This window comes from Streptomyces sp. NPDC051582 (assembly GCF_040681715.1).
Lineage (GTDB): Bacteria > Actinomycetota > Actinomycetes > Streptomycetales > Streptomycetaceae > Streptomyces.
Genome location: NZ_JBFAZJ010000007.1, coordinates 1 through 56,141, shown reverse-complemented (window position 1 = coordinate 56,141; position 56,141 = coordinate 1). Strand labels below are relative to the sequence as shown.

The following is a 56,141-nucleotide window of genomic DNA, read 5'->3' as shown; positions in this document are numbered from 1 at the left end:
CCGTCCTGCGTACGGCAGACGCCGGTGACTCGGGTGCGCAGTTCGGTGCGCACGCCGGCGGAGTCGAGCTGTTTGCGGGCGAGGGCGTCGTGCAGGTCGCCGAGCGGGACGGTGGCCCAGCCGATGTCGGCGGCGCCGTTCTCGGAGAGCAGGCCGGTCTTGAAGACCATGGCGGCCAGGCCCAGCGAGCAGTGGCCGGCAGTGGCGTTGAGGGTGGCGATGCCGACGAGGTCCCACAGGGCCTCGATGGTGCGCGGGCTCTGGCCCTGGCGGCCGAGCCAGGTCCCGAAGTCCACGCCGTCCAGGGCCGGGTCGGCGGGGTCGAGCCGGCGCAGCGCGAGGGCGGCGCGGCCGACGCCCGCCCGCTCGGCGAGCGAGAGGTGCGGGTAGCGGGCCAGGGAGCCCGCGAGGTGCAGGGGCACGGGCAGGGCGCTGCGGCGCAGCCGGCCCAGGCGCGGCCCGGCGGGATGCGCGACGTCGAGTACGGGGACGTCGAGCCGGTCCTGGACCGGTGCGAGGTGGGCGCCCTCGACGCGGTCGAGGAACCACCGGTAGGCGGTGCAGCAGCGCAGGTAGACGTGCTGGCCGTTGTCGACGGTGAGCTCGCCGCGCTTGAAGGAGAAGGCGAGCCCGCCGAGCCGGGGGCGGCCTTCGAGCAGGGTGACCTTCAGCCCCCCGTCCGCGAGTTCGAGCGCCGCCGTGACGCCGGCGAGCCCGCCGCCGATGACGACGGCGTGCTGTTCGGTCGCGCTCATGCGGCCTCCCCCGTCGTACGCCGACTGCTCGCCCGGGCGGCCGTCCGGGCGGAGCCCGCACGGTGAGACGCGGCGGGCCCCGCCGGGGTTGCCCGCCGGCGGTGCGGCGGTGCGGCGGGCGACGGCCCGGTGCGGTGCGCCGCCACGGTGCGCGGCGTCTGCGTCGGGCTCATCAGCTCCGCCTCCGCGTGCCCTGGCGGGAGATGGTGCGGGCGTCGAGGCCCGAGAGGCCGCGCACGGCGACGTACGCCTTCTCGTGCGGGGGCAGCGAGACGCGGCCGCGGAGCACGGCCTCGGGTTCGCGCTCGATGCGGTCGAGGAGGCGCCGGTAGATGCCCGCCATGGCGGCGACGCAGGCGCCGCTGCGCCGGTCGAGCATGGGCAGCAGCCGGTAGCCCTCGACGAACAGGGCGCGGGCGCGCCGCACTTCGTGGTGGACGAGCCCGGCGAAGTCGGCCCCGGCGGGCATCCGGTCGCTCCCGAACCCGTCCGAGCAGCCGAACTTGGCGAGGTCCTCGGCGGGCAGGTACGTACGTCCGTTGGCGGCGTCCTCGCGGACGTCGCGCAGGATGTTGGTGAGCTGGAGGGCGAGGCCGAGGGTGTCGGCGTACTCGCCGGCCCGTGCGGCTTCGGCCGCGCCGAGGCCGCCGGTGTTCACGGTGCCGAACACCCCGAGGGAGAGCCGTCCGATGGCCCCGGCCACGCAGCGGCAGTAGACCTTGAGGTCGTCCCAGGTCTCGTAGGTCTCGCCGCGGACGTCCATGAGGACGCCGTCGATGAGCTCGTCGAGGCCGCCGAGCGGGATCGGGAAGCGGCGGGCGGCGTGGGCGAGCGCGACGGCGACCGGGTCGGTGTCGTCCTCGTCGATCTCCTCGGCCCGGATCCGGCCGAGCAGGGCGCGGGTCTCCTCCAGCCGGGCGAGCTTCGCCTCGGGGGCCAGGGTGCCGTCGCCGATGTCGTCGACCCGCCGGGAGAAGGCGTACAGCGCGGACATCGCCTGCCGCTTGTCGGAGGGCAGCAGCCGGATGCCGTAAGCGAAGTTGCGCGCCTGGGAGCCGGTGACGGCCTCGCAGTAGCTGTACGCCGCCAGGACCGCCGGGGACGGTGCGAACGGTGTGGACGTGTGTGCGGAACCCTCCACGGTCGGGCTCACCCCTTTCTCGGCGCTGTGCGCAGGACGGCGGCCACCTCGCGGAGCAGTCCGCTCTTGGTGGGCTTGGGCGGGCCGGGAAGTACGTCGAATCCGGCGGCGGTGACGGCTCGCAGGGCGGCGCGCCCTCCTCCCACGAAGCCCGCGAGCAACAGCCGGAGCCTGCCGTGCACGCTACCCACGAGCGGGATGCCTTCATTGAGCAGGTCCCGGGCGCGTTCCGCCTCGAACGCGACCAGGGAGCGCACGGCCGCGCCGGCGCGGTGGGCCCCCAGGTCGGTCTCGGCCACGTGGAAGCGGCGCATGTCCTCGGCCGGGAGGTAGATCCGGTCTCGGCCCAGGTCCTCCGCGACGTCCTGTACGTGTTCGACGATCTGCAGGGCGGTGCACACGGCGTCGGAGCGGCGGATCCGCTCGGGGGTGGCGGTGCCGGTGAGGGACAGCACGAGGCGGCCCACCGGGTTCGCGGAGAGCTCGCAGTACGCGAGGAGGTCTCCGTACGTGGCGTAGCGCGTGACGCGCTGGTCCTGCCGGTTGGCCTCGATGAGTGCGAGGAAGGGCTCGGGGGTGAGGGCGTGGGCGCGGACCACGGGCCGCAGCGCCTGCACAAGGGGGTGGCGCGGGGGGCCGCCGGGGCCGCCGAAGACACGGCGCAGGTCGGCTTCGAGGGCGTCGAGCATGGCGAGCGGTTCGTCCGCCGCGGCCGGGTCGAGGCCGAGGAGCACGGCGTCGTGTCCGCCGGGGGCGAGGTCGCCGTCGCCGATGTCGTCGACCAGGCGGGCGTACCCGTACACCGCCATGAGGCCGTCGCGCCAGGCGCGGGGGAGGAAGGCCGGGGCGACGGGGAAGTTCTCCGAGCGCGCCTTGCCGAGGGTGGCGTACGCCTGCGCTCGGGCGTCGGGGGCTGTGGGGGCCGCGTCCCGCCGTGGCCGGATACCGTGCCCGGGGGTCACCGCCCGCCGCCCGCGCGGGGGACGGCCGTAATGCCTGGGGGCCGGAGAATTCCCGTAGCCATTGCCGTCACATCTCCCGTTCTACACTGCCGACCCAATACATCCTATTTCGGACACGCCGCCGGACATTCCCCGGGGTACCCCAGGCCGTTCACCTGCGGGGAATCGTCCCCTCTGGCGTGATTCAGGACGGCTCCAGCTTACGCTGTACAACGCCGCGGCAGCCTCTCGGGTATTCACACGGCTACCGAATGTCGGCGCGGGCGCCCCGGGCAAGCCGAAGCCCCCGCCGCGCGGAGCGACGGGGGCCGGCGAGGACCTCGGTCAGGCGCTGGTCGCCTTCTCGTAGGCCGAGACGACTTCCTCGGTCGGCCCGTCCATCAGCAGTTCACCCTTCTCCAGCCACAGCACGCGGCTGCAGGTGTCGCGGATGGACTTGTTGTTGTGGCTCACCAGGAAAACGGTTCCGGCGTGCTTGCGCAGTTCGCGGATGCGCTCCTCGGAACGCACCTGGAACTTGCGGTCACCGGTGGCCAGGGCCTCGTCGATCATCAGAACGTCGTGGTCCTTGGCCGCTGCAATGGAAAAGCGCAGGCGTGCCGCCATACCGGAGGAGTACGTGCGCATCGGAAGGGAGATGAAATCGCCCTTGTCGTTGATGCCCGAGAAGTCGACGATGTCGTCGTATCGCTCCCGGATCTGCTCGCGGCTCATTCCCATCGCGAGACCGCCGAGGACCACGTTGCGCTCACCGGTGAGGTCGTTCATCAGTGCGGCGTTGACACCCAGGAGCGAGGGCTGACCGTCGGTGTAGACCTTGCCGGACTCGCAGGGCAGCAGGCCCGCGATGGCGCGCAGCAGGGTGGACTTGCCGGATCCGTTGGAGCCGATGACGCCGATGGCCTCACCGCGGTACGCCGTGAAGGACACGCCGCGCACGGCGTGGACCCGGCGGACGCCCGGCGCGTCGCCCTTGCCCCGGCGCATTATCTTGCTCAGCGCGGCGGTGGCACTGCCCTTGCCGGACCTTCCGGTGTTGACGCGGTAGACGATGTGCACGTCGTCGGCGATGACGGTGGGGACGCTGCCCCGGTTGATCTCAGCCACGGCCGTAACGCTCCTCAGCCTTCCAGAAGTACACGAAACCGCCGAGGCCGATCACGACGGCCCAGCCGACGGCGAAGGCCCAGACGTGCGGCGGCAGGTTGTCCCGGCCGTAGTCGTCGATCATCGCGAACCGGACCAGGTCCATGTAGATCGCCGCCGGGTTCCACTGGAGCACGTCCGAGACCCACGCGGGCACGTGCCGGTCCGCGAGCGCCCCGCTGATCGAGAACATGACGCCCGAGGCGTACATCCACGTGCGCGTGATGAAGGGCATCAGCTGCGCCAGGTCCGGGGTCTTGGCACCCATCCGTCCGAAGACCAGCGCGAGGCCGGTGTTGAAGACGAACTGGAGCGCCAGCGTCGGGATCACCAGCAGCCAGGACAGCCTCGGGTAGTTGCCGAAGCCGACCGCGACGATCACCACGACGATCATCGAGTACAGCAGCTGCTGGAGCTGCTGCATCGAGAAGGAGATCGGCAGCGAGGCGCGCGGGAAGTGCAGGGCCCGGACGAGGCCGAGGTTGCCGGGGATGGCCCGGACTCCCGCCATCAGCGAGCTCTGGGTGAAGGTGAAGACGAAGATGCCCGTCACCAGGAAGGGGATGTAGACCCCCTTCTCCATGCCCCGGCCCGCGTTCAGGATCAGACCGAAGATCAGGTAGTACACCAGCGCGTTGAGCAGTGGGGTCGCCACCTGCCAGATCTGGCCGAGCTTCGCGTCGCTGTACTGCGCCATCAGCTTGGCCCGGGAGAACGCCATGATGAAGTGGCGCCGGTCCCAGAGCTGCCGCACGTATTCGGCCAGGGTCGGCCGGGCACCGCTGACGGACAGGCCGTACTTCCTGGCGAGCTCCGCGGGGCTCAGCCCGGCGTCATCGGACGGCGGCTTGCTCGTGGCGAGGGCGCCATCCTGCTGGGTTGTGTCACTCACAAGTTGAAACTTTCCGTCTTCAAGATGCGGCAGAAGGTGGCATCGGGCCTGGGGCGCTCGGCCCGTGATCATGCATGTCCGGGCACGCGTGTTCCGTGACCACGTATGTTCTCAGACGCGAGCGTGTCAGATCACAGGCGGTCGGCCCAGCCGGGTCAGCCGCCAGACCGTACGCCACTTCATGGGGCGCCGGGGACCGCAGGGGGTGGTCCATCCCTCCTTGAACCCACCGAACCAGGCCTTGAGCGCCGGTGCCGAGGGCTTGCGCAGGAGCGTCAGCAGGAGCCAGACGCCCAGGTAGACCGGGACCAGCGGGGCGGGCAGGTTACGGCGGGCGAGCCACACCCGGTTACGAGCCACCATACGGTGGTAGACCGCGTGCCGGGAGGGGGCGGTCGTCGGATGCAGGAGCACCATGTCCGCCCGGTAGTCGATCAGCCACCCTGCGTCGAGTGCCCGCCAGGCGAGGTCGGTTTCCTCGTGCGCGTAGAAGAACTCCCCCGGCAACGCTCCGACCTGCTTGAACACCGAGGTGCGGACGGCGTTGGCGCCGCCCAGGAAGGTGGTCACGCGGGAGGAGCGCATCGGGTCCGAGGCGCGCAGCCGGGGCACGTGCCGGCGCTGGGTCTCGCCGGACTCCGGATCGGCGATCCGGAAGCTGACGATCCCGAGCCGGGGGTCCTCCGCGAACGCCTGGCGGCACAGCTCGGCGGTGTCGGTGCGCTCCAGCAGCCCGTCGTCGTCGAGGAAGAGCAGGGCGTCGACCTCGCCGCCGCCGGGGCCGAAGGCCTCGATGCCGACGTTGCGGCCGCCGGGGATGCCCAGGTTCTCGGGCAGCTCGACGCAGCGGACACCCTCGGGGAGCCCGGTGAGCTTGACCCCCTGGCCCACGACGACGACCTCGACCGGGTCGCCCTCCTGGCGGGCCACCGAGTCCAGGAGCGCCTTGAGCTCGTCGGGGCGGTTGCCCATGGTGATGATCACGGCGCCCAGCCGCATCGGCGTCGTCACTTGAGCCTGCTGGAGGCCAGGATCGACACGAGGTGCAGCACCGTCTGGAGCATCGCGATGCCGGCCAGCACGGCCACCCCGAGCCGGGTGAAGAACAGGTCGCCGCGCACCTGGTCCACGATCGCCAGCAGCAGGATGAGGAGCGAGGCCTCGATGCCGAGGACGAGCCGGTGGAACTTGAGCGCGGACGCGGCGCGGCGGGCGAGCGCCATGCCGGAGGAGCGCGGTTCGGCGGCGGACTCGGCGACGGGCTCCTTGCCGGTCTGGTGCCGGGCGACGCCGACCAGGTCGGTCTCGGCCTTGATCAGGATGGCGCCGAGGGCCGCGAGGGTGCCGAGGAACGCCCACAGCCAGTCGATCCGGCCCGTGCCCCACAGGTCGGACGCGCGCAGGCCGAAGCCGACGAGGACCGCCGCGTCGCACAGGTAGGCGCCGACCCGGTCCAGGTACACGCCGGCCAGGGAGTACTGCTTCTTCCAGCGGGCGACCTCGCCGTCGACGCAGTCGAGCAGCAGGTACATCTGGACCGCCACCACACCGAGGACGGCGCCCCAGATGCCCGGGATGAGCAGCGCCGGGCAGGCCAGGACACCCGCGAGGGTCATCACGTAGGTCAGCTGGTTGGGCGTGACCTTGGTGTTCACCAGGACCCGGGTGATGCGCAGGGAGATCTCGCGCATGTACAGGCGACCGCCCCAGTGCTCGCCACTGCGCCGGTCCTTGACGCCCGGCGGGTGAACGACGGGCCGGAGTTCAGCTACGGATGGTCTTGGCATAGTCGGCGTACGCGTCCCTGATCTCGGCTGTGGACAGATTGAGGTGCTCCAGGATCGTGAAGCGTCCCGGGCGGGTCTGGGGGGCGTACTCGACGGCCGCGACGAACTCGTCCACGCTGAAGCCGATCTCGGCGGGCAGCACGGGCAGCCCGTGGCCGCGCAGCGACTCGGCGAAGAGACCGGCCTGCTCCTCGGCGCCGCGCAGGAACATCGCGAAGGCGGCGCCGAGGCCGACCTGCTCGCCGTGGAGCGCGGAGCGCCCGGGGTAGAGCAGGTCGAAGGCGTGGCTGATCTCGTGGCAGGCGCCGGAGGCCGGCCGGGTGTCACCGCTGATCGACATGGCGATGCCGGTGAGGACCAGCGACTCCGCGAGCACGGTGAGGAAGGTGTCGTCGCCGCAGCCGCCGGGGTGGCGCAGGACGGCCTCGCCGGCCGTACGGGCCATGGCGGCGGCCAGGCCGTCCACGGGCTCGCCGGTGATCTTGTGCGAGAGCTCCCAGTCGGCGATGGACGAGATGTTCGAGAGCGCGTCGCCGATCCCGGAGCGGACGAACCGCACCGGGGCGTCGCGGATCACGTCGAGGTCGATGACCATCGCGATCGGCGTGGGCACGCCGTAGGAGCCGCGGCCGTTGTCGTTGTCCAGCGTGGCCACGGGCGAGCAGATGCCGTCGTGCGCCAGGTTGGTGGCGACGGCCACCATGGGCAGCCCGACGCGCGCCGCGGCGTACTTCGCCACGTCGATGATCTTGCCGCCGCCCAGGCCGACGACGGCGTCGTAGCGACGGCCCTTTATGTCGTCGGCCAGCTTGACGGCGGAGTCGATCGTGCCGTCGGCGACCGGGTACCAGTCGGCGTGCGGCAGTACGGGCTCCAGCTTGGAGCGCAGCTGCCGGCCGGAGCCGCCGCTGATCGCGATCGCCAGCTTGCCGGACGCCGAGATCCGCTGGTCGGCCAGGAGGCCGGCCAGGTCGTCCATGGCACCGCGGCTGATGTCGACGACGACCGGGGAGGGGATGAGCCTCGTCAGTACTGGCATGCGATCGTCCGGCCCTTGGCGAGGTCGTCGTGGTTGTCGATCTCGACCCACTTGACGTCGCCGATGGGGGCCACGTCGATGACAAAGCCGTCGTTGACGAGCTGCTGGTAGCCGTCCTCGTAGTACAGGTCGGGGTCGCACTCGAACGTGGTCTTCAGCGCCTCGGCCAGGGCCTCGGCGGCCTCCGGCTCGATCAGGGTGACGCCGATGTACTCGCCGGTGGCGTCGGAGGGCTCCATGAGCTTCGTGATCTTCTGCACGCCCTTGGCGCCGTCGACGACGACCTTCATCTCCTCGTCGGCCAGGCTCTTGACCGTGTCGAGGGCGAGGATGATCTTCCGGCCCTCGCCGCGGGCGCCCAGCAGGGTCCGCTCGACGGAGACCGGGTGGACGGTGTCGCCGTTGGCGAGGATCACACCCTGCTTCAGGACGTCACGGGCGCACCACAGGGAGTAGGCGTTGTTCCACTCCTCGGCCTTGTCGTTGTCGATCAGCGTGATCTTGACGCCGTACTTGGCCTCCAGGGCCTCGCGGCGCTCGTACACGGCCTCCTTGCGGTAGCCGACGACGATCGCGACCTCGGTGAGGCCCACCTCGGCGAAGTTGCCGAGGGTCAGGTCCAGCACGGTCAGGCTGTCCTCGGCGCCTTCGGGGCCGACGGGCACGAGGGCCTTGGGCAGGGTGTCGGTGTAGGGACGCAGGCGGCGTCCGGCACCGGCAGCGAGTACAAGGCCGATCATGCTGGTTCTCCTTCGTCATGTACGGCGGGTGCCCCGGAGGAGACCCAGAAGCGGATGCTCTCCACGAGCACCACGAGTGCCACGAACACGGCCAGGGCCGTGAGCGCGGCGGGGAAGTCCGCGGCGCGCGTCGCCAGGACGGAGGCCAGGACCGCGGTCAGCAGGACCCGGCCGTCGTGACCGCCGATCGTCCACACCAGCTTGCGCGGGGGCGCGCCCGATCCGCCGCGGATGCGGTAGACCGTGTCGTAGTGATGGTAGGCGACCGCCGCGACCAGTCCGAATGCCGCGGGAAGGGCCCCGGGCACGTCCGCCTTGGCGGCGAGGACGAGCACGGTGGTGTACTCGGCGGCCCGGAAGACGGGCGGGACGAGCCAGTCGAGGGCGCCCTTGAGGGGGCGGGCGACGGCCGCTCCGGCGAGCACGGCGTAGAACGCGGCGGCGATGATCACCTGACGGGCGCCGAACTCGTACGCCCAGGCCGTCCACAGCAGGGCCACCGAGCCGATCACGGCGGCGGCGATGCCGGCCCCGGGGGCCATCCGGCCCACCAGCCGGCCGGCGAGCTCGGCGACCGGGCCGGAGTCGGCGAGGTCGGCCAGTGCCTGGGCGGCGCGGTCGGTCCTCTGCGCCTTGCGGGTCAGCGAGCGCAGCACGCGGCCGGCGGTGGTGTAGAGGGCGCCGAAGGCGCAGCCGACGAGCAGGGCGTAGAAGACGATCCGGGGGGTGGTGGCCGCGGTGAGCACCGCGATCATGGCCCAGCGCTCGCCGATCGGCAGGATGATCATCCGCCGGACCCAGACCGTCCAGCCGACGCTGTCGAGTTTGTCGGACAGGGCCGCCGTGGGGCTCGTATTGGCGGTGGCGTCGTGGTTGGCCTCGTTGAAGGCGAAGTCCACGACGTGGCGGCAGGTCATGAGGATCATCGCGCCGAGCGCGAGGGCCCACACGTCGTCGCCGTTCCTGGCCGCGCCGAGCGCGAGCCCCGCGTAGAAGGAGTACTCCTTCGCGCGGTCGAAGGTGGCGTCGAGCCAGGCGCCCATCGTCGAGTACTGGAGCGAGTAGCGGGCGAGCTGCCCGTCCGTGCAGTCCAGTACGAAGGAGACGAGGAGCAGCACGCCGGCGGCGACGTAGCCGCCGCGCTCGCCGGTGGCGGCGCAGCCGGCCGCGATCAGCGCGGTGATCAGCGAGGCGGTGGTGACCTGGTTCGGGGTCAGGCCGCGGCGCGCGCACCAGCGGGCGATGTAGCGCGAGTACGGGCTGATGAAGAAGGTGGTGAAGAACCCGTCGCGGGACTTCACGGCGGTGCGCAGGCGTACGGCCTCGTCGTCCACGGCTGCGACGGCGGCGTCCGCCGCGGCGCGCTCGGCCCCGCTGGCGGGGACCGCGGCGACCAGGGTGCCGAGCTCGGGGTGCTGGACGGGGGTCCCGGCGGCCTCGACGGCCGCGGCGAGGCGGTCCGCGTACGGGCCGCCGCCCTCGGCGGGGAGGGCCGCGGCCTTCTCCAGGGCCGCCCGGGCGCCCGGCTGGACGGCGAGGGCGCCGGTGACGGCGCAGGCGTCGAAGCGCGGGTCGGTCAGCGCGAGCCGCAAGGCGTGGACGTGTCCGACGAAGGCGCTGTCGACGACGGCGACCCGCTGGTCGGCGGGTACGCCGGCCAGCACCGCGGCGGCCTCTTCAGGACCGGCGGCCGGGCGGACGTCGAAGCCGAGGGAGCGCAGCTCGTCGGTGAGCGGTGATCCGGGTACCGGCAGGCCGGTGAGGATGACGGTCGGCAGACGGACTCACTCCTTGCAGCGAACACTGGACGGGCGCCCCGGCGGGGGCGGCGGCACGTCGGCAGAGGCTATCGGATGAATGGAAGCGGGGGTTCACCACCCGTTTACTCCCCGATAAGCCGAATATTGCGGGGCTTCGGGCCCCGGCGCGATCATCATTGACGATCGCGCCGAGATACCACAAACCCGGGGTGCACGGCTGCTCCGCCCCCGCCGCTTACCACGCCGCGGAGGCGGACATGCGCGGATGGCCGAAGTGGGGACAAGCCTCTTTTGTACGGCAGACTGAAGGTCGAAGTCCGAAGCGAAGGATGGGTATGCCGACCACACCAGCCACCGCCGCGAACACCGCGTCCCCCGGCACCGGCACTCAGGAACCGATCATGCTCGAACTGGTCGATGAGTCCGGCAACACCATCGGCACGGCGGAGAAGCTCTCCGCCCATCAGGCGCCCGGTCTGCTGCACCGGGCCTTCTCCGTGTTCCTCTTCGACGAGCAGGGCCGCCTGCTGCTCCAGCAGCGCGCCCTCGGGAAGTACCACTCCCCCGGCGTCTGGTCGAACACCTGCTGCGGTCACCCCTATCCCGGGGAGTCGCCGTTCGCGGCCGCGGCCCGGCGGACCCACGAGGAGCTGGGCCTGTCGCCCTCGCTGCTCGCGGAGGCGGGAACCGTGCGCTACAACCACCCGGACCCGGCGTCGGGCCTGGTGGAGCAGGAGTACAACCACCTTTTCGTGGGACTCGCGCAGTCCCGGCCGCAGCCCGATCCGGAGGAGGTCGGGGACACCGCGTTCGTGACCGCCGAGGAGCTGGCCAAGCGGCATGCCGAGGCGCCGTTCTCCGCCTGGTTCATGACCGTGCTCGACGCGGCCCGGCCCGCGATCCGCGAACTGACCGGGGACGCCGCGGGCTGGTAGTCCGTACCGGAGTGCCGGGCGTACCGGAGTGCCGGGCGTACCGGAGTGCCGGGCGTACCCGGCGCCCGTACTCCGCCTCAGACCGCGGGTGCGGCGAGCGGCAGGGCCGCCCAGATGACCTTGCCGCCCGTCGAGGTGTGCTCGACGTCGCACACCCCGCCGGACTCGCGCGTGACCTCGCGCACCAGGAGCAGGCCGCGTCCGCCGGTCTGGCCGAAATCCGCCTCCAGGGCTTTGGGGCGGTACGGGTGGTTGTCCTCGACCGCCACCCGGACCCAGTCCCGGCCGATGGCGACCTCGACCGCGACCTGGGGCGAGAGCAGGGCCGCGTGCCGGACGGAGTTCGTCACCAGCTCGGAGACGATCAGCAGCAGCGAGTACACGAGGTCCCGGTCGGCCGGGACGCCCTGGCGGCCGAGCAGGTCGCGCACGGCCCGGCGGGCCTGCGGAACGGATTCTTCTACAGCGGGCACGGTGAACCGCCACACGCCCTCGTACGCGAGGGGGTCGGCCGGGGCGGCCGCCGGCTCGCCCTCCTTGGCTGGCGGGACGCTCCCGCTGACATCCATCTTCCGGCCCCCGTCTTCACGCTCGATCGTCTCCACGCGTCAAGAGTGGGGAGCGGACCGGTCCGGACCGGACCCCTGACCAGAAGTCAGCGTCAATCGGACGCTTTCTGACCGTTGGCGTATGACAGCGTCAGTTGTGCGACCGTTCCTGATCTTCTGTGGGGCCCTTCCCGGCCGCGATGTCCGGCCCGCCGCCGCCGGCGGCGTCCACCGGGGGCCCGTCTTCCCTGACCAAGCCCAGAATGCGCCGGGCGCTCATGCCCAGGAGGATCAGGCTCAGCCCGTCGAACAGCAGGGCGAGGGAGAAGAAGGTTCCGATCACGTAGAGACTGCTGCTCGGCCAGCTGGCGAGGACGAGGAAGCCCAGCAGGATCCCGAAGGCGCCCTGGACCAGGTTGACCCACAGGTTCGTCCCGCGCACCACCAGGCCGCCCACCAGCCGGAACAGCCCGCCGACGAGGAAGAGCAGCGCGGCGAACATGGTCAGCGCCTCCGCGCTCGCCTCGGGCCTGCGCAGGATCACGAAGCCGGCCGCGATGTTGATCGCGGCGACGACGACGGCGAGCCAGAAGTGGTTGCTCCTGCGGGACTGGAACGCCTGGACCAGGCCCACCAGACCGCCGGCGAGCAGCAGCCAGCCGAAGAGGAACATCGTGGTCAGGGTGGCGAAGGCGGCATAGAACAGGCCGACCAGGCCGGCCGCCACCAAGAGCACCCCGAGCGCGGCCAGCAGCCCGAAACTGCGCCCCAGCTGCTTCTTGTCCCCGGCTCGGACCTCGACCGGGGACGCGGCCCCGGAACGGTCTGCGCCCATGGTCGTGCCACCTTTCAGCACCCCCCGGACGGACTCCCCCGATCATAGGATCGGCCGTCCGGGATAGCATCCGGCGCATGGACGCAGCCCTCCTGCACACCGTCGCCGACGGGATCGCCACGGTCGTCATCTCGCATCCCGCCAAGCGCAACGCGATGACCGCGTCGATGTGGCGCGCGCTTGCGGAGGTGCTGGACGCACTCGCGGCCGATCCGGCCGTACGGGTGCTCGTCCTGACCGGGTCCGGACCGACCTTCTGCGCGGGGGCCGACATCTCCTCGCTCACCGGGGACGAGGACCCGCAGGCCCTGGCCGTGGCGGCCGAGGAGGCCCTGGCCGCCTTCCCCAAGCCGACGCTCGCGGCGATCCGCGGGTTCTGCGTGGGCGGCGGCAGCCAGTTGGCCGCGGCCTGCGATCTGCGCTTCGCGGAGGAGGGGGCCTCCTTCGGGGTGACCCCGGCGAAGCTGGGCATCGTCTACCCCGCTTCCTCGACCCGCCGCCTGGCCGCGCTGGTCGGTCCCGCGGTGGCCAAGTACCTGCTCTTCTCGGCGGAGCTGATCGACGCGGAGCACGCGCTGCGGGCCGGATTCCTGAACGAGCTGCTGCCGGCCGGGCAGCTGGACAAGCGGGTGGCGGACTTCGCCCGCGTGCTGACCACCCGTTCGCAGCTGACCCAGGCGGCGGCCAAGGAGTTCGCGAACGGGCGGACGGACCGGGACGCGTACTGGACGGACCAGGCGGCCGCCAGCGGCGACACCGCGGAGGGTGTCGCCGCGTTCCTGGAGCGCCGTACGCCGTCGTTCGGCTGGACCACCGGGCAGGGCCCCGCGCCGGCGACCGCGCCGACGGCTACCGGCCGTCGAGCGGGTTGACCGCGCGCAGCCGCGCCACGATCTCGGCCGGTGCCTTGTCCGGCGAGCCGGCGTCGTAGGGCGGCCGGGGGTCGTACTCGGTCATCAGCTGGACGGTCTGGGCGTACTCGTCCCCCGCGATCCGGCCGAGGAGGCCGAGGCCCATGTCGATGCCGGAGGACACCCCGGCGGCGGTGACGTACTTCCCGTCGTACACGACGCGCTCGCCGGTGGGCTCGGCGCCGAAGGCGGGCAGCCGGTCCAGGTAGAGCCAGTGGCTCGTGGCCCGGCGCCCCTTGAGCAGCCCCGCGGCGGCCAGCAGGAGCGAGCCGGTGCAGACCGAGGTGGTCCAGGTGCTGGTGGCGTCGACGGCGCGCAGCCAGTCGACGACGGCCGGGTTCTCCATCTCCAGCTCGGGGTGGGGCCCGCCCGGGACGATGACGATGTCGGGCCGGGTCACCTCGTCGAGACCCTTGTCGGCGACGAGGGCGAGCGCCCCGTTGTCGGTCCGCACCGGCCCGGGCCGCTCCGAGACGAACACGACCTCGGCGCCGGACAGCCGTCCGAGGGTGTCGAAGGGCCCGATGGCGTCGAGCGCGGTGAACCGGTCGTAGAGCAGGACTGCGATCTGCATGCTTCCTCCAGGGTGGTGGTGTACCTGCCGAGCGGTGTCGTGCGGTGGTCTGGACACCCCCTAGGTGCGGTCGGAGCCGAAACGGCGCCGGTATTCGGCCGGGGGCTGGCCGAGGGTCTTCACGAAGGCCCGGCGCAGGGCCTCCGGGGTGCCGTAGCCGCAGGCGCGCGAGATCTGGGCGACCCCGTCCCCGGTGTCCTCCAGGAGGCGCCGCGCGTGTTCCACGCGGACCCGCTCCACGTAGCGGCCGGGCGTGGCCCCCGTCTCCGCCCGGAAGGCGCGCGCGAAATGCCGCGGCGAGAGCCGCGCCCGCGCCGCCAGGGCCTCCACGCTCAGGTCCGCGTCCGGATGCTCCGTGATCCACTGCTGCACCTCCCGCAACGGATCCCGTTGCGCGGTCTGCGCCGCCAGCTGCGCGCTGAACTGGGCCTGGTTGCCGGGCCTGCGCAAGAACACCACCAGGTGCCGCGCGATGCGCAGTGCCGGCTCCCGTCCGTGGTCCTCCTCCACCAGCGCCAGCGCGAGGTCGATCCCCGCCGTGACCCCCGCCGAGGTGGTCACCGGGCCGTCGCGTACGTAGATCGGATCCGGTTCGACGGTCACCTCCGGGTAGTCCCGGGCCATCTGCTCGCACGCGTACCAGTGCGTCGTCGCCCGCCGCCCGTCCAGCAGCCCGGCCTCGGCGAGCAGCAGCCCGCCCGTGCAGACGGAAACCAGCCGCTCCGCGCCACCCCCGTGCGCGCGGAGCCAGTCGGTCAGCCTGGGTTCGAAGTCCCCCCGGTACTGCCCGCCCGGCACCAGCAGGGTGGTGCCGGTCCCCGGCCGCGCGCTCTCCAGGTCCCCGTCCGGCACCAGCGTGAGCCCGCTGCTCGTCCGTACGGGCGCGCCGCCCGGGGAGACCGTACGGATCGCGTACCCGTCCCCGGCCCGGCCCGGCAGGTGGCCGACCGCGGCGAACACCTCCACGGGTCCGGTCACGTCCAGGCTCTGCACGCCGTCGTAGAGGACGACGAGCACGTTTCGGGGCGACATGACCCCATGGTGTGACGCGGCGCCGATGGCCGCAATGACGCTCGTCCCACCTTTACGGCCATGCCGCGCGGCGCGGATAGGATCGACGCACCATGACTGCAACCCTCGTCGCCAAGAACCTCACCGCCGCGCACGGTGAGCGCACGCTCTTCGCCGATCTCGACCTCGTCGTCGCCCCCGGCGACGTCATCGGCCTCGTCGGCGTCAACGGCGCCGGAAAGTCCACCCTGCTGCGCCTGCTCGCCGGCCTGGACACCCCCGAGACCGGTGAGCTGCGGCTCTCCCCGCCCACCGCCGCCGTCGGCCACCTGCCCCAGGAGCCGGAGCGGCGCCCCGAAGAGTCCGTACGGGACTTCCTGGCCCGGCGCACGGGCGTCGCCGCCGCCCAGGCGGCGCTGGACGCGGCGACCCAGGGCCTGGTCGACGGGACCCCGGGAGCGGACGACGCCTACGCGACGACCCTGGACCAGTGGCTGAACCTCGGCGGCGCCGACCTCGACGAGCGCGCCCAGGAGGTCGCCGACGAGCTGGGGCTGGCCGTCGGCCTGGACCTGCCGATGACCGCGCTGTCCGGCGGCCAGGCGGCCCGCGCGGGCCTCGCCTCGCTGCTGCTCTCGCGCTACGACGTCTTCCTGCTCGACGAGCCGACCAACGACCTGGACCTGGAGGGCCTGGAGCGTCTGGAGCGGTTCGTGAAGGGCCTGCGGGCGGGCACGGTCGTCATCAGCCACGACCGCGAGTTCCTGACCCGCACCGTCACGAAGGTCCTCGAACTCGACCTGGCGCAGCAGCAGATCAACCTCTACGGCGGCGGTTACGACGCCTATCTGGAGGAGCGCGAGCGGGCCCGTACGCACGCCCGCGAGGAGTTCGACGAGTACGCGGGCAAGAAGGCGGCCTTGGAGGGCCGCGCCCAGATGCAGCGCAACTGGATGGACAAGGGCGTGCGCAACGCCCGCCGCAAGGCGAGCGACAACGACAAGATCGGCAAGAACCTGCGCGGCGAGTCCAGCGAGAAGCAGGCCGCCAAGGCCCGCCAGACGCAGCGCGCCATCGAGCGGCTCGACGTCGTCGACGAGCCCCGCAAGGAGTGGGAGCTGCGCATGGAGATCGCGGCGGCGCCGCGCTCCGGCTCCGTCGTCGCCACCCTGAACGAGGCCGCCGTGCGGCGCGGGGACTTCGCCTTCGGCCCGGCCAGCCTGCAGATCGACTGGGCGGACCGGGTGGCGATCACCGGCGCCAACGGCGCGGGCAAGTCCACGCTGCTGGCCGTGCTCCTCGGGCGCCTGGTGCCCGACTCCGGTGCGGCCACGCTCGGTTCGGGCGTACTGGTCGGCGAGGTGGACCAGGCCCGCGGGCTCTTCCTCGGGGACGAGCCGCTGCTGGAGGCCTTCTGCGCGGCCGTCCCGGACACCGAGCCGGCCGAAGTGCGGACCCTGCTGGCCAAGTTCGGCCTGAAGGCGGCGCACGTGCTGCGCCCGGCGGCCACGCTCTCCCCCGGCGAGCGCACCCGGGCGGCGCTGGCGCTGCTCCAGGGCCGCGGGGTGAACCTGCTGGTGCTGGACGAGCCCACGAACCACCTGGACCTGCCCGCGATCGAACAGCTGGAGGCGGCGCTGGACGCGTACGAGGGCACCCTGCTGCTCGTCACCCACGACCGCCGGATGCTGGACGCGGTGCACGTGACCCGCCGCCTGGAGGTCGCGGGCGGCAAGGTCACCGAGCTCTAGCGGGCACCCCCTGGGGGGTGCCCTGCGGCTGCGGCGCGCGCCGCTTGCGTGCGAGCCGGGCGGCCACGAAGCCGCGCGGCAGGTGCCGGACGGCGAGCGCGTACGCCTGGTAGCGGCGGCCGGTGATGCTCACCGGCCGGCGCAGGGCCAGGTCCCTGAGGGCCTTGGCCACCACGGCCTCGGGGTCCAGCCACACCGCCTCGCGCAGGGAGCTGACGTCCATCCCGGCGCGCGCCTGGAACTCGGTGCGGGTGAAGCCCGGTACCACCGCCAGCACCCGGATCCCGTACGGCTCCATGTCCACCCGCAGGGATTCGCTGAACGCGGTGACCCAGCCCTTGGCGGCCCCGTACGTCCCGGTCGGCAGCAGCCCGGCCACCGAGGACACGTTGACCACCGCGCCCCGGCGGCGCTCGCGCAGCCCCGGCAGCACGGCGTGGGTGAGCCGCAGCGGAACCTTCACCAGCAGGTCGAGCAGCCGCTCCTCGTCCTCGACCGGGCTGTACGGGAACGGCGCGGACAGCCCGAAGCCCGCGTTGTTGACCAGGATGTCCACGGGCCGCCGCCGGTCGGCGAGCCGCTCGGCGACCGCCGCGCAGCCGTCCGCGTCCAGCAGGTCGGCGGTGAGCACCTCGCTGGCCGTGCCGAACTCCCGGCCGAGCTCGCCGGCCACGGCTTCGAGGCGCTCCTTGTCACGGGCGACCAGGACGAGTGCGCAGCCCTTGGCCGCGAAGCCGCGGGCGAAGGCCGCGCCCAGCCCGGCGCTGGCCCCGGTGATCAGAACGGTGGTCACGAGAGGTCACTTCCTTACGGGGTGTGCGGGCGCTGCGGGGTCGGGGGCAGCGAAGTGAAGTCCGTGGTCGACGGTGATCCGTAGGCCTGGGCCACGTCGACCAGGAACCGGGCCTCGTCGTCGAGGTCCCCGCCCTCGGCCGAGGTCTGCATCGCGGCGGGCAGCTCCCACGCCGCGTCCTCCCCCGGCTGCCCGGGCCGTCCGGCCAGCTTCGCCTGCCGGGCCTCCTTCAGTACGCAGGCCAGCGCGGCCGCGGTGCGCCGCTGCTCGGGGATCCCGTGCCCGGTGACGTGGCTGCGGGCCAGCTCCGGGACGCCCGGGGCGACGTACTCGCCGAGGATCAGGATCGCGTCGCGGGTCTCGATCACCTTGCGGTACACCAGCAGGTTGCGCGGTACGGGCGGCCACAGCAGCTCCACGACCCGCCCGGCCCGCGGCTTGGTGAGGGCGACGTGCGGGACGGCCTGGACCAGGTCGTGCCACAGCGGCCACAGCCGCCAGGCGGTGGCGATGTCCGAGCTCGTGCGGCGCAGCGTGAACAGGGTGGGCACCAGGATCGCGGCGGCCCGCAGCAGTCCGTGAAGGTTCATCATCAGCGGCAGCGCGGGCATCGCCCAGGTGCTGGCGAACAGGGCCTTGAGCAGGTACACGAACCAGAACAGGCCGGCGAGCGCGGTGCCGAGGCCGAACAGCCGCAGACCGGCGGCGAGGCCCCGGCTCTCGGTGCGGCGGCTGTAGCGCCAGCAGAGGGCGACGCAGGTGGTGTTGGCGAGCAGGTGCGCCGAGATCAGGAGCAGCCAGTACCCGAGGGAGGGCACCGGGTCGCCCTGCGCCGGGATGGTGTGCGCGGTGTGCGCGGGGGCGGCCGTGTCCAGCACGACGAGGGTGGTGAGCCAGGCCGCCGTACCGGTCCAGGAGGCGAGTTGGAGGGCCCGGCCGCCGGTGGCGGCGGCGACGAAGTAGAGCACGGTGCCGGCGGACAGCACGCCGATGAGGTTGCGGACGAGACCGACGGAGTGCGCGTAGTGCGGGTCGCGCATCGCGTACGTCACGACGTCGGGCAGGTTCAGGGTCATCGCGGCGGCGGCGGTCGCGACGGCGAGCCACAGGCCGCGCTGTTGCGGGGAGCGCAGGGCCGCCGGGGCGCGGAGCAGGACCGCTGCCCAGAGGCAGACGACGCTGGGCACGGCGAGCGAGTCGCCGAAGGCCGTGAGGTCAGCGGCGTCCATGGCTCCCCCGCCCGTAGCCCATGGCCGATTCCAGCCAGGCGAGGGTGCCGCGGGGCGCGGCGGCCGACTGCGGGCAGGGGCCCGTCGTACGGATGCGGATCATGCTGGCCAGCATTTCCGCTTCCTGCTCCTGGCTGGTGGTGTAGTTGGTGCGCCCGAGGACGACGGGGACCTGGCCGTCGTTGTCCTCGGCCTCCAGCGAGTTGTGGCCGAACAGGATGTGCCCGAGCTCGTGGAGCACGATGTGCTCGCGGTGCAGCGCGGTGGTCTGGGCCTCGTAGAACACGAAGTCGACGCTGTCGGTGCCCACCCACAGCCCGCAGACCCCGGATTCCGCGGCTTCCTTGGGGAGCGGGTGCAGATGGATGGGGCGGCCCCGCTGCTCGGCGATCCGGTTGCACAGCCCTTCGATGGAGAAGGGATGCGTCAGCTCCAGATGGCCGAGAATCTTCTCGCACCGTTTACGGAGGCTGGGTTGCGAGTGGGGCATGTGATCCCTCTTCGGACCCTTTCGCGGGCAGCGTCGGTAGGCGTGCGTGGGCGTGGGCATGGCGTCCTGTGCCTTCAAGGCGGCCTCGTGGAGTGGGGTCCTGAGGGGAGAAACGGAAGCCCGTTCGCCACTCGGCGAACGGGCGTTCCACCATGCCTACAGATCTTGTACGGGAATTCGCAAGATGCGCGCCCGGGTGGGGTGCCTATTCGGCCATCCCCGAAAAGCCCCAGCGGACACGTGTGCCTCAGCGCTTGCGGCGCTCCTCGGGGCCGCCGGTGAGACCGGCGCGGCGCAGGGCGTCCGCCATCGCGCTGTTGGCGGGGGCCGGGGATCCGCTGCCGCCCTGACCGCCCTGGCGCTGGCCGCCGCCGCCCTGGCGCTGACCGCCCTGGCGCTGACCGGCGCCGCCCTGGCCGCGGCCCTGACCGCTCTGGCCCTGGCCCTGGCCCTGGCCCTGGCCCTGGCCGCCTTGACCTCCGCCGCGCTGCTGCGGGGGACGGCCGCCGCCGCGCCGCTCCTGGCGGTCCTCGCGCTGCCGGGGAGCGGCGCCCGCCGTACGGTCGGCCTCGTCCTCCAGCCGCAGGGTCAGCGAGATCCGCTTGCGCGGGATGTCGACGTCCAGGACCTTCACGCGGACGATGTCGCCCGGCTTGACCACGTCCCGCGGGTCCTTGACGAAGTTCTTCGACAGCGCCGAGACGTGGGCCAGTCCGTCCTGGTGGACGCCGATGTCGATGAACGCCCCGAACGCGGCCACGTTCGTGACCACGCCCTCCAGGATCATCCCGGGCGCCAGGTCGCCGATCTTCTCGACGCCCTCCTTGAAGGTGGCCGTCTTGAAGGCCGGCCGCGGGTCGCGGCCCGGCTTCTCCAGCTCGCGCAGGATGTCCGTGACCGTCGGCAGGCCGAAGGCCTCGGTGACGAACTGCTCCGGCCGCAGCGAGCGCAGCACGCCCGTGTTGCCGATCAGCGCCGCCACGTCACTGCCGGCCGTCTTGGCCATGCCCCGGACCAGCGGGTACGACTCGGGGTGCACGCTGGAGAGGTCCAGCGGGTCGTCGCCGCCGCGGATCCGCAGGAAGCCCGCGCACTGCTCGTACGCCTTCGGACCGAGCCTGGCCACGTCCTTGAGCGCCTTGCGGCTGCGGAAGGGGCCGTTGTCGTCGCGGTGGGCCACGATGTTCTCGGCGAGCCCGCCGCTGATGCCCGACACCCGCGAGAGCAGCGGCGCGGAGGCGGTGTTGACGTCCACGCCGACGCCGTTCACACAGTCCTCGACCACGGCGTCGAGCGAGCGCGAGAGCTTCACCTCGGAGAGGTCGTGCTGGTACTGGCCGACGCCGATCGACTTGGGGTCGATCTTGACGAGCTCGGCGAGCGGGTCCTGCAGGCGGCGGGCGATGGACACCGCCCCGCGCAGCGACACGTCCATGTCCGGGAGTTCCTGCGAGGCGAAGGCCGAGGCCGAGTACACGGAGGCGCCCGCCTCGGACACCATCACCTTGGTGAGCGCCAGCTCGGGGTGGCGGGTGATCAGGTCCCCCGCGAGCTTGTCGGTCTCGCGCGAGGCCGTGCCGTTGCCGATGGCGATCAGCTCGACCGCGTGCTCCTTGGCGAGGCGGGCCAGCTTGACGAGGGACTCGTCCCACTTGTTGGCGGGCACGTGCGGGTAGATCACGTCGGTCGCGACGACCTTGCCGGTGGCGTCGACGACGGCGACCTTCACGCCGGTGCGGAAACCCGGGTCCAGGCCGAGGGTGGCCCGGGTGCCGGCGGGCGCCGCGAGCAGCAGGTCGCGCAGGTTGGACGCGAAGACCCGTACCGCCTCGTCCTCGGCGGCCTGGCGCAGCCGCATCCGCAGGTCGATGCCGAGGTGCACCTGGATCTTCGTGCGCCAGGCCCAGCGGACGGTGTCGGCCAGCCACTTGTCGCCGGGGCGGCCGCGGTCGTTCACCCCGAAGCGGCGGGCGACCATGCCCTCGTACGTGGACGGGCCGGGGGTCGCGGCGTCATCGCGGTCCTCGGGCTCCAGGGTGAGGTCGAGCACGTCCTCCTTCTCGCCGCGCAGCATGGCGAGCACGCGGTGGGAGGGCAGCGCGGTGAAGGGCTCGGCGAAGTCGAAGTAGTCGGCGAACTTGGCGCCCGCCTCCTCCTTGCCCTCGCGGACCTTCGCGGCGAGCCGGCCGCGGCCCCACATGCGCTCGCGCAGCTCGCCGATCAGGTCGGCGTCCTCGCCGAAGCGCTCGGTGAGGATGGCGCGGGCGCCCTCCAGGGCGGCCGCCGCATCGGCGACGCCCTTGTCGGCGTCGACGAACGCGGCCGCTGCGGCGGCCGGTTCCACCGTCGGGTCGGCCAGCAGGCCGTCGGCGAGCGGCTCCAGGCCGGCCTCGCGCGCGATCTGCGCCTTGGTGCGCCGCTTGGGCTTGAACGGGAGGTAGATGTCCTCCAGCCGGGCCTTGGTGTCGGCCGCGTTGATCCGGGCCTCCAGCTCGGCGTCGAGCTTGCCCTGCTCCCGTACGGAGTCCAGGATCGCCGCGCGCCGGTCCGCCAGCTCGCGCAGATACCGCAGCCGCTCCTCAAGGGTGCGCAACTGGGCGTCGTCGAGCATCTCGGTCGCTTCCTTGCGGTAGCGCGCGATGAACGGCACGGTGGAGCCGCCGTCGAGCAGCTCGACGGCGGCCTTGACCTGCCGCTCCCGTACGCCGAGCTCCTCGGCGATCCTGCCTTCGATGGACATCGTCACGATCGGGTCCCGCCTGCCTTCGTTTGCACTGGAAGGCTGCCAATTGTGGCAGGTGGCGGTGACGGGGGCCGGGAGCCCCGCGCCCCGGCCCGCGTCAGGCCTTGCCGAAGGCGTCCGCGGGGAAGGCGCCGGCGGTGACGGCCTTGCCGACGAATCCGCCTCCGAGCTCGGCGAGGCGGGCCAGTCCTTCGGCGCCGAGGTGCTCGTAGGGGGCGGCGTCGAGGCGGTCGGTGTCGGCTTCGAGGCGCTCGCGTACGGCCGCGCCCTCCTCGGTGAGTTCGCCTCCGGCGTCGAGGATCCCGCGCTCGCGCAGCCGGTCGGCGGCGGCGTCGAGGTCGGACTGCTCCCAGCCGCGGATCGCCTTGATCCACTTCGGGGTCATCCCCCGGCCGGTGGCGGTGTGGCTGACCAGGGCCTCCAGCGGGTCCAGTCCGGCGAGCAGCAGTGCGGCGAGGTGTCCGTCCCCGCGGTGCTCGCGCAGCAGGGTGGTGGCGTGCCAGAGGCGCAGGTGCGGCTCCTCGGGTACGGGGAGGTCGGCGTGGGCGGCGTACAGGGGCCGGGCGTGCCGGGTGCAGCCCTCGGCGGCGCGCAGGGCGAGGCCGGCGGCCTCGGCGAGCTCGGGGGATGCGATGGCTTCGTCGCCGAGGAGCCTGCGCAGGGTGCTGTCGGCCGCGCGCAGGCGGGCGTCCAGGGCCTGTTCGGGGGTGATCGTGTCCCAGACGGCGGGCAGGTGCCGGGCGACGAAGTCGTGGCGGTAGTTGTAGAAGGTGGCGGTGACCGTGCCGGGCCCGACGGCGCCCATGGCGGCGGAGCGGGAGGCGAGGTTCACGGCGGGCCGCTCGGTGACCCCGAGGGCCGCGAACTCCTTGCCCAGGTCGGGAGAGAAGTAGATGGTCGCGTGCAGCGGGTTGATCGCCGCATGCCAGCAGTTGCGGGCGGCGCGCGCAGGAATCGTCATGCCGGTCAGATTACCGACCGCTCAGTATGCCGGGTAGGCCGAGTCCCGGCCGCCGTGCACGTGATCGAGCCGACCTCCGGTTTCCGGCCTTCTTCCGGGCGCCCCGGCGGCGGAGAAGGGTCGTTCGCGCACCCGAACGCGGCTCCTCGGGACGGTGATCCCGGGGTGCGGGCCCCCGGCCTGTGACGGCCGAATGGCGATCGTGTGACACCGGGGCCATGGACATGACGTAGCGCGGCGGGCCTGAATACGGTCGGACGACAGCCGTTGATCAGAACTGCCTCCCTACCCCTTGGAGCTCTTCGTGCACCGCAAAGTCATCGCCCCGAGCGTCCTCGCCGCCTCCCTCCTGCTGGTGATCCCGGCGTCGGCGGCGAGTTCGGTCCAAGGGGCCCCGGGTATCGGCGACCCCTACTACCCGGCCAGCGGCAACAGCGGGTACGACGTGTCGCACTACGACCTGCGCCTGCAGTACCAGCCCAAGACGGACCTCCTGGAGGGCACCGCCACCCTCCTGGCCACCGCCAAGCAGGACCTCTCCCGCTTCAACCTGGACTTCGGCCTGAAGGTCAGCGAGATCCGGGTCAACGGCGCCAAGGCGAAGTTCGCCACGTCCGGGGACCACGAGCTGGAGGTGACCCCCGACCGGCCGCTGAAGAAGGACACCCCGGCTTCGGTCGTCGTCAAGTACGCCGGAAAGCCGTCGGAGTTCAAGATCGACGGCTGGTCGGCCTGGCAGCGCACCCCCGACGGCGGGGTCGCCGCGCAGGAGCCCGATTCGGCCGTCTGGTGGTTCCCGAGCAACGACCACCCGCTCGACAAGGCCACCTTCGACATCTCGGTCAACGTCCCCGACGGCACCCAGGCCATCAGCAACGGCGTGCTCCAGTCGCAGAGTTCCCGGCTGGGCTGGACCCGGTACAACTGGCGCTCGAACAAGCCGCAGGCCACGTACCTCGCCACCCTCGCCATCGGCAAGTTCGACGTCACCACCGGCCAGACGGCGAGCGGTCTGCCGATCCTCAACGCGTACAGCAAGGACCTCGGCGACAACGCGGGCGCGGCGCGCGCGAGCGTGGAGAGGACCGGCGAGGTCGCCGAATGGCTGGAGGGGGTCTTCGGGCCGTACCCCTTCAACTCCGTCGGCGGGTACGTGCCCAACGTGCCCTCCAGCTTCGCCCTGGAGACGCAGACCCGGCCGTTCTACAGTCCGAAGCAGTTCGCGAACGGTGCCAACGTCTCGGTGGTCGTGCACGAGCTGGCCCACCAGTGGTACGGCGACAGCGTCTCCGTCGACGGCTGGAAGGACATCTGGATCAACGAGGGCTTCGCCCGCTACAGCCAGTGGCTGTGGTCGGAGAAGGAGGGCGAGGGCACCGCGCAGGAGCTCGCGGACTGGACGTACGGACTGCGTGCGGCGGACGACCCGTTCTGGCAGGTCAAGCCGGGCGACCCGGGTCCGGACAACCAGTTCCACGGAGCCGTGTACGACCGCGGCGCGATCGCCTTGCAGGCGCTGCGCAACGAGCTCGGCGACGAGACGTTCTTCAAGATCCTCAAGGGCTGGCCGACCGAGCGCGCCTACGGCAACGCCAAGGTCGGGGACTTCGTCCGGTACGCGGAGAAGATCTCGAACAAGCCCCTCGCGCAGCTCTTCGAGACCTGGCTGTACACCCCGGGCAAGCCGGCCTTCGCCCCGCCGGCCGCCGCGGCCGAGACCGCCCGGTCCCTGCGGGCCCCCGCGGCGAAGCCGGTGGAGCCGAAGTCCTGGAAGAAGATCGCCGAGACGAACACGATCCACGAGCACTGAGTCGCGGGGCGCGGCGCCGCACCGCACTGCACCGCGCGTACGAGGCCCTGCGCGCCGGCGCCCCTCAGGGGGTGCCGGCGCGCCACCGGGCCCGGGCCGCCCGCGCGACGGGCAGGTACCGCAGGCGCTCCGGCAGCAGCGGTACGAGGAGCCGCACGGCCGTGCTGAACCTGCGGAGCCTGCGCTCCTGGGCCGGGCTCCACTCCAGCCCGATGGCGGCGCGGGCCTCGGGCGGCATGTAGCCGACGGTGACGAACGCCCGGAAGCGCAAGAACGCCGCACGCAGCACCGGCCAGGTGAGCCGCAGCAGCAGCCGCACCGGCAGGGAACCGCCCGCGGGCCTCGGCAGCCGCGTGTCGGTGGCGATCAGCTCGCGGGCGACCTTGGTCGGCTCGATCTCCTCGGCCAGCATCCGGCGGTAGTAGACCCAGTACTCCTCGATGGTCTGCGGCATGTCGCGGTCCTGTATGCCGAGGATCCGGCCCACCTGGAGCCATTCCCGGTACAGCCGGCGCTCCTGGGCGGGGGTGAAGCGGCGCATCAGGTACCGGCCGGCGTACACGTAGATCGGGAAGCCGGTGGCGTGCACCCAGGAGTAGCAGGCGGGGTCGAGGGAGTGGTAGCGGCGGCCACGGGTGTCGACGCCCTGGATCTCCTTGTGCAGGCGGCGCACCCGGCGGCCCTCCTCGGCGGCCTCCGCCCCGCCGTACACCCACAGCTGGACCGAGCGCAGGGAGCGCTCGCCGCGCCCCCAGGGGTCGGTGCGGAAGACGGAGTGCTCGTCGACGCCGGCGCCGATCGCGGGGTGGGCGACCTGCATGGTGAAGGCGGCGGGCAGCATCAGCAGGGCGCGCACGTCGCCGGAGATGGTCCAGAGCACCCCGCCGGGGGCCGGCGGCTCGGGATCGGGGCGGCGCGCTGCCTTCGGTCCGGGTTCGGGGAGCTCGGTCTCTCTCATGGTTCCAGTATGCGAGTGCTGAAGGTTCGGGTTGCGGGGGCCAGTCGTCCGCTGCCGGACAGAAAGTCTTGTCACGGGTGTTACCCAGAGGTAACCGCGACTGCTTGGATGACGGAGTCGATCTCCCCCTGCAGGAATGATGGAGACCTCATGCTGCACACCAAGCTCAGCCGCAACCGCGCCGCCGTCACGGCCGTTGCGGCGATCGCCGTCGGCGCACTGGCCGCCACCAGTGCGCCGGCCGCCTCCGCCGCCCCGAGCGCGGCGGCCCCGCGGCTCAGCGTCCTCACGTACAACACGTTCCTGATGAGCAAGAACCTCTACCCCAACTGGGGCCAGGACCACCGGGCTTCGGAGATCCCCAAGGCGTCCTTCTTCCAGGGTCACGACGTGGTCGTGCTCCAGGAGGCCTTCGACAACGGCGCCTCGGACGCGCTGAAGGCGAACGCCTCGGCGCAGTACCCGTACCAGACCCCGATCGTCGGCCGCAGCAAGAGCGGCTGGGACGCCACGGGCGGCGCGTACTCCTCCACCACCCCGGAGGACGGCGGCGTCACGATCCTCAGCAAGTGGCCGATCGTCCGCAAGGAGCAGGTCGTCTACAAGGACGCCTGCGGCGCCGACTGGTGGTCCAACAAGGGCTTCGCGTACGTGGTGCTGAACGTGAACGGGACCAGCGTCCACGTGGTCGGCACCCACGCCCAGTCCACCGACCCGGGCTGCGGCTCCGGCGAGGCGGCCGACATGCGCGCCCGCCAGTTCAAGGCGATCGACGCCTTCCTGGACGCCAAGAACATACCGGCGAACGAACAGGTCGTCGTCGCGGGCGACATGAACGTGGACTCGCGCTCCCCCGAGTTCGCGTCCATGCTGGCCAACGCCGACCTGGCGAACTCCGACTCGCGCACGGGCCACCCGTATTCGTTCGACACCGCGCAGAACTCCATCGCGAACTACCGCTACCCGACGGACCCGCGCGAGGACCTGGACTACGTCCTCTACCGCAAGGGCAACGCGCGCCCGGCGGGCTGGGAGAACAACGTGGTCAAGGAGCAGTCGGCGCCCTGGACGGTCTCCAGCTGGGGCACCTCGTACACGTACGCCAACCTCTCCGACCACTACCCCCTGATAGGCCGCTAGCCCACCCACCCCCGGGCCCCCGCCGCCGACGCGCTGCCGGGGGTGCGGGGGGCTACGTCGAACGGCGCCATTCCGCCGCGTACTCCTCGAAGATCTGCCTCAGGTGGTGTCCGACCTTCAGGTAGTCCAGGTCGTCGAGGTTGGCCAGGGAGACGCGGACCGACCACTGCGGGCCGTCGAAGCCGCCGCCGCCCAGGAGGACGACCGAGGTCTGTTCCGCCAGGCGCAGCAGCGGGTCGACGGGCTCGTAGTTGGCCTCCAGGAAGTCCGCGAAGGCCTTGCCGTGGACGCGTTCCGCCTCGGCCAGCAGGTCGAGTTCGACGTAGTACGCGGCCCGCCGGTCATCGTCGGCGATCTTCATCCGGGCACCTTCGAGCAGCAGGCCGAGCCGCCGCCGGACGATCGCGCGGACGCGCTCCTTGTACGCCTGGCCCTCCTCCAGCAGGTCGAACAGCGAGAAGAGCACCATCAGCGCCTGCTGCGGCGGCGAGAGTCCGGCCGTGTGGTTGAGCGCCACCGAGCGGGAGTCCGCGACCATCCGGTCGATGAAGCGGATCCGCTCCGGCTCCAGGCTGAGCGAGCCGTACCGCCGGGCGAGCCGCTCCCGCTGCTCGCGCGGCAGCTCCCCGAGCATCTCGTCGATGACGTTGTCCTCGTGCAGGCCGATGACGCCGAGCCGCCAGCCGGTCGCCCCGTAGTGCTTGGAGTACGAGTACACCAGCAGGGTGTTGCGGGGCAGTTCGGCGGCGAGCGAGCGGAAGCCGGGCACGAAGGTGCCGTACACGTCGTCGGTGACGATCAGCAGGCGCGGGTTGGCGGTGGCCACGATCTCCTTGATCTGCGCCGCCACCCGGTCGCTCAGCGCGAGCGAGGGCGGGTTGCTCGGATTGACCAGGCAGACCAGTCTGACCTCCGGGTCGGCCAGTTTGGCGACCTCCTCCGGCGGATAGCGCCACTGGCGCACACCCGTCTCGGCGAACAGGCTCGCGCTGACGCAGACCACGTCGAACTCGTAGGTTTCGAGCCCGGGGATCTCGATGTACGGGGTGAACACCGGGGTCATCAGGGCGATCTTGTCGCCCTTGCGGAGGATCCCGTTCTGGACGAGCGAGTCGAAGACGTAGCACATCGCGGCGGTGCCGCCCTCGGTGGCGAACAGCGACAGGCGGTCCACGGCCGGCCGCTCGCCGAAGATCTCGAAGTCGAGGTAGCCGCGGACGATCTGCTCGGCGTGCACCAGCATCCGGTCCGGAACCGGGTAGTTGTCGCCGATCACGGCGTCGGCCAGCTCGTGCACGAGGGCGTCCTTGTCGAACCCCCACCGCGACAGCGCGTACGCGACGCACGCGGCGAGGAGCTCGGTGCCGGGCAGCTCCGGGTGACGGCGGATCCACGAGTCGAACCGCTTCCCGATCCCGTGGCGCTCCGGCATCCCGCCGAGGTCGTCCGCCGTCCAGACGCGCCGGGACTCGTCGAGGGCGAAGTAGCCGAGGGCGTGGAAGGCCTCGCGGGGGCCGGTGGCGATCCAGTTGGGGTTGCCGCGGCCCGCGTTCAGCATGGCGCGGGCGGTGGTGTCCTTCTGGCCCGGCTCGCCGGCCTGGGCCTCCTGGGCCAGCCGGATGAACCTGTCCTTCAGCTCGAACGGGCTGAGCCGTGCGAGGGACTGGATCTCCTCGCGGCTGAAACGGGTCTCCGGCATCCTCCCAGCCTCGTCCGGCGGGCGCCGGCGCGCCCACCGGACGGGGCCATCCGGGCTACGCCTGCGCGCCCCGGTGCGGCTCCTCGTGCGACTCCTCGTGCGGCTCCTCGTACGGGTCGGCGTACGGGTCGGCGTACAGCGCCTCGATCAGGGCGCCGTACTTCTCCCGGACCACCCGGCGGCGCAGCTTCAGCGACGGGGTGAGCTCGCCGGAGGCGGGGCCCCATTCCCCGGTCAGCAGCCGGTACCGCTTGATCTGCTCGGTCCGGTTGAGCCGGGCGTTGGCCGCGTCGACGGCGGCCGCGATCTCCGCCCGGACGGCCGGGTGCTCCGCGAGCGCGGCGAGCGGGCCGGGCTCGATGCCGCGGGCCGCCGCCCAGGCCGGGGCCACCTCCCCGTCCAGCACCAGCAGGGCGACGAGGTAGGAGCGGCCGTCGCCGTGCACCAGGGCCTGGCCGATCAGCGGATGCTCCTTGACGGTGTTCTCCACCAGCGCCGGCGACACGTTCTTGCCGTTCGAGGTGATGATCAGTTCCTTCTTGCGGTCGGTCAGCCAGAGGAACCCGTCCTCGTCGAGCCGGCCGACGTCCCCGGTCGGGAACCAGCCCTCGGCGTCGTGCGCACTCTCCACCGAACCATCGGACCGCAGGTAGCCGGCGAAGACGGTCGCGCCGCGCGTGAGGATCTCCCCGTCCTCGGCGAGGCGCAGCTCCAGCCCCTCGATCGGGCGTCCCACCGAGCCCAGCCGGAAGGCGTCCGGGCTGTTGATCGTGCACACGCCCGAGGTCTCGGTGAGCCCCCAGGCGTCCATGATGGTCAGCCCCCAGCCTGCCCAGAACCGGACCACGTCGATCGGCATCGGCGCGGTGGCGCTGGCCGTCCACACCAGCCGGTCCAGCCCGGCCAGGCCCAGCAGCGGGTCGAGCACCTGCTCCTTCGCCCGGGCGTACGAGGCTTCGAGCGCTGCCGGGATCCGCTCGCCGCGCTCACGGTGGCCGGCCCGGGCGCGGGCGAGGTCGTTCGCGGCCTCGATGGACTCCCGCTGCGCGGCCGGAAGCTGTGCGAGCACGGCCCGTACGGACGCGGCGAGCTTCTCCCAGACCCGGGGCACCCCGAAGAACTGCACCGGGTGCAGTTCGCGTACGGCGGCCCCCACGGCGGCCGGGTCGGCGACGAGCCGGACGTGCGCGGCGCGCAGGAGCGGCAGGTAGATGCCGAGGATCCGCTCGGCGATGTGCGCGAACGGCAGGTAGCAGATGTGCTCGGCGTGCTCGGGCAGGTCCGTTCGCCCGTCGATGCGGACGGCCTGGAGCATGATGTTGCGGTGGGTCAGCCGTACGCCCTTGGGGTCGCCGGTGGTGCCGGAGGTGTAGACGACGGTCAGCGGGTCCTCGGGGCGGGTCTCCTGCCAGGCCTTCTCGAAGGCGTCGGGGCGGTGGCCGCGGGCGCCGCTCGCGTGCAGGGACCCGTACGTGCGGTGCTGACCCGCCTCGGCGGCCTCGGCCACGACCAGCCGCTCCAGGGGTATCCCCCGGTCCGCGAGCAGCGGTTCCCAGCGGGCCAGCTCACGGGCACCTTCGAGGACGGCGACGCGGGCCCGGCTGTGGCGGGCGATGTGGGCGATCTGCTCGGGCGCGGAGGTCCCGTACACGGTGACGGGGACGGCGCCGAGGTGGACCAGGGCGAGGTCGGTCAGCCAGTGCTCGGGGCGGTTGCCCATCATGATCAGGACGTGTTCGCCGCGCTCTATCCCGAGGGCGGCGTAGCCGGAGGCGAGGACGGCGACCTTGCGGCGGACCTCGGTCCAGTCGAGGGTCGTCCAGCCGGCGCCCTCCCGCCAGGAGAGGGCGGGGAGGTCGCCGTGTTCGGCGGCGTTGCGGGCCAGCAGGGCGGGGATCGTGAGCTCTTCGGGTCGTCCGGGCAGTCGCAGTTTCATGGTCATGGGCAGCTCCTGGCCGTTTCACATCGTTGGTGCGACAGCAATACTGTTGAACCCAAGCTGTGGAGCAGAGAGCGAGGCGCAGACGATGGCCGACCAGGCACCCGAGCCGATGCTCACCGTCGACGAGCTGGCGGCCAGGGCGGGCGTCACCGTGCGCACCGTTCGTTTCTACAGCACGCGCGGGCTTTTGCCCCCTCCCGTGATCGGCCCGCGTCGGGTGGGGCACTACGGGCCGGAGCACCTGTCCCGGCTGGCGCTGATCGAGGAACTCCAGCACCAGGGCATGACGTTGTCGGCCATCGAGCGGTATCTGGACGCGCTGCCCGGTGATCTGAGCGCGCACGACCTGGCGATCCACCGGGCGATGGTGTCCAGTTGGGCTCCGGACGCGCCCCTGGAGGTGTCGCGCGAAGAGCTGGAGAAGCGGGCGGGGCGGAGCCTGTCGGACGCCGACGTGCTGCGGCTGACGGCGATGAACGTACTGGCGCCGGCCGCCGAAGGCTTCCGGGTCGACGTGGGGCTGCTGCGGCTGGGGGTGGCACTGCTGGACGTACCGATCGCGTACGAGACGATCCTGGCGGCGCGCACGGTGCTGCTGGAACACGCGCGGACCGCGGCGCACGAGCTGACGGCGCTGTTCCGGGACGAGGTGTGGGGGCCGTTCACGCGCGGCGAGAGCGATCCGGAGCGGGTGGAGTCGATGAAGGCGCTGTCCGCGCACATGCAGCCGATGGTGGTGCAGGCGCTGGTGACCGCGTTCCAGCGGTCGCTGAAGGAGGAACTGCGGGCGGCGTTCGTCTCCGGGGAGTGACCCGGTGACGAACGGGTCCCGGAGCCCCATTGCGCCCCAACTCCGCGCCCGATTGGTGTTGTTGAGAACCCCTGCACCGTCACCTATGGTTGGCATGGACACCACGACACAGGGGGATGGGCCCATGCGCATGAAGCGTTCCGTAGCACTCCTGGCCGCCGCGGCCGGTGTAACACTCGGAATGGCCACTCCGGCGAGTGCGTATGCGTGCCAGACCGGCTACTTCTGCTTCTACTACAACTCCAACCAGGCCGGCGCCCGGTTCATGACGGACGTCAACGTCCCCAATCTCGCCGGTGAGACCTTCAGCACGATCGCCACCGGCGAGGGCCAGCCGGTGAAGAACAACGCCGCGTCCACCCAGAACGCTTCGAGTTACTGCTACCGGGTGTACTACAACTCGAACTACTCCGGTCCGTCCGACACCGTCGCGGCCTATTCGTCCCGGAACCTGTCGAACACGTACAACGACAACGCTTCCGTCAGAGCCATCATTTGCTGAGCACCGGCGCCTGGATCGAAGAAGGGTGTCCCGCAGTCGCCACGGCGGCTTCGGGGCACCCTTCCTCGTCGTCAGCAGAGGAATCCCGTGAAGTCCTTCTCCCCTTCCTCCACCGCGTGCGCGGGCGTGGCACTGCTGCTGCTCCCCCTGTGCGCGTGCTCGGCCGGCGCGTCCGGCCCGCGGGGATCCTCCCCCCGCTCCGGCGACACCCCCGGCCCGGCCCCGGTGCACCGGCTGGATGACAGCAAGGCCCTTGAGCTGCCCCTGGACGCGTACCTGCTCACGACACCCGATCTGGAGACCCTCTCCAAGGGGCGCGACGCCCTCGTGCAGCGGTGCCTCGCCGCGATCGGCGCCCCTGCCGCCCCCGCACCACGGGGAGGCGTGAGAATCGGGACCAACGAGCGGCGCTACGGCCTGGCCGACGCGGAACTCGCCAAGGCCCACGGATATCACGTGCCCGAGGGAGACCAGCCGGTCGAAGACTATCCAGCGGCCGCCATTGCGCTCATCAAGGGCGAGGTCACCACGTACGACGGCAAACCGGTACCCGAAGGCGGGTGCGCGGGCGAGGCGCGGCGCGAACTCCACGACGACGAGCTCCAGCAGGCCCTGGGCCCCGTGCAGCAACTCGACATGGAAAGCTACGTGAAGTCGCAGAAGGACCCCGCAGTGGCGGAAGTCAGCGCAAAATGGTCGAAATGCATGAATGAATCCGGGCACAGGTACCCCGATCCCGTCGCCGCGATCAACGACCGGGAATTCGCCTCCGCAGCGCCGAGCGGCCACGAGAAGGACGTCGCACTCGCCGACGTCCTGTGCAAGCGGAAGGTGAATCTGATCGGCGTGTGGTCCGGAGCCGAGAGCGCATATCAACGGTCTTTGATCACGTCGAGATCGAGTGTTCTGGCGGCGCAGCTCCTGGCCAAACAGAAAACGATGTCGATCGCGAGGGCCGCGGTCCGCTGAAAGCGGAGAAGTCGGAGAAACCAGAGAAGGCGGAGAAAACGGGGAAGGCGGGCCCGCAGGAACAGGACCGCCTTCCCCGCGACCGCGCTAGTCGGCGTACGTCTCGCCGCGCTCGGCCTTCGCGACGAGCGAGGCCGGCGGGGTGAACCGCTCGCCGTACTGGGCCGCCAGCTCACGGGAGCGGGCGACGAAGCCCGCCAGGCCGCCCTCGTAGCCGTTGATGTACTGGATGACGCCACCGGTCCAGGCCGGGAAGCCGATGCCCATGATGGAGCCGATGTTGGCGTCGGCGATCGAGGTCAGCACGCCCTCGTCGAGGCAGCGGACGGTGTCCAGGGCCTCGGAGAAGAGCATCCGCTCCTTCATGTCGACGAACGGGATGTCCGCGTCCGGCTTGGCGAAGTGCTCGCGCAGGCCCGGCCAGATGCCGGCGCGCCTGCCGCTCTCGTCGTACTCGTAGAAGCCGGCTCCGCCACTGCGGCCGGGGCGGCCGAACTCGTCGACCATCCGGTCGATGACGGTGTCCGCGGGGTGCGCGGCCCACGTGCGGCCCTCGGCCTCGAAGGCCTTGCGGGTCTCGTTGCGGATCTTGCGCGGGAGGGTGAGCGTCAGCTCGTCCATCAGGGAGAGCACCTTGGCCGGGTAGCCGGCCTGGGCCGCGGCCTGCTCGACGGAGGCGGGCTCGACGCCCTCGCCGACCATCGCCACGCCCTCGTTGATGAACTGGCCGATGACGCGCGAGGTGAAGAAGCCGCGCGAGTCGTTGACCACGATCGGGGTCTTGTTGATCTGCCGTACGAGGTCGAAGGCGCGGGCGACGGCCTCGTCGCCGGTGCGCTCGCCCTTGATGATCTCCACGAGCGGCATCTTGTCGACCGGCGAGAAGAAGTGCAGTCCGATGAAGTCGACGGGGCGCGAAACCCCCTCCGCGAGGCCCGTGATGGGCAGCGTGGAGGTGTTGGAGCAGAGCAGCGCGTCCGGGGCGACGACGTCCTGGATCTCCTGGAACACCTTGTGCTTGAGGGAGGTGTCCTCGAAGACGGCCTCGATGACGGCGTCGCAGCCCGCCAGGTCGGCGGCGTCGGCGGTCGCGGTGATCCGGGCGAGCAGCTCGGCGCGCTGGGCCTCGGTGCTGCGGCCGCGGGAGACGGCCTTGTCGAGCAGCTTCTCCGAGTACGCCTTGCCCTTCGCCGCGGCCTCGGCGGTGACGTCCTTCAGCACCACCTCGATGCCCGCGCGGGCGCAGGAGTACGCGATGCCCGCGCCCATCATGCCGGCGCCGAGGACGGCGACCTTGGTGACCCTGCGCGGCTCGACGCCCTGCGGGCGGCTGCGGCCGGCGTTGACGGCCTGGAGGTCGAAGAAGAACGCCTGGATCATGTTCTTGGCGGTCTGCCCGGTGACCAGCTCGGTGAAGTAGCGGGCCTCGATGGTCAGCGCGGTCTCGAAGTCCACCTGGGCGCCCTCGACGGCGCAGGCCAGGATGTTGCGCGGCGCCGGGTACGGGGCGCCGTTCAGCTGCTTCTTGAGGTTGGCCGGGAAGGCCGGGAGGTTGGCGGCGAACTTCGGGTTCGACGGGGTGCCGCCCGGAATCCGGTAGCCGGGCTGGTCCCAGGGCTGCTTCGACTCGGGGTTGGCGTCGATGAAGGCGCGGGCCTTGGCCAGCATCTCCTCCGGGGTGGCGGCCAGTTCGTGGACGAGGCCGTTGTCGAGGGCGCGCTGCGGGTTGTACTGGGTGCCCTGGAGCAGGACCTTGAGCAGCGCGTCGGCGATGCCCATCAGGCGCACGGTGCGGGTGACGCCGCCGCCGGCCGGGAGCAGGCCGAGGGTGACCTCGGGCAGCCCGATCTTGGAGCCGGGGGCGTCGAGGGCGACGCGGTGGTGGGAGGCGAGGCAGATCTCGTAACCGCCGCCGAGGGCCGCCCCGTTGATGGCGGCGACGACCGGCTTGCCGAGGGTCTCGATGCGGCGCAGCGAGCGCTTGATCTCGGTGCCGGTGTCGAAGGCGAGCTGCGCGTCCTCGGGGCGCAGACCGATCATGTCCTTGAGGTCGCCGCCCGCGAAGAAGGTCTTCTTGGCGGAGGTGTAGACGATGCCGCGGATGGAGTCCTTCTCGGCCTCGGCGCGGTCGGCGATCGCCGCGATGGAGTCCTTGAAGGCCTGGTTCATCGTGTTGGCGGACTGGCCCGGGTCGTCGAGGATCAGGGTGACGACGCCGGTCTCGTCCTGTTCCCAGCGGATCGTGGTGGACTCGCTCATGTTTCTCGCTGCTTCCGTGTCGGGGAGGAGGTCTCGGGGATACAGGACGGGGTTCAGAGGCGTTCGACGATGGTCGCGACGCCCATGCCGCCGCCGACGCAGAGGGTGACGAGCCCGTAGCGCTTGTCCTGGCGCTCCAGTTCGTCGATGACGGTGCCGAGCAGCATCGCGCCGGTGGCGCCGAGCGGGTGGCCGAGCGCGATGGAGCCGCCGTTGACGTTGACCCGGTCGAGGGTGATGCCCATGTCCTTGACGAAGCGCAGGACGACGCCGGCGAAGGCCTCGTTCATCTCGATCAGGTCGATGTCGTCGATGGTCAGGCCGGCCTTGGCGAGGGCCTTGCGGGTGGCCGGGGCGGGTCCGGTGAGCATGATGGTGGGCTCGGAGCCGGAGACGGCGGCCGAGACGATCCGGGCGCGGGGCGCCAGTCCGTTGCGCTCGCCCGCCTCGCGGGTGCCGATCGCGACGAGCGAGGCGCCGTCGACGATGCCGGAGGAGTTGCCCGCGTGGTGGACGTGGTCGATCTTCTCGATCCAGTGGTACTTCTGGAGGGCCACGGCGTCGAAGCCGCCGAGGTCGCCGATGTCCGCGAAGGAGGGCTTGAGCTTCGCGAGGCTGTCGGCGGTGGTGCCGGGACGGACGAACTCCTCCTGGTCCAGAACCACCAGGCCGTTGCGGTCGGTGACCGGGACGACGGACTTGGCGAAGCGGCCCTCCTTGATGGAGGTCGCCGCCCGCTCCTGGGAGAGGGCCGCGTACTCGTCGACGTCGCGCCGGGAGAAGCCCTCGATGGTGGCGATGAGGTCGGCGCCGATGCCCTGGGGGACGAAGCCGGTGTCCCAGTTGGTCATCGGGTCGTTGAACCAGGCACCGCCGTCGGAGGCCATGGGGACGCGGGACATGGACTCCACGCCGCCCGCGAGGACCAGGTCCTCCCAGCCGGAGCGGACCTTGGCGGCGGCCATGTTGACGGCCTCAAGGCCGGAGGCGCAGAAGCGGTTCTCCTGTACGCCGGCCACCGTGTCCGGCAGCCCCGCGGCGATGGCCGCGATCCGGGCGATGTCGGAGCCCTGGTCGCCGACCGGGCCGACGACGCCGAGGACGATGTCGTCGATGGTGGCGGGGTCCAGGCCGGGGTTGCGCTCGCGCAGGGCGTTGATGAGGCCGACGACGAGGTCGATCGGCTTGGTGCCGTGCAGGGCGCCGTTGGCCTTGCCGCGGCCGCGCGGCGTGCGGATCGCGTCGTATACGTACGCTTCGGTGCTCACTGGTCAAGCCTTTCGGGGAGGTCTGGCATCAGCCGAGGAGGGAGCGGCCGATGATCTCTTTCATGATCTCGGTGGTGCCGCCGTAGATGGTCTGGATGCGGCCGTCGGTGAAGGCCCGTGCGACCCGGTATTCGCTCATGTAGCCGTATCCGCCGTGGAGTTGCAGGCAGCGGTCGGCGACGCGCTTTTGGAGCTCGGTCGCCCACCACTTGGCCATCGAGGCGTGGACGTGGTCCAGCTCCCCGTTGGAGTGGTCGACGATGCAGCGGTCCAGGAAGCTGCGGGTGACGGCGCACTCGGTGGCCATCTCCGCTATCTCGAAACGGATGTGCTGGAGCTTGGAGAGCGGCCGCCCGAAGGCCTCGCGCTCCTTCACGTACGTGGTGGTGATCTCCAGGAGGTGTTCGGCGGCGGCGATGCCGGCCATCGCGATGCCCATGCGCTCCTGCGCGAGATTGGTCATCAGGTGGACGAACGCGCCGTCGAGCTCGCCGAGCAGGTTCTCCTTGGGGACGCGTACGTCGTGGAAGAACAGCTCCGCGGTGTCCTGCGCCTTCTGGCCGATCTTGTCGAGGTTGCGGCCGCGCTCGAAGCCCTCCGTGCCGCGCTCGACCACCAGCAGCGAGAGGCCGTGCGCCCCGCCCTCGGGCGTCGTCTTGGCGACGACGACGACCAGGTCGGCCAGGATGCCGTTGGAGATGAAGGTCTTCGAGCCGTTGAGCACCCAGTGGTCGCCCCGGTCCTCGGCGCTGGTCCGGATCCCCTGGAGGTCGGATCCCGCGCCCGGCTCGGTCATCGCGATGGCGGTGATGGTCTCGCCGGAGCAGAAGCCGGGCAGCCAGCGCCGCTTCTGCTCCTCGGTGGCGAGCGAGGTCAGGTACGGCCCGATGATGTCGTTGTGCAGGCCGATCGCGAGTCCGGCCGCGCCCGCCCGGGTGAACTCCTCGGCGATCACGGCGGCGTAGCGGAAGTCGGTGTTCCCGCCGCCCCCGTACTCCTGCGGGACGGCCAGGCCCAGCAGACCCTGCCGGCCGGCGGCCCGCCAGGCCTCGCGGCTGACGATCCCGTCCTTCTCCCACTGGTCGTAGTGCGGCAGCACCTCCTTGGCGAGGAAGGTGCGGACGGTTTCGCGGAACGCCTCGTGGTCGGCGTCGAAGATGCGGCGTTGCATCGGGGCCCCCTAGAGCCAGCTCTTGACGGTTTCGATCAGCCGGGCCGGCTCGGCTCCGACGGGTGTGACGTTGAGCATGGTGACGCCCGCCTCCCGGAAGGCCTCGACGCGCTCACGCACGTAGCCCTCGGGCCCGCACAGCGTCATGAGCTCGCAGAACTCGTCCGGCACGGCGGCCGCGGCGTCGCGCTTGCGGCCGGAGAGGTAGAGCTCCTGGATCTTCCGGGCCTCCTCGCCGTACCCGTAGGCGACGGCGAGGTCGTTGTAGAAGTTCTTGCCGACCGCACCCATCCCGCCGACGTACAGGGCGATCTGCGGGCGCGCCAGGTCCCGTACGGCGGCCGCGTCCTCGCCGATCGCGAGCAGCCCGCCCGCCACGGTCTGCAGCGGGCCGAGCTCCGGGGAGCGCAGGGCCGCACCCTCGGCGAGGGCGCTCCCCCACACCGCGCGGGCCTTCTCGGGGAGGAACAGGGTGGGCAGCCAGCCGTCGGCGATCTCGGCGGTCATCCGCACGTTGGCGGGACCGAGCGAGGCGATGTAGACGGGGACCGCGTCGCGGACCGGCCGGGTGAGGATCTTCAGCGGCTTGCCGAGTCCGGTGCCCCGTTCCGGCGGCAGCGGCATGTCGGTGATGCCGTGGTGGTCGACGGTCTCGCGGCGCCAGATGCGGCGGCACAGCTCGACGGTCTCGCGGGTCCGGCCGATCGGCTTGTCGTACGGCTTCCCGTGCCAGCCCTCGACCACCTGCGGGCCGGAGGCGCCGAGACCGAGCAGCGCGCGGCCGCCCGAGAGCGCGTCCAGTCCGGCGGCCGTCTGGGCGAGAAGGGCCGGGGTGCGCGAGTACACGTTGAGGATGGCGGAGCCGATCTTCATCCGCTCGGTGCGCGCGGCGAGGTAGCCCATGATCGTCGGGGAGTCGAAGCCCCAGGCCTCGGCGACCCACACGGCGTCCAGCCCGGCCGCCTCCAGCGCCGCCGCCTCGTCGGCGGCCCGGCGCGGGTCCCCGGCGTAGTCGAGCATCATGGACAGTTCCATCAGGCCTCTTTCGGGAGCAGGGCCGGTACGTCCCAGTCGCGGGCCACGGATTCGGTGTGCGCACCGGGCAGGGCGGGGCCCGAGGTGACCGCGGACGGCGTGGCCGAGAACCGGGGCGCGGGGGCGGGCTGGGTGATCCCGCCGAAGTCGGTGAAGGTGGCGCGGGCGGCGAGGTGCGGGTGGTGCGGCGCCTCACCGAGGGAGAGCACGGGAGCCACGCAGGCGTCCGAGCCGTCGAAGACCGCCGTCCACTCCTGCCTCGTACGGGACTTGAAGCGGGCGGCGACGGCCTCGCGCAGCTCGCCCCAGCGGGCCAGGTCCTTGCGGGCGGGGGCCCGGTCCCCGATGCCGAGCAGTTCGACGAAGGTGTCGTAGAACTGCTGCTCCAGCGCGCCGACCGCCATGAACCCGCCGTCCGAGGTCTCGTACGTGCCGTAGAACGGGCAGCCGCCGTCGAGGAGGTTGGCCCCGCGCCGGTCCTGCCAGCCGCCGGCCGCCATCATGCCGTGGATCATGGCGGTGAGGTGGGCGGTGCCGTCGACGATGGCCGCGTCGACGACCTGGCCGGCGCCGCCGGGGGTGCGGGCGTGCTGGAGGGCGGCGAGCACGCCGATGACGAGGTAGAGCGAGCCGCCCGCGTAGTCCCCGACGAGGTTGGCGGGAACGGCCGGCGGCTCCCCCGGGTTCCCGATCATGCCGAGGGCGCCGGTGACCGCGATGTACGCGATGTCGTGCCCGGCGGTGTGCGCGAGCGGGCCGTCCTGGCCCCAGCCGGTCATCCGGCCGTACACCAGCTTCGGGTTGCGGGCGTGGCAGTCGGCGGGGCCCACGCCGAGCCGTTCGGCGACTCCGGGGCGGAAGCCCTCGATCAGCACGTCGGCCCGCTCGACGAGGTCGAGCACGCGGGCCGGGCCCTCGGCGGACTTCAGGTCGACCAGGACGGAGCGCTTGCCGCGGTTGGTGAGGTCGTACGCGGGGTTGACCGCGAGCCCGCCGCCGCCGGGCCGGTCCACCCGTACGACGTCGGCGCCCAGGTCGGCGAGGAGCATGGCGGCGAACGGGCCGGGGCCGATGCCCGCGAGTTCGACGACGCGCACGCCCGCGAGCGGGCCGGAGCCGGGCGCGGCGGGTCTGCCGGGCGTTCCCGGCCCGTCGGGCACGTTCCCTGTCACTGCCATCGAGCCCCCAGCGTCCGTAGCATCCGTGGCGCGCCATTGTGTGACACAACTGATGTAACACCAGTGATGCTAGGAACGCGTTCCACTCAGCACAAGAGCAACCGCTTAGCCGGTTGACTCGTTTCGCGCGTCCGGGCTCACCTCCGGTCGCGCGTCGAGCTCCTTGACGTGCCGCTTGAGGGCGACCGTCCGGTAGCTCTCCTCGACCCACTCGCACAGCACGTCGAGGGACGGAGCGCCCTTCGCTCCGAGCGGCACGAAGACCCAGCCGGCCCGCCCCAGCCCGTACCCGGTCGGCTCGGCCCCCGGCGCGGTCATGGCGTGGCCGTGCAGCGCCTCGTCCTTGAGCTTCACGGAGAGCCCGGGCGACTGCGGGCCGTCGAGACTGCCCAGGAAGACGAAGATCTTCTTGTTGACCTTCACGACGCAGTCCTCGGGCCCCCAGGGAAACTCCATCACCGCCTCCGGCAGCCCCTGGGCGAACTCCCGCACCGCCTCCCACTTGCGCACCGCAGCCTTCATCGACGCCTCCCGTCACCACAGCCACCCGCTCGCACGGACACTCGACCCTCACGCTAGCGCCGCCCCCCGGCACCGACCGGGAAGTGGACCACGGCCTTCGCGCAGGCGCCATCGGACCCCCGCCGGCGCCATCGGTTACCGGAACCGGAGTATCGACGACATCGGGGCCGTCGTCGGCTTTTTCGGGGCCTACCCGGACAACTGATCGGAGAACACAAAGCACCTGATCAGAGCAGCCAGATGCTCCTTCCGTGCCGCTTTCGAGACTCTTGCCGCAGGCGCCGGAGATGACCAAGGGGGGCGTTAAGCGGAAGCACATGGGCTATGTAATCTGAGCGAGCTTTCAGCCCTGTCCAAGGGCTCACGAAACATAGGGGGCTCGGTGTCCTACCGCCGACTCGCAGCATCCGCCGCCGTCTTCGCGGCCGGCATATCTCTCATACCGGGCATGGCCCACGCGGCCGGCACCGACTCCGGCGATGCCCGGGGCATCAGCAAGCCCGATCTGGCGCAGGCCGGCCTGAAGAACACCGCCACGTTCTCCAGCCCGGCCGCCCGGTCGATCCGGCAGGGCGCGCCGACCCCCAAGAGCAAGCTCGCGGCCGCTCCCCTGGCGGAGACCGCCGCCGCCAACCCGACCCTCGCGGTCGGCCTGGACGCGTTCGCCACCTCCGCGCACGCGATCGAGCTGGACACCTCCGTCACCAGCGCCGCCACCCCGCTCGACATCGCCATCGCCTGGGGCGACGGGGCCACCACCACCGCCTCGGCCGCCGGCACCCAGCTCGTGGCCTCCGAACACACCTACGCCGAGCTCGGCACCTACACCGTCAAGGTCACCGTGACGGACAAGGCCGCCAACACCTCGGTCACCAACGAGGTGGCGTTCACGACCGCGGGCTCGGACTACACCCCGTACGGCCCGACCCGTCTGCTGGACACCCGCAACGGCACCGGCGCCGCGAAGGCCGCGAAGGTCGCCCCGTACTCCTCCGCCCACCTGAAGATCGGCGGGAACGGCTCCATCCCCGCCGGCGTCACCGCGGTGGTCCTCAACGTCACCGTCACCGGCACCACCAGCGGCGGCCACGTCACCGCCTTCGCCGACGGCGACGACAAGCCGAGCACCTCGAACGTCAACTTCGTCCCCGGCCAGACGGTCCCGAACCTGGTCATCGTGCCGGTCGGCCCGAACGGCTACGTGAACCTGTACAACGGCGGCTGGGAGCCGGTCGACCTCATCGCCGACGTCACCGGCTACTTCACGCAGACCGCCTCCAGCGGCTACACCCCGCTGGCGCCGCAGCGCTTCGTCGACACCCGCACCGGCACCGGCACCGCCAAGGGCCAGCTCGCCGGATACGGGTCCTTCGGCACCCAGATCACCGGCCTGGGCAAGGTCCCGGCCTCCGGCGTCACCGCCGTGGCGCTCAACGTGACCGTCACCAACCCGCGCAGCGACGGCCACCTGACCGTCTACCCGAGCGGCCAGCAGGCCCCGACCGCCTCCAACGTGAACTTCACGACCGGTCAGACCATCGCCAACTCGGTGATCGTCCCGGTCGGCCCCGACGGCAGGATCAACATCCGCAACGGCGGCTGGAACCCGGCCGACGTCATCGTCGACGTCGTCGGCTACTACAGCCCGCAGAGCAAGGGCTCCTACCTGCCCTTCACCCCGGAGCGGATGATCGACACCCGCGACCCCCAGGACCGGGTGTACGGCCCCCTGGCCGGCCGCGACTACATCTACACGGCGATGGCGGAGCCCGGTTCCGGCGTCACCGGCTTCGTGCTGAACGCCACGGTGACCAACACCAGGGACAGCGGCTTCCTCGCGGTCGCCCCGGACCCGAACACGCTGGACGAGTACGACAACGGCGCGGCGGGCCCGCCGGCGCCGCCCACCTCCTCGACCCTGAACTGGACGACCGGCAAGACCGTCCCGAACCTGGTCCAGGCGAGCACCGGCGGCACCGGCCTCGTCGACTTCTGGAACCAGAGCGACGGCAACGCCGACCTCATCGTCGACGTCTTCGGCATGTACCAGGAGAGCTGAGCCGCGGCCGGCCGCGCACCGATCGCAGCGCCCCGGGAACGGCCGTCCAGGCCGCCTCCGGGGCGCTGTTCTGCGTACGGGGCGCGCGGGTTAGCCTCAGCCACCGACAGGAGTGGGAGGAGCCGTGGTGAACGAAGAGGTTCGAGGGGCCGACGGGGCCGCGGGGCGCGAACCCGCACACGCACCCGCATACGCACCCGAACGGTCGTACGACGTGGTGCTGTTCGGCGCCACCGGCTTCGTCGGCGCCCTCACCGCCGAGTACCTCGCCGCACACGCCCCCGCCGGCTGCCGGTGGGCCCTCGCGGGGCGCGACCTCGGGAAGCTGGAGCGGCTGCGCGAGCGGCTGACCGCCCTCGATCCGGGCTGCGCCTCGCTGCCGCTGCTGCGCGCGGACGCCGGGGACGCCGCGGCCGTACGGGAGCTGGCCGCCTCCACCCGGGTCCTGGCCACGACCGTCGGGCCGTACGTCCTGTACGGCGCGGAACTGGTCGCCGCCTGCGCCGCGGCGGGCACGGACTACGTGGACCTCACCGGCGAGCCGGAGTTCGTGGACCGGATGTACGTCGAGCACGACGCCCGGGCCCGGGAATCGGGCGCGCGGCTCGTGCACGCCTGCGGCTTCGACTCGATCCCGGCCGATCTCGGCGCGTACTTCACGGTGGGGCGACTCCCGGAGGGCGTTCCGCTGCGCGTGGACGGGTTCATGCGGTCCAACGCCGCCTTCTCCGGCGGAACTCTGGCTTCCGCCCTCACCGCCATGGGCCGCGGACCGCAGACCCTGGCGGCGGCGCGGGAGCGCCGGCTGCACGAGCCGCGGCTGCCGGCCCGCCGCGTACGGGCTCCCCTGGGCGCGCCGCGGTTCAGCGGCGAGACCGGCACGTGGGCGCTACCGCTGCCGACGCTGGACCATCGGATCGTGACCCGCTCGGCGGCCGCGCTGGAGCGGTACGGGCCGGACTTCCGCTACCGGCAGTACGCCTCGGTGAAGCACCTCCCCGCCGCCGTGGGCGGTGCGGCGGCGGTCGGTGCGGTGGTGGCCCTGGCACAGCTCCCGGCGGCGCGGCGGTGGCTGACGAGCCGTTGGGAGCCGGGTCGGGGGCCGGACGCGGAGCGGCGGGCGCGCAGCTGGTTCACGGTGCGTTTCGTGGGCGAGGGCGGCGGCCGCCGCGTGTTCACCGAGGTCTCGGGCGGCGACCCGGGTTACGGGGAGACCGCCAAGATGCTGGCGGAGTCGGCGCTGTGCCTCGCGTACGACGCCCTGCCGGAGCGGGCCGGCCAGCTCACCACGGCGGTGGCGATGGGCGACGCCCTGCTGGACCGGCTCCAGAAGGCGGGGATCCGGTTCCGGGTGGCCGCCTCCCTCTGAACCGGCAACCCGGCCGCCGCTCAGGAGGCTTCGCGCAGGGCCCGCCGGCAGAGCGAGTCGGCGTGCCGGGTGGACTCGGGGATCCGGAAGCGGGGGCTCAGCGCGAGGGCGTGGGCGCAGGCGGTGTCGAGCGAGATGCGGTGGCCGACGGAGACGTACACCGGTTTGATCCCGTCCTGCGTGCGCAGCGCCCGCCCGACGACGGCCCCGTCGGCCGCGACCAGCGCGGCGCCGTCGCCACGCCGTGCGCCCGGCTCCTCGTACGTGAACGTGAAGGGGTTCTTCGCCACGCCCATGCTCGGCAGCCCGGTGACGACCCCGAGGTGGCAGGCGAGACCGAAGCCGCGGGGGTGGGCGAGCCCGTAGCCGTCGCAGACGACCAGGTCGGGGGCGGCGGTGAGCGAGTCGAGGGCGGCCAGCACGGTGGGCAGCTCCCGGAAGGCGAGGAGCCCGGGCACGTACGGGAAGCTGACGGGCCCGACGGCGGTCGCCTCCTCGACGACTTCCAGGGTGGCGGCGTCGAGCACCACGGCCGCGGCGGCGACGAGGTCGCGCTCGTCGTCGTAGGCGACGTCCACGCCCGCGACCAGCCCGCGCCCGGGCGGCGGCCCGGCCTCGTCGAGCACCACGCTCTCGCGGAGTTCGTCCTGTATCGCCCGGGCCTCGGCCTCGTGGGCGGGGGTCTTCACACTCGTCATGAGGTGCGAGAGTAGCCTGGCGATCATGTTCATCATGGAGCTCGACTACACGGCGCCCATCGAAGCCGTCGAAGACGTGCTGGACGCCCACGTCGCGTGGCTGGACGGCTACTACGCCTCGGGCGTCTTCCTCGCCTCGGGCCGCAAGGTCCCGCGCGAGGGCGGCGTCATCCTGGCCGCGGGCATCTCGCGCGCCGAAGCCGAACGCATCGCGGCGCAGGACCCCTTCACCCTGGCCGGCGTCTGCGAGTACCGCATCACGGAGTTCATCGCGTCCAAGACCTCGTCGGACCTGGCGGGAGTACGGGAGTACCCGGCGGCTTAGGGACGGGTGCGACCACGGGTGGCTCGTGGTGGTCAGTCGCGGATGAGCAGGACGACGAATCCCACCACGGCCCCCAGGACCAGTCCGAGGACGGAGTAGCGGGGGCGCGACTCGCGCAGGACCGGGAGCAAGTGGTCGACGGAGAAGCGGCCCGGGCCGGTGAGGGTCAGGGCGATCACCCCGGCGAAGAGGACCGATTCAAGTTCCACGCCCTTGGGGGCGAAGAAGGTGTTCAGGCCCCGGACGGCGAGGACGTTGATGAAGGTGCCGGTCAGGGCCGCGCCCGCGAGCGGAGTGAGGAAACCGAGGGCGAGGCCCAGGCCGCCCAGGGTTTCGGAGAGACCCGCGATGACCGCCATGGCGTCTCCGGCGGGATATCCGCTCATCGTGAAGCCCTTGCCGGTGGCCGAGAGGCCCGGGCCGTCGAACCAGCCGAAGAGCTTCTGGGCGCCGTGGCCGGCCATGGTGAGGCCGACGACGAGCCGGAGCACGAGCAGGCCGATGTCGTGAGTGGCAGTGGTGGCGGAGGTGGCACCGAAGATCGCGCGGTCCCGTCGTTCGTACGCCATGAACGTCCGCCCTTCCGTCGCCCGTCAGCGACGGCCACCCTATGACGCCTGGCTGTGACGATCCGTCCGCAACGCCGTCGGCCCCCGTCGTCGACCCGCTCGGCCGCAGACCGGCCGCAGACCGGCCGCAGACCGGCCGCGCCGCAGTGGATCCCGGACCGGGACTCCCGCCCCTCCCGCCCCTGGCACCCCGGCGCCCCGGCGCCCCGGCGCCCCGGCGCCCCGGCCCCCCGATCAGCCTCCCGACCCCGCTTGCGAAGGCGCCTCCAGCCTCCCCACCCGTCCCTTCTCCCCCGCCGCCCAGCAGCCGCCGTCGTCCGCGCAGTCGACCGTGTCGAACGAACCCGGGGCCAGGGGGCGCCACGTCCTGCCGGCGTCCGTCGTCACGTCGGTGCCCGTCGGGCCCACCGCCAGGGCCGCGGTGCGCAGGTGCGGGAGCCAGGCCGCGCCCGAGCGGTACGCCGGGGGCGGGGTCGGGGCCGGACGCCAGGTGCGGCCCGCGTCCGCCGATACGGCGGCGGCCCGCGGGGAGGCCTCGCCGGTGCGGTAGTCGCCGCCGACCGCCAGGCCCGTCGTACGGTCGCGGAAGGCCAGGGCGAAGACCCCCTTGGCCGGGTCGCCCGCCGGGATGCCCGACTCGGCGACGCGCCAGGTGCGGCCGCGGTCCGGCGAGTGCAGGATCCGGCCGGCCGCGCCGCCGCCCGTGGCCAGCCAGACGTCGCGCGGCCCCGCGCTCACCAGGCACTGGCCACTGGCCGCGAACCCCGCCTCGCCCGCCAGGGCGTCGGGCATCCCCGTGCTCGGCAGCACCGCCCAGTTCCGGCCGCCGTCGTCCGTGGACAGGATCCGGAACCTGCCGTCCACCGGGTCGCTCATCGCCAGTCCGTGCCGGGAGTCGAAGAAGGTGAGGCAGTCGTAGAAGGCCCGCGGGTCGGGGTTGCGGAAGGTCTCGGTCCAGGTCGCGCCGCCGTCCTCGGTGCGCAGCACCCGCGAGGCCTCGCCCTCACCGATGGACAGGGCCACCGCGCGCCGTGCGTCGAAGGCCTCGATGTCGCGCAGCTCCAGGCCCTCCGCGACCGCGCCCGGCGGTGAGACGTCACGCCAGCTGCGGCCGCCGTCCACCGTGCGCAGCACGGCCCCCTTGGTTCCGGCCACCCAGGCCGTGGAGCGGCTGACCGCGGCGAGCCCGCGGAACCGGGCGTCCTTCCCGGTGTCCTTCAGCGCCCAGCCCGCGCCCCGTAACTCCTGCACGACCGTACCGCTGCGCGCGTGCGCCGGGGCGGCCAGCAGGCCCACCGCCAGAGCCGCCGCGCACATGCCAACTCCCAGAAGTCTCATGGCGCCGGAAGCTAATGCACACCTGATTCGGCGTCCAGGGTGCGTCCGTGCCACCGCGTTCCTACGCTGGGGCCATGCCTTCCAAGGAACCCAAGGCCTACGACGGCAAGCACATCACCGTCACCTACGACACCGGGCGGTGCCTGCACGCCGCCGCATGCGTGAGCGGGCTTCCCGAGGTGTTCGACTCGGGAAAGCGTCCGTGGGTACAGCCGGACGCCGCCGAGCCGGAGCGGGTGGCCGAGGTGATCCGCCGGTGCCCCTCGGGTGCGTTGCAGTACCGGCTCGCCGAGGACGGGCCGGCCGAGGAGCCGGACCGGCCGACGACGGTCGTACGCTCGCCCGCCGGGCAGCTCGTGATGCGCGGCGATCTGCGCGTGACGACCTCCGCCGGGGCCGTTCGGCGGGAGACCCGGGCGATGCTTTGCGCTTGTGGAGTGAGCGGGAACCAGCCGTTCTGTGACCACTCCGGGGCATGCGGCCGCGACTGACATCCCTTCGCCCGCCCCACTCCCGCCGTCACTCTGTGCGATCAAACGGACGCGTTCCAGCCAATCGGTGACACAGCTCACGTCAGTTCGCATGCACGGATTTGCCGATTCCGGCGTCTATCCGGTTGTCGGGCTTCAGCCCACGCCCGACAGCAGATCCGCCGCAAGGGAGCGAGCCTTGATCACTGTTATCGAGCAGGCCGTGCAGGCCCGTCTGGTCGCCACCGCCCCGAAGGTCGAGACCGTACCCGTCACGCTCTGCTACGACCGTGCGGATCCCTTCGCCGTGCGCATGGCCTTCCCCGCTCCCGCCACCCTGGAAGGCGTCGAGGTTTCGTGGACCTTCGCGCGCGAGCTCCTGGAATCGGGGCTGGACCGCCCGACGGGGTGGGGCGACGTACGGGTGCGGCCGTACGACATCGACCGGACCACGATCGAGTTCCACGCGCCGGAGGGAGTGGCGATCGTGCTGATGCTGACGGCCGAGCTGCACCGGTTCCTGGAGCGGGCCGCGACGATCGTGCCGCCGGGTCTTGAGCACCTGTACCTCGACATGGACCACAGCCTGGCCGAGCTGATGCGCGACCCGCGCTGAGACCGGGCCGCCGCTCCGCTCCGTCCCGGCACCCGCACCCGCACCCGCGCTCGCGCTCGCGCTTAAATCGTTTGCGGGCGGCCCCCGGCCGCCCGTAGCTTCGTAGACGCCCCATTGCCGTCGAAACGGAGCAGGACGTTGCTCTTCTGAGGTCCGAGACACCGACCGATCCCGCCATCCCGACCCGCTCCGCGTCGGATCCGACCGTCGGCTGTCTCCCCGTGTTGCACGCACCACTCACGCAACCTGGAGGCCTCCATGAGCCATGCCCCTGCATTCATCACCTGCTCCACCCTGTCCTTCGACTGGCCCGACGGGACTCCCGTCTTCGACGACTTCCACTGGGCCGTCGGCCCCGGCCGCACCGGCCTCATCGGGCTCAACGGCTGCGGGAAGTCCACCCTGCTGAAGCTGATCGCGGGTGAACTGACCCCTTCCGAAGGCCAGTTGTCCGTGGCCGGCACCGTCGGGTACCTCCCGCAGAGCGTCACCCTCGACACCGCCCTGCGCGTGGACGAGGCGCTCGGCATCCACACCGCCCGCGCCGCCCTGCACGCCGTCGAGGCGGGTGAGGCGACCGAGGCGAACTTCGCCGCGGTCGGCGACGACTGGGACGTCGAGGAGCGGGCCCTGGCCACCCTCGACCAGCTCGGCCTCGCCCGGATCGGCCTGGACCGCACGGTCGGCGAACTGTCCGGCGGCGAATGCGTGTTGCTGCGTCTGGCCGCCCTGCTGCTCGCCCGCCCCGACGTCCTGCTGCTCGACGAGCCGACGAACAACCTGGACCTGCGCGCCCGGCGCCGCCTGTACGCGGCGGTCGAGTCCTGGTCCGGGGTGCTGCTCCTGGTCAGCCACGACCGGGAGCTGCTGGAGCGGGTCGACCAGATCGCCGACCTGCACGACGGCGAAGTCCGCTGGTACGGAGGGAACTTCTCGGCCTACGAGGAACAGCTGGCCGCCGAGCAGGACGCGGCCGAGCGGATGGTCCGGGTCGCGGAGGCCGACGTACAGCGGCAGAAGCGCGAACTGTCCGACGCCCACATGAAGCTGGCGCGGCGCAAGCGGTACGGACCAGAAGATGAACGACTCGAAGCGCGAGCCGAAGATCGTCATGGGCGCCCGCAAGCGCGCGGCGCAGGAGTCGGCCGGCAAGCACCGCATCCTGCACACCGAGAAGCTGGCGCAGGCGAAGGAGCGCCTCGACCAGGCGGCGGAGGCGGTGCGCGACGATGACGAGATCCGGATCAAGCTGCCCGCCACGCAGGTCCCGCCGGGCCGCCGGGTGCTGACCTTGAGCGACGTGCACCTGGCGCACGGGGCCCGGGCCGCGGGCGAGTGGGAGCTGCGCGGTCCGGAGCGGATCGCACTGGTGGGCCGCAACGGTTCGGGCAAGACGACCCTGCTGCGCACGATCGCGGGGACCCTCGCGCCGGTGTCCGGGGAGGCGATCACGCACGTGCCGACGCGCTTCCTGCCGCAGCGGCTGGACGTGCTCGACGAGAGCCGGTCGGTGGTGGAGAACGTGGCCCGGTTCGCCCCGCAGGCCTCGAACAACCTGGTCCGGGCGCGGCTCGCGCACTTCCTGTTCCGGGGCGCCCGGGCGGACCGGCCGGCCGGCACCCTGTCGGGCGGCGAGCGGTTCCGGGCTGCTCTGGCGGCGCTGCTGCTGGCGGAGCCGGCTCCGCAGCTGCTGATGCTGGACGAGCCGACGAACAACCTGGACCTGGCGAGCGTCCGGCAGCTCGCGCAGGCGCTGGAGTCGTACGAGGGCGCGCTGCTGGTGGCCAGCCACGACGTGCCGTTCCTGGAGTCGGTCGGGATCACCCGGTGGCTGCTGCTGGACGGCGAGCTGAAGCCGACCACGGCCGAGGAGGTGCGCGAGGCCCTGTGGCACGGGTGAGCACGAGTGGGTCCGCGGCGGGGTCGGCTGCCGATCCGGCGGCCGGCCCGGCGGCGTCCCGCGGCCGTAATGCCCGTCCAGGCGGTGACCGCCGTCAAGGCGGGTGTCACGGGCCACCTGCCGGGGCGACTTTCGCACCGCCGGGCTCTTCTCGTACGCCCTCAAACTGCATAGATAACCGGACGTAACCGGTCATATGAACGGCTGGGGCTTGGCTGGCTCTCACGCTCCGCTTAACCTACGGATTCGTAGGCTACGGAACCGTAGGTATTTCGCTTTGTCCCCAGGAGCACCCGTGACGATCACCTCTCCCCACCTCGGCAGCTCGGAGGCGTGGACCGACGCCAAGCTGCTGTACGCGCTGGAAGAGGTGGTCGAGAAGGAACTCAACCGCCATCTGAAGGTCACCAAGGACTGGATGCCCCACGAGTACGTCCCGTGGAGCGACGGCCGGAACTTCCCGGGCTTCTTCGAGGACGGCGAGGCCTGGGACCCGCAGCAGTCCAAGGTCACCGACATCGGCAAGATCGCGCTGGTCGTGAACCTGCTGACCGAGGACAACCTCCCCAGCTACCACCACGAGATCGCCACGCTCTTCGGCCGCAACGGCGCCTGGGGCACGTGGGTGCACCGCTGGACGGCCGAGGAGGGCCGCCACGGCATCGTGATGCGCGACTACCTGCTGGCCTCGCGCGCCGTGGACCCGGACAAGCTGGAAGCGTTCCGCATGCAGCACATGTCGGAGGGCTTCGAGTCCGACAACCGGCATTCGATGCTGCACTCCGTGGCGTACGTGGCCTTCCAGGAGCTCGCGACCCGCATCTCGCACCGCAACACCGGCCACCAGTCCGGTGACCCGGTCTGCGACCGGATGCTGGCCCGCATCGCGCAGGACGAGAACCTGCACATGATCTTCTACCGCAACCTGCTGGGCTCGGCCTTCGAGCTCGCCCCGGACCTGACGATGCAGGCCGTGCGGGACGTCGTGGTCAACTTCCGGATGCCCGGACACGGCATGCCCGGCTTCGAGCGGATGGCCGCGCAGATGGCGATCGGCGGGGTCTACAACCTGCGGATCCACCACGACGACGTGCTGAGCCCGGTGATCCGCTTCCTGAAGATCATGGACATCGACGGTCTCGGCCCCGAGGGCCGGCAGGCCCAGGAGGAGCTCGGGCTCTTCATGGACGGTCTGGACTCCGAGGCCCGCAAGTTCGACGAGCGGCTGGCCGCCCGCGCGGCGCGCATCGCGGCCCGCAAGGCCTGACCGGCCCGACCGGCCCGACCGGCCCGACCGGCCCGACCGGCCCGCAACGCCTCGAACCCTGGCATGGCCCCCGCCCTGCCAGGGTTTCGCGTTGTCCGGCGGTGGTGGTCCGGCGGCGGTCCCCGTCAGCCGCGCGGGCGCAGCGCGAGGCGTTCGGACTCCGAGAGACCGCCCCAGACGCCGAAGCGCTCGTCGTTGGCCAGGGCGTACTCCAGGCATGCCGCGCGGCCTTCGCACGCCCCGCACAGCCGCTTCGCGTCCCGCAGGGAGGAACCGGGCTCCGGGAAGAAGAATCCCGGGCCCGTCTGGGCGCAGAGGGCGAGGTCGTACCAGGCGGGCGCGGCGGTGGTGGAGGCGGAGGTGGAGGTGTTCATCGACATGCCGGAGATCCTCACCGCCGCCGATGGACGTCCGATCAACGCCTGATCAACACCGGCTCCTCAGCCCCCCGGTGCCGGAGCGCTGGCGATGACGGCGAACCGGGCGCCGTAGGGATCGGCCAGCTTGGCGAAACGGCCGACGCCCTCCATGAACACCGGCGACGACCGGACCTTGCCGCCCGACTCCTCCGCCCCGGCCGCCGTCACATCGCAGTCGGCGACCTCGAAGTACGGAGTCCAGTAGGGGCGTTCGGCGTCCTCCACCGGAGAGCTCCCGATCGGGACGAGACCGCCGAAGGCCGCCTCGTCGGGCGTGCCCGCCGCCTTGACCGCGGTGTACGAGCCGCCCTCGAAGGGCATTTCGTTGATCTCCCAGCCGAAGACCGCGCCGTAGAAGGCCGCTGCCGCCCCCACATCGCTCGTGTAGAGCTCGGTCCAGCACAGGGTGCCGACGTCCGTCACGGCGCCGAGGCCCTCGATCCTGCCCGGCTGCCAGATCGAGAACGTGACGCCCTCGGGGTCGGCGAAGATCGCCATCCGGCCGAGGCCCATGACGTCCCTGGGCTCGACGGCGACCGTGCCGCCCGCCTCGACCACGGCGGCCGCGGTGGCGTCCGCGTCGGAGCTGCGGAAGTACACCGTCCACGCCGACCGGACCTCTCCCGGCGCGACGGCCATACCGCCCGCCACCGTCTTGCCGTCGAGCTGGAACATCGCGTATCCGCCGGCCTCCTCGCCGCCCGGCCGGTAGTCCCAGCCGAACAGTCCGGTGTAGAACCCGGCGGCGCCGTCGAGGTTGGGCGTGCCGAGGTCGACCCAGTTCGGGGAGCCGTCTTTGTAGTCCGTCGTGAGCATGACCCGTACTCCTTCCGTCCTCCCTACGAGCATGGCACCCGCCTCTGACAGCGCGCTCAGCCCTCGCCCTTCACGCCCTTGCCCTCCGCGTCCTTGCCCTTGCCCTTGCCGTCCTCGTGCTTCGCCCGGCTCGGCTGGACGCGCTTCGGCTCGCCGGGCATCTTCGGGTAGTCCGGCGGGTACGGCATGTCGCCCAGGCCGTGGTCGTGTTCGTGGCGCTCGGCCAGTTCCAGGGCGGCGTCCAGGCCGAAGGCGTGCTCGTCCATGTCCGCGTGCAGGTCGCCCAGCTCCGCGTACCGCGCCGGCATCGTGGTGATGTCGAAGTCGCGGGGCTCGGCGGAGTCGATCTCGTCCCAGCGCAACGGGGCCGAGACCGGGGCGTGCGGGCGCGGGCGTACGGAGTACGCGGAGGCGATCGTGCGGTCGCGGGCGGTCTGGTTGTAGTCGACGAAGATCCGCTCGCCGCGCTCCTCCTTCCACCACGCCGTGGTCACCTTGCCGGGCATCCGCTGTTCCAGTTCGCGGCCGATCGCGATCGCGCAGCGCCGGACCTCGGTGAACGTCCAGCGCGGCTCGATCGGGACGAAGACGTGCAGCCCCCGCCCGCCGGAGGTCTTGGGCCAGCCGCGCAGACCCAGGTCCTCCAGTACGTCGCGCAGCTCGTGGGCGCAGATCACCGCGTGGTGGTAGTCGGTGCCCGGCTGTGGGTCCAGGTCGATGCGCAGTTCGTCGGGCCGGTCGGTGTCCTCGCGCCGCACCGGCCAGGGGTGGAAGGTCAGGCAGCCAAGATTGGCGGCCCACAGCACGGCGGCCGGTTCGGTCGGGCAGATCTCGTCGGCCGTGCGCCCGCTGGGGAACTCGATGTGGGCGGTCGGGATCCAGTCGGGCAGGTTCTTCGGGGCGCGCTTCTGGAAGAAGGACTCGCCCTCCACCCCTTCGGGGTAGCGCTCCAGGGTGGTGGGCCGGTTGCGCAGGGCGCGCGTGATCCCGTCGGCCACGGACAGGTAGTACCGCGCCACGTCCAGCTTGGTCAGGCCCCGCTCGGGGAAGTAGACCTTGTCCGGGCTGGACAGCCGCACGGTCCGCCCGCCCGCGTCCAGCTCTATGGCATTCCCGGATGCACCCATGTGCGCCACGGTAGGCGGCCCCCGCCCGGTGCGCATACCGGGCAGGCCCGGCCGTACCGCCGCAGAATCTAAGACATGGATCTGCCCGTGATGCCGCCCGTGAAGCCGATGCTCGCCAAGTCGGTGTCCAAGATCCCTCCGGGCATGCAGTACGAGGCCAAATGGGACGGCTTCCGCGCCATCGTGCACCGCGACGGCGACGAGGTGGAGATCGGCAGCCGCACCGGAAAGACCCTGACCCGGTACTTTCCCGAGCTGGTGACCGCGCTGAGGGACAACCTGCCGGCCCGCTGCGTCGTGGACGGCGAGATCGTCATCGTTCACGGCGGGCGGCTCGACTTCGACCGTCTGACCGAGCGCATCCATCCCGCGCAGTCCCGTGTGGACATGCTGGCGCAGAAGACCCCCGCCAGCTTCGTCGCCTTCGATCTGCTCGCGCTCGGCGACGAGGCCCTCCTCGACACCCCGCTCACCGACCGGCGCGGCGCCCTCACCGATGCCCTGTCCACTGCTCGGCCCCCCGTTCATCTCGCGCCCGCGACCACCGACCCCGCGCTCGCGCAGGAGTGGTTCGAGCGGTTCGAGGGCGCCGGGCTCGACGGGGTGATCGCCAAACCGCTCGATCTGCCCTACCGGCCCGATGCCCGCCTCATGTTCAAGATCAAGCACGAGCGTACGGCCGACGTCGTCATCGCGGGTTTCCGTTTCCACAAGAGCGGTCCGATTGTCGGATCGCTGCTCCTGGGCCTGCACGACGCCCGCGGCGCCCTCCAGCACGTGGGGGTCTGCGCCGCCTTCCCGATGAAGCGCCGGGCCGAGCTGGTGGAGGAGCTCGCACCCCTGCGGATGGCCGACACGACCGGGCATCCGTGGGCCGCCTGGGCCGAGGAATCCGCGCACGAGAGCGCCCGGCTGCCCGGCGCCCAGAGCCGCTGGACCGGCAAGAAGGACCTCTCCTGGGTACCGCTTCGCCCCGAGCGCGTCTGCGAAGTCGCGTACGACACCCTTACCAACAGGACAGAGGGAGAGGAAGCGAGTGGTCCGGGAAGGTTCCGGCATACCGCACGATGGCGCCGCTGGCGGCCCGACCGGACCCCCGAGAGCTGCACCTACGATCAGCTTGAGGAAGTGGTGGGCTACGACCTGGACGAAGTCCTCGGCTTGAAGGGCACGTAGACACGCCCGGTTTCCCGTTCTCTCAACCGTGATCGCTTGACCCCGGGGTCACGGGCTCGGGAGCATCGAACGCGGCACTCCGCCAACGGGAGAGGGGAACCCGAAACCATGAAGGTGACCAAGCTGATCAGCACCTGTGACTTGAAGGACTGCCCGACCATCTACGCCACCGATCGGGGTACGTTCCTCGTCCAGGGCGAGAGGCCCGACGACCACGGGCTCAAGATTCCCGCTCACGAAACCCTTGTCGAGATCCCCGTCGAGCTGATCAAGAAGGCCATCGCCGATGGCCTCATCTAGCACTCTGGCCGAACTCTTCGAGCGGTTCCAGCACGAGGCGTTCCGCCTGGAGACCCTCGACGACTACAGCGGCTCCGGGAACGTTGACGCCTACAGGGCGTTCCAGGCCGGTCAGGAGCGGCCTGAGGGCTACAACGCCGGATGGGTCGAAGAGCTCCGGAGCCTCACGCACGAGGGCAAGCGGGTGTTCCGCGTACACGTCCTCAAGCGACCCCTCACGGAGTACCTCCGATTCGAGCTGGGCTGGGGCTACCGGACGAACATGACCGGCGGAGAAGAGTTCTTCATCCTCGACGTGACGGACGCTCCCAACCCGCTCGACGCCGTCCCGGACTTCTGGCTCTTCGACTCCAAGGACACTGCTGTCATGCGGTACGAGGACACCGGCGCTTATCTCGGGGCGGACGTTCTGTCCCCGGACGAAGCCGCCGCTTACGTCGCCTACCGAGACACGGCACTCGCCCACGCGGAGCCGTTCACCGACTGGTGGGCCAAGTACGGCGAGTGAACAAGGCACAGCTCGGGGCCGCGCTGCGGGCACTGCGAGAGGCGTCCGGGAAGGAAGCCAAAACGGTCGCCCGTAGCGCCCTCATGTCTCCGTCCAAGCTCTCCAAGATCGAGAATGCCAACCTTCTGCCGAGCACAACGGACGTTGAACGCATCCTCACCGCCATAGGCGTCTCCGACGCCATCAAGGCCGAGTACACAGAAGCGGCCCGTGCGGCGACCACTGAGGCCACCGCGTGGCGACTCCTCAAGCGAGTCGGCATCCACAAGGGTCAGCAGGCAGCGAAGGCCCTTGAAGCTCAAATGGCCGTCCTGCGGCTGTTCCAGCCCGCCCTGGTACCCGGGCTGCTCCAGACGCCCGAGTACATCCGGGCCATCCTCCAGCGCCACGACCTGAGCGAAAACGCCCTCACCCGCACGCTCAGCGGAAGGCTTGAGCGTCAGGCGGTGCTGTTCGACAGCACGAAGAAGCTCCGTTTCGTCATCACCGAACCCGTGCTCCGCTGGCGGATCGTCCCGCCGCAAATGATGGCCGCACAGCTCGACCGGATCGTCTCCATGTCTCGCTTGGCTCACGTGGACATCAGGGTCGTACCGCTCTCCGCCCCACAGACGGACATCGCGAACCACGCCTTCGTCATCCGAGACGATCGGATGGTGACCGTCGAGACCGTCCACGCCGAGATAGTCGTAACCGACCCTCGCGACGTAGAGATGTACGTCCGAAAGTTCGAAGGGTTCGAGCAGGCGGCCTTGTCCGGTGACGTGATGCGGAGCCTCGTCGAGAGCCTCCGGGACGGATTCTTGACGGAACAGGAAACAGGCTAGTGACCTGGTTCGGAGATCCTGTCGCAGTAGCGGCAGATGCGGTCGAGGATCTGGTCGGCGGTCTTGGTCCACTTGAAGGGCCGGGCATCG

At 71.6% G+C, this 56,141-nt stretch carries 52 protein-coding genes and 1 pseudogene (1 of these 53 running past the window's edge); 19 read left to right on the top strand and 34 right to left on the bottom strand.

All coding sequences use genetic code 11. The features are described from left to right. The 10 genes from hpnE to AB0M92_RS11860 form a co-directional block, all read right to left on the bottom strand. Positions 1 to 755 carry the 5' portion of a hydroxysqualene dehydroxylase HpnE gene (gene hpnE / locus AB0M92_RS11905; protein WP_366101979.1) on the bottom strand. Its footprint begins 625 nt before the window's first position, so 755 of the gene's 1,380 nt are visible here — the first part of the coding sequence; the start codon lies at positions 753 to 755; its stop codon lies off the left edge, out of view. A 172-nt stretch (positions 756 to 927) separates the two neighbouring features. Continuing rightward, positions 928 to 1,896, bottom strand: coding sequence for a presqualene diphosphate synthase HpnD (gene hpnD / locus AB0M92_RS11900; RefSeq protein ID WP_366101978.1), 969 nt, complete (start codon positions 1,894 to 1,896; stop codon positions 928 to 930). 8 nt (positions 1,897 to 1,904) lie between these two features. Next, a complete protein-coding gene (gene hpnC / locus AB0M92_RS11895; RefSeq protein WP_366102157.1) occupies positions 1,905 to 2,840 on the bottom strand; it encodes a squalene synthase HpnC in 936 nt (311 codons plus the stop codon). Between the two features lie 342 nt (positions 2,841 to 3,182). Beyond that, entirely contained in the window at positions 3,183 to 3,965 is a 783-nt protein-coding gene (locus AB0M92_RS11890; protein ID WP_048474981.1) for an ABC transporter ATP-binding protein, read from the bottom strand. Continuing rightward, complete coding sequence (locus tag AB0M92_RS11885) at positions 3,958 to 4,896, bottom strand: ABC transporter permease (RefSeq protein ID WP_366101977.1); 939 nt, start codon at positions 4,894 to 4,896, stop codon at positions 3,958 to 3,960. The genes AB0M92_RS11890 and AB0M92_RS11885 overlap by 8 nt, the downstream gene beginning before the upstream one ends. A 126-nt stretch (positions 4,897 to 5,022) precedes the next feature. Continuing rightward, positions 5,023 to 5,907, bottom strand: coding sequence for a glycosyltransferase (locus tag AB0M92_RS11880; protein ID WP_366101976.1), 885 nt, complete (start codon positions 5,905 to 5,907; stop codon positions 5,023 to 5,025). Further along, the gene (locus tag AB0M92_RS11875) at positions 5,904 to 6,683 is read right to left on the bottom strand and encodes a CDP-alcohol phosphatidyltransferase family protein (protein WP_366101975.1); all 780 of its coding nucleotides are present in this window, start codon (positions 6,681 to 6,683) and stop codon (positions 5,904 to 5,906) included. Before AB0M92_RS11875 ends, AB0M92_RS11880 begins: the two co-directional genes overlap by 4 nt. Further along, on the bottom strand, positions 6,661 to 7,722 hold the full coding sequence (locus AB0M92_RS11870) for an iron-containing alcohol dehydrogenase family protein (protein WP_366101974.1): 1,062 nt from the start codon (positions 7,720 to 7,722) through the stop codon (positions 6,661 to 6,663). Before AB0M92_RS11870 ends, AB0M92_RS11875 begins: the two co-directional genes overlap by 23 nt. Then, positions 7,710 to 8,462, bottom strand: a complete 753-nt coding sequence (locus AB0M92_RS11865; RefSeq protein ID WP_366101973.1) for a phosphocholine cytidylyltransferase family protein — start codon at positions 8,460 to 8,462, stop codon at positions 7,710 to 7,712. The genes AB0M92_RS11870 and AB0M92_RS11865 overlap by 13 nt, the downstream gene beginning before the upstream one ends. Continuing rightward, positions 8,459 to 10,240, bottom strand: a complete 1,782-nt coding sequence (locus tag AB0M92_RS11860; RefSeq protein WP_366102156.1) for a DUF5941 domain-containing protein — start codon at positions 10,238 to 10,240, stop codon at positions 8,459 to 8,461. Before AB0M92_RS11860 ends, AB0M92_RS11865 begins: the two co-directional genes overlap by 4 nt. A 317-nt stretch (positions 10,241 to 10,557) precedes the next feature. Between AB0M92_RS11860 and idi the strand changes: the two genes are divergently transcribed. After that, a complete protein-coding gene (idi, locus tag AB0M92_RS11855; protein ID WP_366101972.1) occupies positions 10,558 to 11,157 on the top strand; it encodes an isopentenyl-diphosphate Delta-isomerase in 600 nt (199 codons plus the stop codon). Between the two features lie 77 nt (positions 11,158 to 11,234). On the opposite strand, the gene AB0M92_RS11850 is transcribed toward idi, so the two are convergent. After that, complete coding sequence (locus AB0M92_RS11850) at positions 11,235 to 11,726, bottom strand: ATP-binding protein (protein WP_366102155.1); 492 nt, start codon at positions 11,724 to 11,726, stop codon at positions 11,235 to 11,237. 130 nt (positions 11,727 to 11,856) lie between these two features. Then, positions 11,857 to 12,540, bottom strand: a complete 684-nt coding sequence (locus AB0M92_RS11845; protein WP_366101971.1) for a DUF308 domain-containing protein — start codon at positions 12,538 to 12,540, stop codon at positions 11,857 to 11,859. Between the two features lie 77 nt (positions 12,541 to 12,617). On the opposite strand from AB0M92_RS11845, the gene AB0M92_RS11840 reads away from it, so the two are divergent. Then, positions 12,618 to 13,412, top strand: coding sequence for an enoyl-CoA hydratase/isomerase family protein (locus AB0M92_RS11840; RefSeq protein WP_366101970.1), 795 nt, complete (start codon positions 12,618 to 12,620; stop codon positions 13,410 to 13,412). Here AB0M92_RS11840 and AB0M92_RS11835 read toward each other — a convergent pair. Both AB0M92_RS11835 and AB0M92_RS11830 read right to left on the bottom strand, forming a co-directional pair. Beyond that, positions 13,390 to 14,025, bottom strand: a complete 636-nt coding sequence (locus AB0M92_RS11835; protein WP_366101969.1) for a DJ-1/PfpI family protein — start codon at positions 14,023 to 14,025, stop codon at positions 13,390 to 13,392. The two genes, AB0M92_RS11840 and AB0M92_RS11835, sit on opposite strands and share 23 nt — an antisense overlap. Before the next feature lie 60 nt (positions 14,026 to 14,085). Then, positions 14,086 to 15,057 carry a GlxA family transcriptional regulator gene (locus tag AB0M92_RS11830; protein WP_366101968.1) on the bottom strand — a complete coding sequence of 324 codons (972 nt, stop codon included), beginning with the start codon at positions 15,055 to 15,057 and terminating at the stop codon, positions 14,086 to 14,088. Between the two features lie 92 nt (positions 15,058 to 15,149). Between AB0M92_RS11830 and AB0M92_RS11825 the strand changes: the two genes are divergently transcribed. Then, a complete protein-coding gene (locus AB0M92_RS11825) occupies positions 15,150 to 16,787 on the top strand; it encodes an ABC-F family ATP-binding cassette domain-containing protein (protein ID WP_366101967.1) in 1,638 nt (545 codons plus the stop codon). On the opposite strand, the gene AB0M92_RS11820 is transcribed toward AB0M92_RS11825, so the two are convergent. The 5 genes from AB0M92_RS11820 to AB0M92_RS11800 form a co-directional block, all read right to left on the bottom strand. After that, positions 16,774 to 17,580, bottom strand: a complete 807-nt coding sequence (locus tag AB0M92_RS11820) for an SDR family NAD(P)-dependent oxidoreductase (RefSeq protein ID WP_366101966.1) — start codon at positions 17,578 to 17,580, stop codon at positions 16,774 to 16,776. The two genes, AB0M92_RS11825 and AB0M92_RS11820, sit on opposite strands and share 14 nt — an antisense overlap. Before the next feature lie 14 nt (positions 17,581 to 17,594). Continuing rightward, positions 17,595 to 18,809, bottom strand: coding sequence for an MAB_1171c family putative transporter (locus tag AB0M92_RS11815; protein ID WP_366101965.1), 1,215 nt, complete (start codon positions 18,807 to 18,809; stop codon positions 17,595 to 17,597). Next, positions 18,796 to 19,299, bottom strand: a complete 504-nt coding sequence (locus tag AB0M92_RS11810) for a hypothetical protein (protein ID WP_366101964.1) — start codon at positions 19,297 to 19,299, stop codon at positions 18,796 to 18,798. Before AB0M92_RS11810 ends, AB0M92_RS11815 begins: the two co-directional genes overlap by 14 nt. 247 nt (positions 19,300 to 19,546) lie before the next feature. Next, a complete protein-coding gene (locus AB0M92_RS11805; protein WP_366101963.1) occupies positions 19,547 to 22,045 on the bottom strand; it encodes a Tex family protein in 2,499 nt (832 codons plus the stop codon). Between the two features lie 94 nt (positions 22,046 to 22,139). Next, positions 22,140 to 23,003, bottom strand: coding sequence for a hypothetical protein (locus AB0M92_RS11800; protein ID WP_366101962.1), 864 nt, complete (start codon positions 23,001 to 23,003; stop codon positions 22,140 to 22,142). A gap of 304 nt (positions 23,004 to 23,307) precedes the next feature. Between AB0M92_RS11800 and AB0M92_RS11795 the strand changes: the two genes are divergently transcribed. Further along, on the top strand, positions 23,308 to 24,813 hold the full coding sequence (locus tag AB0M92_RS11795; RefSeq protein WP_366101961.1) for a M1 family metallopeptidase: 1,506 nt from the start codon (positions 23,308 to 23,310) through the stop codon (positions 24,811 to 24,813). A gap of 64 nt (positions 24,814 to 24,877) precedes the next feature. Here AB0M92_RS11795 and AB0M92_RS11790 read toward each other — a convergent pair whose 3' ends face one another. Beyond that, positions 24,878 to 25,771 (bottom strand): oxygenase MpaB family protein, encoded by an 894-nt coding sequence (locus tag AB0M92_RS11790; RefSeq protein ID WP_366101960.1) that lies wholly within the window; start codon positions 25,769 to 25,771, stop codon positions 24,878 to 24,880. A gap of 150 nt (positions 25,772 to 25,921) precedes the next feature. On the opposite strand from AB0M92_RS11790, the gene sph reads away from it, so the two are divergent. Next, complete coding sequence (gene sph / locus AB0M92_RS11785) at positions 25,922 to 26,911, top strand: sphingomyelin phosphodiesterase (protein WP_366101959.1); 990 nt, start codon at positions 25,922 to 25,924, stop codon at positions 26,909 to 26,911. Positions 26,912 to 26,963: 52 nt separating this feature from the next. Here the strand turns inward: sph and AB0M92_RS11780 are convergent, their stop codons facing one another. Continuing rightward, a complete protein-coding gene (locus AB0M92_RS11780) occupies positions 26,964 to 28,610 on the bottom strand; it encodes a bifunctional aspartate transaminase/aspartate 4-decarboxylase (protein WP_366101958.1) in 1,647 nt (548 codons plus the stop codon). Positions 28,611 to 28,665: 55 nt separating this feature from the next. Continuing rightward, positions 28,666 to 30,552, bottom strand: coding sequence for an AMP-dependent synthetase/ligase (locus tag AB0M92_RS11775; protein ID WP_366101957.1), 1,887 nt, complete (start codon positions 30,550 to 30,552; stop codon positions 28,666 to 28,668). Between the two features lie 85 nt (positions 30,553 to 30,637). On the opposite strand from AB0M92_RS11775, the gene AB0M92_RS11770 reads away from it, so the two are divergent. The 3 genes from AB0M92_RS11770 to AB0M92_RS11760 all read left to right on the top strand — a co-directional run bounded on the left by AB0M92_RS11770 (position 30,638) and on the right by AB0M92_RS11760 (position 32,834). After that, positions 30,638 to 31,363, top strand: a complete 726-nt coding sequence (locus tag AB0M92_RS11770) for a MerR family transcriptional regulator (RefSeq protein WP_366101956.1) — start codon at positions 30,638 to 30,640, stop codon at positions 31,361 to 31,363. Between the two features lie 124 nt (positions 31,364 to 31,487). Continuing rightward, positions 31,488 to 31,865, top strand: a complete 378-nt coding sequence (locus AB0M92_RS11765) for a peptidase inhibitor family I36 protein (RefSeq protein WP_366101955.1) — start codon at positions 31,488 to 31,490, stop codon at positions 31,863 to 31,865. 87 nt (positions 31,866 to 31,952) lie between these two features. Next, complete coding sequence (locus AB0M92_RS11760) at positions 31,953 to 32,834, top strand: hypothetical protein (RefSeq protein WP_366101954.1); 882 nt, start codon at positions 31,953 to 31,955, stop codon at positions 32,832 to 32,834. 87 nt (positions 32,835 to 32,921) lie between these two features. On the opposite strand, the gene AB0M92_RS11755 is transcribed toward AB0M92_RS11760, so the two are convergent. The 6 genes from AB0M92_RS11755 to AB0M92_RS11730 form a co-directional block, all read right to left on the bottom strand. Beyond that, positions 32,922 to 35,093, bottom strand: coding sequence for a 3-hydroxyacyl-CoA dehydrogenase NAD-binding domain-containing protein (locus AB0M92_RS11755; protein WP_366101953.1), 2,172 nt, complete (start codon positions 35,091 to 35,093; stop codon positions 32,922 to 32,924). Between the two features lie 53 nt (positions 35,094 to 35,146). Beyond that, on the bottom strand, positions 35,147 to 36,361 hold the full coding sequence (locus tag AB0M92_RS11750) for an acetyl-CoA C-acetyltransferase (protein WP_366101952.1): 1,215 nt from the start codon (positions 36,359 to 36,361) through the stop codon (positions 35,147 to 35,149). Positions 36,362 to 36,389: 28 nt separating this feature from the next. After that, entirely contained in the window at positions 36,390 to 37,532 is a 1,143-nt protein-coding gene (locus AB0M92_RS11745) for an acyl-CoA dehydrogenase family protein (protein WP_366101951.1), read from the bottom strand. Positions 37,533 to 37,541: 9 nt separating this feature from the next. Next, positions 37,542 to 38,567 carry an LLM class F420-dependent oxidoreductase gene (locus AB0M92_RS11740; RefSeq protein WP_366101949.1) on the bottom strand — a complete coding sequence of 342 codons (1,026 nt, stop codon included), beginning with the start codon at positions 38,565 to 38,567 and terminating at the stop codon, positions 37,542 to 37,544. After that, a complete protein-coding gene (locus AB0M92_RS11735) occupies positions 38,567 to 39,745 on the bottom strand; it encodes a CaiB/BaiF CoA-transferase family protein (RefSeq protein WP_366101948.1) in 1,179 nt (392 codons plus the stop codon). Before AB0M92_RS11735 ends, AB0M92_RS11740 begins: the two co-directional genes overlap by 1 nt. A gap of 105 nt (positions 39,746 to 39,850) precedes the next feature. Next, positions 39,851 to 40,267: an MmcQ/YjbR family DNA-binding protein gene (locus tag AB0M92_RS11730; protein ID WP_366101947.1), complete on the bottom strand. Its 417-nt coding sequence runs from the start codon at positions 40,265 to 40,267 to the stop codon at positions 39,851 to 39,853. Between the two features lie 382 nt (positions 40,268 to 40,649). Here AB0M92_RS11730 and AB0M92_RS11725 point away from each other — a divergent pair, with 382 nt between their 5' ends. Further along, entirely contained in the window at positions 40,650 to 42,326 is a 1,677-nt protein-coding gene (locus AB0M92_RS11725; protein WP_366101946.1) for a PKD domain-containing protein, read from the top strand. A gap of 214 nt (positions 42,327 to 42,540) precedes the next feature. Beyond that, entirely contained in the window at positions 42,541 to 43,695 is a 1,155-nt protein-coding gene (locus AB0M92_RS11720) for a saccharopine dehydrogenase NADP-binding domain-containing protein (protein WP_366102154.1), read from the top strand. Positions 43,696 to 43,715: 20 nt separating this feature from the next. On the opposite strand, the gene AB0M92_RS11715 is transcribed toward AB0M92_RS11720, so the two are convergent. Next, on the bottom strand, positions 43,716 to 44,393 hold the full coding sequence (locus tag AB0M92_RS11715; RefSeq protein ID WP_366101945.1) for an endonuclease V: 678 nt from the start codon (positions 44,391 to 44,393) through the stop codon (positions 43,716 to 43,718). Between the two features lie 25 nt (positions 44,394 to 44,418). Here AB0M92_RS11715 and AB0M92_RS11710 point away from each other — a divergent pair, with 25 nt between their 5' ends. Next, complete coding sequence (locus AB0M92_RS11710; RefSeq protein ID WP_366101944.1) at positions 44,419 to 44,718, top strand: YciI family protein; 300 nt, start codon at positions 44,419 to 44,421, stop codon at positions 44,716 to 44,718. A 32-nt stretch (positions 44,719 to 44,750) separates the two neighbouring features. Here the strand turns inward: AB0M92_RS11710 and AB0M92_RS11705 are convergent, their stop codons facing one another. Further along, positions 44,751 to 45,287, bottom strand: coding sequence for a DoxX family protein (locus tag AB0M92_RS11705; RefSeq protein ID WP_366101943.1), 537 nt, complete (start codon positions 45,285 to 45,287; stop codon positions 44,751 to 44,753). A gap of 234 nt (positions 45,288 to 45,521) precedes the next feature. Beyond that, the gene (locus AB0M92_RS11700) at positions 45,522 to 46,625 is read right to left on the bottom strand and encodes an oxidoreductase (protein WP_366101942.1); all 1,104 of its coding nucleotides are present in this window, start codon (positions 46,623 to 46,625) and stop codon (positions 45,522 to 45,524) included. Between the two features lie 74 nt (positions 46,626 to 46,699). On the opposite strand from AB0M92_RS11700, the gene AB0M92_RS11695 reads away from it, so the two are divergent. The 4 genes and pseudogenes from AB0M92_RS11695 (at position 46,700) to AB0M92_RS11680 (ending at position 50,878) form a co-directional block, all read left to right on the top strand. Continuing rightward, positions 46,700 to 47,116: a (4Fe-4S)-binding protein gene (locus AB0M92_RS11695; RefSeq protein WP_366101941.1), complete on the top strand. Its 417-nt coding sequence runs from the start codon at positions 46,700 to 46,702 to the stop codon at positions 47,114 to 47,116. A 178-nt stretch (positions 47,117 to 47,294) separates the two neighbouring features. After that, on the top strand, positions 47,295 to 47,711 hold the full coding sequence (locus AB0M92_RS11690) for an SsgA family sporulation/cell division regulator (protein ID WP_366101940.1): 417 nt from the start codon (positions 47,295 to 47,297) through the stop codon (positions 47,709 to 47,711). Between the two features lie 258 nt (positions 47,712 to 47,969). After that, positions 47,970 to 49,611: pseudogene (locus AB0M92_RS11685) on the top strand (ABC-F family ATP-binding cassette domain-containing protein). A gap of 295 nt (positions 49,612 to 49,906) precedes the next feature. After that, positions 49,907 to 50,878, top strand: coding sequence for an acyl-ACP desaturase (locus AB0M92_RS11680; protein ID WP_366101939.1), 972 nt, complete (start codon positions 49,907 to 49,909; stop codon positions 50,876 to 50,878). Positions 50,879 to 51,003: 125 nt separating this feature from the next. Here AB0M92_RS11680 and AB0M92_RS11675 read toward each other — a convergent pair whose 3' ends face one another. The 3 genes from AB0M92_RS11675 to ligD are packed head-to-tail and all read right to left on the bottom strand — an operon-like array spanning position 51,004 to position 53,240. Next, complete coding sequence (locus AB0M92_RS11675; RefSeq protein ID WP_366101938.1) at positions 51,004 to 51,258, bottom strand: WhiB family transcriptional regulator; 255 nt, start codon at positions 51,256 to 51,258, stop codon at positions 51,004 to 51,006. Positions 51,259 to 51,318: 60 nt separating this feature from the next. Beyond that, complete coding sequence (locus AB0M92_RS11670; protein WP_366101937.1) at positions 51,319 to 52,113, bottom strand: VOC family protein; 795 nt, start codon at positions 52,111 to 52,113, stop codon at positions 51,319 to 51,321. A 56-nt stretch (positions 52,114 to 52,169) separates the two neighbouring features. Further along, positions 52,170 to 53,240 (bottom strand): non-homologous end-joining DNA ligase, encoded by a 1,071-nt coding sequence (gene ligD, locus AB0M92_RS11665; RefSeq protein WP_366101936.1) that lies wholly within the window; start codon positions 53,238 to 53,240, stop codon positions 52,170 to 52,172. 75 nt (positions 53,241 to 53,315) lie between these two features. Between ligD and AB0M92_RS11660 the strand changes: the two genes are divergently transcribed. The 4 genes from AB0M92_RS11660 to AB0M92_RS11645 all read left to right on the top strand — a co-directional run bounded on the left by AB0M92_RS11660 (position 53,316) and on the right by AB0M92_RS11645 (position 56,051). Beyond that, positions 53,316 to 54,416 carry an ATP-dependent DNA ligase gene (locus AB0M92_RS11660; protein WP_366101935.1) on the top strand — a complete coding sequence of 367 codons (1,101 nt, stop codon included), beginning with the start codon at positions 53,316 to 53,318 and terminating at the stop codon, positions 54,414 to 54,416. A gap of 108 nt (positions 54,417 to 54,524) precedes the next feature. After that, positions 54,525 to 54,716 carry a hypothetical protein gene (locus AB0M92_RS11655; RefSeq protein ID WP_366101934.1) on the top strand — a complete coding sequence of 64 codons (192 nt, stop codon included), beginning with the start codon at positions 54,525 to 54,527 and terminating at the stop codon, positions 54,714 to 54,716. Then, entirely contained in the window at positions 54,703 to 55,224 is a 522-nt protein-coding gene (locus AB0M92_RS11650) for a DUF6879 family protein (protein WP_366101933.1), read from the top strand. The genes AB0M92_RS11655 and AB0M92_RS11650 overlap by 14 nt, the downstream gene beginning before the upstream one ends. After that, positions 55,221 to 56,051: a helix-turn-helix transcriptional regulator gene (locus AB0M92_RS11645; RefSeq protein WP_366101932.1), complete on the top strand. Its 831-nt coding sequence runs from the start codon at positions 55,221 to 55,223 to the stop codon at positions 56,049 to 56,051. The genes AB0M92_RS11650 and AB0M92_RS11645 overlap by 4 nt, the downstream gene beginning before the upstream one ends. The last annotated feature ends 90 nt before the right edge of the window (positions 56,052 to 56,141 follow it).

Bases quoted from the DNA above. Each gene is read 5' to 3' on its own strand.
- AB0M92_RS11810 (WP_366101964.1), bottom strand. From the start codon at position 19,299: ATGCCCCACTCGCAACCCAGCCTCCGTAAACGGTGCGAGAAGATTCTC.
- AB0M92_RS11745 (WP_366101951.1), bottom strand. From the start codon at position 37,532: ATGCAACGCCGCATCTTCGACGCCGACCACGAGGCGTTCCGCGAAACC.
- sph (WP_366101959.1), top strand. From the start codon at position 25,922: ATGCTGCACACCAAGCTCAGCCGCAACCGCGCCGCCGTCACGGCCGTT.
- AB0M92_RS11670 (WP_366101937.1), bottom strand. From the start codon at position 52,113: ATGCTCACGACGGACTACAAAGACGGCTCCCCGAACTGGGTCGACCTC.
- AB0M92_RS11675 (WP_366101938.1), bottom strand. From the start codon at position 51,258: ATGTCGATGAACACCTCCACCTCCGCCTCCACCACCGCCGCGCCCGCC.
- AB0M92_RS11830 (WP_366101968.1), bottom strand. From the start codon at position 15,057: ATGTCGCCCCGAAACGTGCTCGTCGTCCTCTACGACGGCGTGCAGAGC.
- AB0M92_RS11735 (WP_366101948.1), bottom strand. From the start codon at position 39,745: ATGGCAGTGACAGGGAACGTGCCCGACGGGCCGGGAACGCCCGGCAGA.
- AB0M92_RS11700 (WP_366101942.1), bottom strand. From the start codon at position 46,625: ATGAGACTTCTGGGAGTTGGCATGTGCGCGGCGGCTCTGGCGGTGGGC.
- AB0M92_RS11800 (WP_366101962.1), bottom strand. From the start codon at position 23,003: ATGACGATTCCTGCGCGCGCCGCCCGCAACTGCTGGCATGCGGCGATC.
- AB0M92_RS11815 (WP_366101965.1), bottom strand. From the start codon at position 18,809: ATGGACGCCGCTGACCTCACGGCCTTCGGCGACTCGCTCGCCGTGCCC.
- AB0M92_RS11780 (WP_366101958.1), bottom strand. From the start codon at position 28,610: ATGCCGGAGACCCGTTTCAGCCGCGAGGAGATCCAGTCCCTCGCACGG.
- AB0M92_RS11755 (WP_366101953.1), bottom strand. From the start codon at position 35,093: ATGAGCGAGTCCACCACGATCCGCTGGGAACAGGACGAGACCGGCGTC.
- AB0M92_RS11730 (WP_366101947.1), bottom strand. From the start codon at position 40,267: ATGAAGGCTGCGGTGCGCAAGTGGGAGGCGGTGCGGGAGTTCGCCCAG.
- AB0M92_RS11775 (WP_366101957.1), bottom strand. From the start codon at position 30,552: ATGACCATGAAACTGCGACTGCCCGGACGACCCGAAGAGCTCACGATC.
- ligD (WP_366101936.1), bottom strand. From the start codon at position 53,240: ATGGGTGCATCCGGGAATGCCATAGAGCTGGACGCGGGCGGGCGGACC.
- AB0M92_RS11875 (WP_366101975.1), bottom strand. From the start codon at position 6,683: ATGCCAAGACCATCCGTAGCTGAACTCCGGCCCGTCGTTCACCCGCCG.
- AB0M92_RS11850 (WP_366102155.1), bottom strand. From the start codon at position 11,726: ATGGATGTCAGCGGGAGCGTCCCGCCAGCCAAGGAGGGCGAGCCGGCG.
- AB0M92_RS11770 (WP_366101956.1), top strand. From the start codon at position 30,638: ATGGCCGACCAGGCACCCGAGCCGATGCTCACCGTCGACGAGCTGGCG.
- AB0M92_RS11695 (WP_366101941.1), top strand. From the start codon at position 46,700: ATGCCTTCCAAGGAACCCAAGGCCTACGACGGCAAGCACATCACCGTC.
- AB0M92_RS11865 (WP_366101973.1), bottom strand. From the start codon at position 8,462: ATGATCGGCCTTGTACTCGCTGCCGGTGCCGGACGCCGCCTGCGTCCC.
- AB0M92_RS11790 (WP_366101960.1), bottom strand. From the start codon at position 25,771: ATGAGAGAGACCGAGCTCCCCGAACCCGGACCGAAGGCAGCGCGCCGC.
- AB0M92_RS11650 (WP_366101933.1), top strand. From the start codon at position 54,703: ATGGCCTCATCTAGCACTCTGGCCGAACTCTTCGAGCGGTTCCAGCAC.
- AB0M92_RS11835 (WP_366101969.1), bottom strand. From the start codon at position 14,025: ATGCAGATCGCAGTCCTGCTCTACGACCGGTTCACCGCGCTCGACGCC.
- AB0M92_RS11660 (WP_366101935.1), top strand. From the start codon at position 53,316: ATGGATCTGCCCGTGATGCCGCCCGTGAAGCCGATGCTCGCCAAGTCG.
- AB0M92_RS11845 (WP_366101971.1), bottom strand. From the start codon at position 12,540: ATGGGCGCAGACCGTTCCGGGGCCGCGTCCCCGGTCGAGGTCCGAGCC.
- AB0M92_RS11825 (WP_366101967.1), top strand. From the start codon at position 15,150: ATGACTGCAACCCTCGTCGCCAAGAACCTCACCGCCGCGCACGGTGAG.
- AB0M92_RS11765 (WP_366101955.1), top strand. From the start codon at position 31,488: ATGCGCATGAAGCGTTCCGTAGCACTCCTGGCCGCCGCGGCCGGTGTA.
- AB0M92_RS11740 (WP_366101949.1), bottom strand. From the start codon at position 38,567: ATGGAACTGTCCATGATGCTCGACTACGCCGGGGACCCGCGCCGGGCC.
- AB0M92_RS11710 (WP_366101944.1), top strand. From the start codon at position 44,419: ATGTTCATCATGGAGCTCGACTACACGGCGCCCATCGAAGCCGTCGAA.
- AB0M92_RS11715 (WP_366101945.1), bottom strand. From the start codon at position 44,393: ATGACGAGTGTGAAGACCCCCGCCCACGAGGCCGAGGCCCGGGCGATA.
- AB0M92_RS11655 (WP_366101934.1), top strand. From the start codon at position 54,525: ATGAAGGTGACCAAGCTGATCAGCACCTGTGACTTGAAGGACTGCCCG.
- AB0M92_RS11840 (WP_366101970.1), top strand. From the start codon at position 12,618: ATGGACGCAGCCCTCCTGCACACCGTCGCCGACGGGATCGCCACGGTC.
- idi (WP_366101972.1), top strand. From the start codon at position 10,558: ATGCCGACCACACCAGCCACCGCCGCGAACACCGCGTCCCCCGGCACC.
- AB0M92_RS11870 (WP_366101974.1), bottom strand. From the start codon at position 7,722: ATGCCAGTACTGACGAGGCTCATCCCCTCCCCGGTCGTCGTCGACATC.
- AB0M92_RS11705 (WP_366101943.1), bottom strand. From the start codon at position 45,287: ATGGCGTACGAACGACGGGACCGCGCGATCTTCGGTGCCACCTCCGCC.